The following is a 57671-nucleotide window of genomic DNA, read 5'->3' on the forward strand; positions in this document are numbered from 1 at the left end:
TGCCGGGAATGGTCCAGTTGGCGATATCGCCATTGGCCGAAACTTCCATGGCGCCCAGCACGGTCAGATCGACATGGCCGCCCCGGATCATGGCGAAACTGTCGGCGCTGCTGAAAAAGCTGGATGTCGGCAATTGGGTGATGGTCTGCTTGCCGGCATTGATCAGGTCGGGATCGACCTGATCGGGATAGGGGAATGGCCCCATGCCCAACATGCCATTTTCCGATTGCAGCACGACATCGATGCCGGGCGGGATATGGTTGGCCACCAGGGTCGGGATGCCGATCCCCAGATTGACGTAAAACCCATCCTGCAATTCACGGGCGGCACGGGCCGCCATCTCGTCACGGGTCCAGGGCATCAGGCTTCCTCCGGCCGCGGGCGGGTGGTCAGCTTTTCAATCCGCTTTTCATTGATGGTGGAGAGCACGACCCGGTCGACATAGATGCCGGGCGTGTGCACATGGTCGGGGTCGATGGCGCCCGCCGGCACAATCTCCTCCACCTCCGCCACCGTCACCTTGCCCGCCGTGGCCATGACGGGATTGAAATTGCGCGCCGTCTTGCGGAAGACCAGATTGCCCTCCGGATCGGCCTTCCAGGCCTTGACGATGGCAAGATCGGCGCGCAACCAGGTTTCCCGCACATAACGCCGCCCGTCGAAAACCTCCACCGGCTTGCCCTCGGCCACCACGGTGCCGACGCCGGTGGGCGTGTAGAAGGCGGGGATCCCGGCCCCGCCGGCCCGGATACGTTCGGCCAGCGTGCCCTGCGGGTTCAGTTCCAAATGCAGTTCGCCCGACATATAGAGCTGCTCGAACAGCTTGTTCTCCCCCACATAGGAGGAGATCATCTTGGCGATCTGGCCATTATTCAGCAATTGCCAGAGGCCGAAACCATCCGCCCCGCAATTGTTGGAAATGACTGTCAGGTCGCGCACGCCGGCTTCGCGGATCACCGGGATCAGGCTTTCCGGATTGCCGGACAGGCCGAACCCGCCCGACATGATGGTCATGCCGTCAAACAGCAACCCGTCCAGCGCGGCGGCTGGCGAGGTGTGGATCTTGCGGGACATTCCGCTCTCCTTCCCCGGCAGCCAGGGGGCTGCCGGGGCTGTGGCTATGGATCAGGCGGCCTGGACACGGGCGCGGCTGGAAGCCGCGGCTTCCGCCGTGTCGCGGGCCGGCTGCAACACGAAATCGAAGGCGATTTCGGCAAAGGCACCCTGGATGCCATAGGCGTCGGCCCCGGCATCACGCCGCGTGACGGACGGGATCAGCTCGTCACGGGTGGCATAGGCGAAATCGTCGTGCAGATAGGGATCGCCATCAATATTGATCTGCGTGGTCAGATGGCGCTGCCCCTCTGCCGAGACGAAGAAATGGATATGGGCGGGGCGGCAGCCATGGCGGCCAATCCCCTGCAGGATGGCCTCCGTCGACCCGCCCGGCGGGCAGGCATAGCCCGACGGCACGATGGAGCTGAAGGCATAGCGCCCATCCGGCCCTGTCACAATGGTGCGCCGCAGGTTGAAGTCGCTCTGGCTTTTGTCAAAGAAGGAATAGTTGCCCAGCCGGTTGGCGTGCCAGACTTCCACCTTGGCCCCTTCGACGGGCTTGCCCGCCGCGTCACGGACGGTGCCATGCATCAGCAGGGTTTCGCCTTGTTCGCTGCCATCATCCAGCCGGGCAAAGCCGGTGGAAACCGGCGCGCCGGCGACATAGAGCGGGCCTTCGATGGTGCGCGGCGTGCCACCGGCAATGCCGGCCGCCGCATCCTTGGCATCGGCCCGCATATCCAGGAAACGTTCAATGCCCAGCCCGGCGGCCCAAAGGCCGAATTCCCGCGAGCCGGCAATGGCGAAATTCATCGCCGCCCAGAATTCATCGTCGCTGATGTCGAACTCATCAATGGTGGCGAACAGGTCGCCGACGATGCGACGGATGATCGCCTTCAGCCTTGCATCGCCCTGGGGCTGATCCTGGCCGCTCAACTTGTCCAGCAACGCCTGCACATCGGCCTGGTCCACGAAACGCTGGGTCATCTTTCCTCTCCCTGGCGCGCTTGGGCGCTCTGCTTGATTGTGACGGAAACGGTATCAACGCTCATCGGCATGGATGGAGGATGGGTGCCGGCACAGCGCCGTCACCGTGATTTCCATGAAGGGGAAGAGCGGCAGCGTGCTCAACAGATCGTGCAGTTCCTGGGCGTCGGCCACGTCGAAGATGCTGACATTGGCATAGTGCCCGGCGATCCGCCAAAGGTGGCGCCACTTGCCCTGCCGCTGAAGCTCCTGGGCGCGGGCGCGCTCCACCTGTTTCAATTCATCGGCGCGTTCGGGCGCCAGATCGTGCGGCAGGCGCACATCCATACGGACATGGAAAAGCATAAGGCCACCCCTGATCAGGAAAGGATGTGGTGCCGCGGCCGGTCGGCGTCGCGGCGATGGAAGGACAGCTTGTCCTCATCCAGGCGGATGCCCAGGCCGGGGCCGGTGGGCACCGTCAGGGCGAAATCGGCATAGGTCAGCGGCTCGGCCAGAATATCCTCCACCAGCAGCAGGGGGCCGAACAGTTCCGTCTGATAGGAGAGCTGCGGGAAGCAGGCGAAAAGCTGCGCGGATGCCGCCGTCGCCACCCCGCCTTCCAGCATGGTGCCGCCATAAAGCCCGATGCCCGCCGCATCGGCGATGGCCCCGACGCGTGCTGCACCGTAAAGCCCGCCTGATTGCTGGATTTTCACCGAAAAAACATCCGCCGCCGCCTCGGCCGCATGGGCAAAGGCGCTGGCGGGCCCGGTCAACCCTTCATCGGCCATCACGGCCAGGGTGAAACGCTGCGACAGGCGCGCCATGGCGCCCCGCAAATGCCCCGCCACCGGCTGTTCCACCAGATCACAGCCGGCCTGTTCCAGCAGGGCCATGCCGCGGGCTGCCGTCGGTTCGTCCCAGGCCTGGTTCACATCCACCCGCACGCTGGCCCGGTCACCCAGGGCGGCCTTGATGGCAGCAACATGGGCGACATCGGCCGCCACGGCGCGTTTGCCGATCTTCAGTTTGAAGATGTTGTGGCGGCGGGCGGCCAGCATCCGCTCCGCCTCCTCAATATCCTTGCCCGTATCGCCGCTGGCCAGGGTCCAGGCCACCGGCAGGCTGTCGCGCCGCCGCCCGCCCAGCAGGTCCGACAGCGGCAGCCCGGCCCGGCGGGCGGCGGCATCCAGCAGGGCCGTTTCCACCGCGCATTTGGCGAAATGGTTACCGACCACCAGCTTACCCACCAGATCCATCAGCAGCGCCGGCCGGGAAGCATCATGCCCCAGCAGCAGCGGCGCGATATAATGGTCAAGCGTCAGCTTGATGCCTTCCGGGCTTTCCGGACCATAGGACAGGCCACCGATAGTGGTCGCCTCCCCGATCCCTTCAACCCCATCCTGGGTACGGATGCGCACGATCACCAGGGTCTGCACCTGCATCGTCGCCATGGCCAGCACATGCGGGCGGATGGTGGGCAGGTCAACCAGACAGGTATCGATGGAGACGATCTTGGACATGGCGCTTCCAGGGTTATTCCCGTTTCTTTCTTTCAAGACGGTAACGGTTGCCAGCCGCGCCTTGAAAGACTATCTCGGTCCCTGATGATACCTACAGGGTATGAAAATGATCGATCTCCGGCACCTGCGCTATTTTCTGGCCGTTGCAGCAGAACGCAATTTCACCCGTGCCGCCGACCGGCTGCATATGGCGCAGCCACCGCTAAGCCGACAGATCCAGCAATTAGAGGCGGAACTGGGCATGGCCCTGTTCGACCGCGACAGCCGGCCCCTGGAACTGACCCCGGCCGGGCAGATTTTCCACGAACAGGCCCAACTGGTGACGCAGCGGATGGATGATCTGCGGCTGATGATGCGCCGGTTGCGGTCGAGCGAGAAGGTGCGCTTCACCGTCGGCTTTGTGCCGTCGGTGATCTATGGCCGGCTGCCCTCCGTCCTGCGCGATTTCCGCACCGCCCTGCCCAATATCGACCTGCGGCTGGTCGAGATGATGAGTGTGGAGCAGATCGGCGCGTTGAAGAATGGGGAGGTCGATATCGGCGTCGGCCGCATCCGCTTCGATGAACCAGCCCTGCGGCGTGAAGTGCTGCTGGAGGAACCGCTGGTCGCCGCCTTGCCGCAGGGCCATCCGGCACTGGCACAGGACGGCCCGCTGGATCTGGCCGATCTGGCGCGCGACCCGGTGATCATCTATCCGCGCGAACTACGCCCGTCCTACGCCGATCAGGTGCTGGCCCTGTTCCATGACCATGCGCTTTATCCCGGCTCCCACGAGGTGCGGGAGTTGCAGACGGCCATCGGTCTGGTGGCGGCACAGGCCGGCATCTGCATTGTGCCGCAATCGGTACAGCGGCTGGAACGCGGGGACGTCACCTATCGCCCCCTGCGCCAGAAGGCGACATCCCCCATCATCATCAATTACCGCAAGGATGAGGTCTCCCCCCTGGTGCAGACCTTCCGCAAAGTGATGCAGGCCAATTACCAGACCTGACGGGGCCGATTTTCAACCGGGCCTTGCCGCCCGCCTTCAAAACCGGGCGCTTCTCACATTGCTGTCTCCAACGCATCAGTAATCGGCTTCTTCGACAGACAAGGGGATTGATGTAATCTTCCCGCCTCACACCTGCAATGACAGCCAGACATTCACCCCGTCATGCATGGCGGCCACCGGCACGGGGTCGCCTTCCTCCACCGCAAAGGGGGCGGGCGGCAGGAAGAAGCCCGGCTGCCAGCCGCTGGCCGGGCTGTCGCGGAAGGGGCTGTTGTCAAAGGTGATGCCCTGGCCGAAATCCAGCCAGATCCACTGCACCAGGGCGGCACAACGCCCCGCCTTGCTGGCCGTCAGGTCAAACTGCACCCGCCCCTGCATGGGCAGGCTGTCGGCGGTGAAATCAAACCGGAACGGATCAAGGCTGTCCGACAAAGCCTCCGGCTGCACCAGCCGTGCATCATACCGCGCCGCGCGGGGGAACAGCCGGTTGAAGCCGCCGAGATCAAAGCCGTTGGTCAGGCCGGTATAAAGATGCTTTTCCAGCAACGCCCCGCCGGCCAGCGCCACCCGCACGCCCCCCTGCTGCGGCAGGATACGGGCATCGGGCTGCAACAGCCGCGCCTTGGCATCAATCACCGCCGGGATGACCCGTTCGGACAGGAAGTCGCTGGCAATGATTTCCGACAGCAGCACATCAGCCGGCCGCGGCAGATCGCCCCCCACCTGCAAGGCGGTGGACAGCTTGTTCACCACGGTGATGCGGTCGGACAGACCGTTCTGGGCGATGATGCGGCGGGCGGCATCGGCGATCCAGGGCACCGCCTCGCAGGTGATGACCTGGGCCCCGGCGCGCGCCGCCATCATCGCCAGCAGGCCGGAGCCGGTGCCGATTTCCAGCACCAGATCGCCCGGCCGCACCTGGGCCTTGATCGCCGCCTCATAGGCATCGTTGCGCGGCGCATCATTCACCATCGGCACATGCCAGAGCGACAACATGCGGGTGCGCAGCTTGGTGCGCAGCAGTTCGGCATCCAGGAAATCGGGTTTCAGTTCCAGGGCGCGTTCCACCTGGAGTACCGCTTCCTCGAACCGTTCCAGATCACGGCAGGCGGCGGCCAGGTTGAAGCGGCTGATCGGGTCTTCCGGCTCCGCCTCCACCGCGCGGGTGAAGCTGTTCGCCGCCGCTTCCATCTTGCCCAGCTTCTGCTGGCACAGGCCGATATTGAAATGCAGGCCGCGATATTTCGGATCGGCCTTGCCGGTGCGCTGAAAGGCATCCAGCGCGTCGGCCCAGCGGCCTTGCGCCTTCAGCACCACGCCCAGATTCCAGCAGACGGGGGCCAGCCCCGGCTGCTTCTTGTCGATCTTGCGATAAAGCGCCTCCGCCCCCGGCCAGTCACCCTGGTTCTGCCGCGCCACGGCATCGGCAAAAATCGCGTTCAGATCCATCATCAAACCCCGGTGACCATCCGCTGGAACTTTTCCTTTCTAGCCCCGGCGGGCGATCCGGTACAAGTGACAGCAAAAACAACGACGAATAAATGATCCACCTAGCCTGGATTATGCACTGGTGTCGTGCTGAAATTTGGGGAGTGTAGCACAAGTCATTGATTGAGTTTATGATTCAGTCGACAAACACAAATCGGCCCGATCCAAGGACGCTGCACCCGCCATGCGAGCAACTGTCTTTTCATGCGGCTTTTGCTTTCCATGGTTTTGCGTCCCTGACGATGGCATTGAGGACAGTGACGAGTTTGCGGACACAGGCGATGATGGCGAGTTTTTTGGGTTTTCCCCTGGAGACGAGGGAATCTCTGAATTCTTTGAACGCCTTATTATGTGTCATGGCGACGAGGGCGGCCATATAGAGGACGGTTCTGACCTGTGGCCTTCCGCCCCTGATGGATCGATGCCCCTTGAATTTGCCGCTGTCTCGGTTGAAGGGGGCGACGCCGACCAGGGCAGCGATCTGCTTGCGGGTGAGTTTGCCGAGTTCGGGGAGTTGGGCGATCAAGGTAAAGGCGGAGATTGGGCCGATACCTGGAACGCTGGTGATGAGAGCATAGAGAGCTTGCAGGTGGGGCGTCTGCTGGACGATTTCCTGCATGGCCTTCTCGATCCTGACGATATCGGCGAGAATGGCGTCGAACCGTTCTGCGGCGGATGCCTTGACCATCGGATCGCGGAAATGCGGGATCTGATTGTTCAGACGCACCCGTTCATCGATCAACTGGCGGCGATAGGTGAGAAGTTCTTCCAGGCGGCGCTGCTCCTCACAGGGCAGCGGCGTTGGGTCCGGACACCTGATCCGGCCGAACTCGGCCAGAACAGCGGCATCAATCGCATCCGTTTTGGCCTTGCGCCCCATGCCACGGGCCATCTGGCGAACCTGGGCCGGGTTGACGATGGAAACGGCAATGCCAGCCTGGGTCAGCAACTCATGGGCCAGCCGCTCATACCCGCCGGTCGCTTCCAGGATGACATGAGGGTTTGGCAGGCTGCTGAGACGGCGGGCCAACGTGGCAAGACCAGACGGCGTGTTGCTGACGGTCTCGGTTTTGTTACGGCCGGAAATGAAGACGTCGAGGCTGGCTTTGCCTACGTCCAGACCAATAAACGTGGTATCCATGATCCTCCGCATCCCTTTCTCGTGAGTTCGGTGTCGGGCACCTGACAACTGTTCGGGCTTACGAGATGGGGCGGCACGGGAACCAGGCTGAGGGACGGGCTTTTAGCCCAAAACGCCGACGGTCGCCGTGCCGCCGAGCACAGGGGGATGGCCATCCCCCCGTGCTCATCCTGACGGACACAAAGACCATAACCTAATTTCAAGACACGAGTCGCCGGGCGGGCACGAGCCCGCGGGCAGGCGGTCGCCGGCCTCCAATCCGCACGATCCGGGCTCACTGGCCTCGGGTGGAGATCCTGGTTCGGGCCGACAGCCACTATGCAGCACCGGAGGTGTTCAACCTCTGCCGGGCCCGGGGCGTAGATTTCATCCTCGGATTGGCCACCAACGCCGCCCTGCGCGCCCATGTCATCCCGCTGGCGGCCAGCACCAGGGCAAGGGCAACGGGATCAGACAAGGTCCGCCGCTTCACCGCATTCCATGATGGCGCCCGCAGCTGGTGTCGGGTTGAGCGCATCATCGCCCGTGTCGAGGCGGGGCGGCAGGGCGTCGACACCCGCTTCATCCCTGGAGCAAGCCCGAGGACCACCAGCCTGACCGGCGGGCGGGGCAAGTGGCTCTACGAACAGGTCTATTGCCGCTGGGGCATGGCGGAAAAACACACCAAAAGATGGAAAATTCACTTATCCGCAGACCGCAAAAGTTGCACTCAGCATCACCGCCAACTAGGGCGTAGACTCATAACGACTGACACCATAGCCTGACGGCGACGATCTTTACGGCAGCTAGGAAGTTCTCGGGTTTTTTGTCGTATCGGGTGGCGATGCCCCTGAACTGCTTGATCTTGTTGAAGAACCGTTCGACGAGGTTCCGCTGCCGGTAAACCCAGGACGAGAAGACGAAGCTGCCCTTGCGATTGGCCTTGGGCGGAATGTTGGCCCAAGCCTTCTGCTCGGCGGCTTTGGCCCGGATGGCATTGCTGTCATAGCCCTTGTCGGCCAGCAGAATGGCCCCCTCACCGAGGTCCTTCGTCAGGGCGTCGGCCTCGGTGCAGTCGGCAACCTGGCCGGCGGTCAGGCGCAGGTGGACGGGGCGGCCTTCCGCATCGACGAGCGCGTGGATTTTGCTGGTGAGGCCCCCACGGGAACGTCCCATGCCGCCATCGTCTCCAGCCCCTTTTTTCCCGTGGCCCCGTGCTGGTGCACGCGAACACAGGTGCTGTCGATCATCACGATATCGCCGTCGTAAGCGGCGGATACCGCTTCCAGAAGCCGATCCCACACCCCGGCTTTCCGCCAGCGCACGAACCGGTTGTAGCAGGTCGTCGACGGGCCATAGCGTTCCGGTATCTCCGCCCACGGCGAACCTGTGCGGAACCGCCACAGAATGCCGTTCAGAACCCGACGGTCATCAACACGCGGCACCCCGCGCGGCTTGTTCGGCAATAGCGGGGACAGGATCGACCATTCTTGGTCCGAAAGTTCATAGCGGCGGCGTGTCATAAGGGGCTCCTTGTGGAAACCCTTGAATCACGCCACCAATTCCACGCCAAGCAGTTTTATGAGTTTACCGCCTAGGTGCGCCTGATGCTGCATACCGGTGCCTATTGGCTGATGTGGTGGCTGCGATCCCTCATGCCGCGGCGATCCCCCTGGCGCACCGCCCAGTTCGACACGCTGCGCCTGCGCCTGCTTAAAATTGCCGCCCGCATCGTCGAGATGAAGACCAGGCTGCGGGTGCATCTGCCAACGGCATGCACCGTCCAGCCCCTTTTGCTCGCCACGGTCCTGACAAGAACAACCCGCCTCGTCACCTGATCCGCAGGCGGCGTGCCCAGCCCAAACCAGCATCCGCAAACTCACCACAAGCGGCGGGAAGGACGGGCGGTGACCGCACGACCATGCGCAGATCAACCCCTACGCCATGGCAGCACCATCACGACCTCGGTGCATAATCCGAGGGTAGCAACGCCCACAACCTATAGAAACACCCGGAAAGCACAACCCACATCGGCTTAAGTCGGCATCTCCTTATAAATATAATTAATGGTTACAAATAAACTCAATAGCGAAACATACAAAATACTGAAATAAATGTACTTTTGCCGCAGTAGCGGCAGTTTATGTGCGTATTCTGTCGACATAATCTGACACATCGCAAGGGGATTGGGCGGGGGAGGAGAACTGTTGCGACAATACGTGTTGCAATTTTATACATATGTAAAACCGCAAAACGTATCCGCAATCGCCTTTTTTTAGAGTATTATAAATAATAAACAACTTCTGGAACATTATGCATGACCATCGACGTCTCCGATCTGGTGAAAATCCGCAATATGGCGAAGGAACGGGAAATGAAAACTGACAGTGTCAACTTTTTCGGCGCAAAAATTCGTGAGAAAAGGGAGAAACTAAATATCACACAGCGAGAATTAGCCGCACAGGCAGGCATATCAAAAGAAGGAATCACCAAAATTGAACGAGGTGATCGCGGCGGAAATGCCATTACCATTAAGAAAATCGCCGTCGCACTCGGTGGGGACCTGATTCTTATATTCAATGATCAATGATTGATTTCATTGATCATTATTTTCTCAATATTCAGAATCAAACTCACCGAAAAACACCAACAAATGGACAGAATTCACCAAAAATTTCCAGCATAATAGAAATAAATTAAGTGCGGGATATAGACAAAATCTGGAGAACAACACTTAAACCATTGTAAGTTATGGAGTTTTTTTCGGGTGGCGGGGCGGGTGGAGGCCATTCTCCGTCGGTCATATGCCAAATGGAGTACGCCTTTATGCCCAGATGGTTGTGGAATTGCCTCAACATGATGTTTTTGCTTCTCAAATCGAACGCCAAGGAGGGCGTCATGCGACGGGATCGCGAAAAGCTGGAAGATCAGACACTGCCTGTTTTACTGGGCCTCGCCGCCAAATGGTGGGAGGCGGCGGAGCTTGCCGAACAGGCAAATGATAGTCTCCGCGCCGACCAATGCCGAATCCAGGCCGTGCGAATCGAGGAAACAGCCTGGGCAAAGTCACCCCGCAGCACCCCGCATCCCAGCCCCCCTTTCCGCTTCCTGCAACGGCGTACCGCCCAGGAAAGCCTGCGCAGCCTGAAAGCGCGCCGGAGCTGCGGTGACGCAGGCTGATCCCCGTTCCCCGTGCCGTCAGACGGTGCGGGAACGGGGCAAACAATAATGGCAATCGGCACCCCAGACGCAGCGCCGCACCCCACGGCGCGGCTGTGCGGGTGCGCGCCCGTGCAATCAATTGCACGGGCAATTGCACGGGGGCCAGAGCATCACCCTTGCTGCAATACAGCAATCTCTTGTTCCCTGCGGGGGCTTCGGTTATGGTCAAACTGTCAGACACCAAGGAGGGTGCTATGTTTTTCCCGTTCGGGGGCGATGCGCCCCCCCCTGCGACGCTACGCCAATCCCCCCAGCCTGCCGCCGGGCCGGCCCCAGACCGGGGGGTTGGCGATCTGGCAGACACGATCCACACACCCGCCTTCCTGGGGGGCAAGGGTTATCACCTGGCGGTCATGGCCACATTGGGTATGCCGGTGCCGCCGGGTTTCATCATTCCCACCCCGATCTGCCTGGAATTTCAACAGGATAGGGCCAGGGTGATGCAGGCGCTGGAACAGGGGATCGGCCGGCAGCTGGATTGGCTGGCCGCCCTTTGCGGCCATCAACCGCTGTTGGCGGTGCGGTCTGGCGCCGCCACGTCCATGCCCGGCATGATGGATACCATTTTGAATGTCGGGCTGACCAGCACCAGCCTGCCGGACTGGATCGCCCGGTTGGGCCCGCGTGCCGCGCTGGACAGCTATCGCCGGTTGATCCAGATGCTGGGCAGCACTGCCTATGGCGTGCCGGCGGCGCGCTTTGCCGCCGCCCTGGGCGATGCACGGCAAGAGGCCGGCGTGGCCGAGGACAGCGCGCTGACGGCCCCGGCGCTGGCCGGCCTGATCACCCGCTATCAGGCCATCTTCCAGGACCATACCGGGCATCCCTTCCCCGACAGCCTGAACGAACAGCTGATGGTGGCCATCGCCGCCATCTTCCAATCCTGGAACAATGAACGCGCCACCACCTATCGCACCCTGCACCGCATCAGCCACAGCATGGGAACCGCCGTCACCCTTCAGGCCATGGTGTTCGGCAACCTGAATGAGGAGAGCGGTTCCGGGGTGCTGTTCTCCCGCGATCCCTCCACCGGAGAAAATATTCTCTGCGGGGAATTTATTCCTAACGCCCAAGGGGAAGATGTGGTGGCCGGCAGCCGCACCCCCCTGCCCCTGGCCGAGATGATGGCCCGCTGGCCGGCGGTGGGGGAACGGCTGGTGGCCCTGGTTGACCGGCTGGAGCGGCATTACCGCGACATGCAGGACATTGAATTTACCGTGCAGGATGGCGCCCTGTACATCCTGCAAACCCGTGCCGGCAAGCGCACCCCCCAGGCCGCCTTCCGCATCGCCCATGATCTGGCCCAGGAAGGCCGGATATCGCGGGAAGAAGCCTTGAAACTTGTCACGCCGCATGATTACAAACGTATGTGCAAAGCCACTGTCTCCGCGTTATTCAAGACGTCGCCCCAGGCGACGGGCCTGCCGGCCTGTTCCGGTGTGGCAACCGGGCGCGCTGTCTTCACGCCGGAGGAAGCTGTGGCACAGAGCAAGAAACATCCTGTCATCCTGGTCCGGCATGAAACCGACCCCAATGATATTGCCGGCATGGCGGCGGCGGCGGGGGTTTTGACGGCCAATGGTGGCACCACCAGCCACGCCGCCGTGGTGGCCCGCGCCCTGGACAAGCCCTGCGTGGTGGGCTGCACCGACCTGCGGCTGGGGCCGGACGGCGCGCGGCTGGGCGGCCAGCCGCTGCTGCCGGGCGCCCCGCTGACCCTGTGCGGCGCCACCGGCCGGGTTTGGCAGGGCGTGGATGTTCCCGTTGAAGGCGGCGGCACGAATCACCATGTCGAGTCTCTCAAATCATGGGCGGTCGAATCGACGGGCGCCACCTTGACGGGCACAGACCTGGATGGCACGACCGGTTACGTTTATGCCGCCGGCCTGGCCGGCGAGACCGCGTTGCAAAATTTCATCCAGGCCTATGCCGAAAATCCGCAGCCCGGCCTTTATCTGGACCTGCGCAGCCCGACATCCCTGACCTGTACCAGCGATGCCTGCCTGTGGGACGCCTTCGCCGACCTGTCCAGCCAGCCCGCCGCCGAGGCCGTATGGCTGGACTTCCTGTCGCACTTCCTGCTAAATAATCCGTCTGCGGCTAACTCCTTGAAAGGCGTTACACTTATCAACGCTCCGGCAGATATTGTTAAGCCTTTGAAGAAGATGGGCTACAGGGTCTATGATACGGCAAGGACCGTTGCGGACATATTATCCGGGTCGGCCGTGGTGACGCCTGAGTTCATCAAAGGGGTTATTGGGGGCGAGAAAGCCTGGGAGAAGCTGAAACTTCTCTTTGCGGAGAATGGCTTTCAGCCGGGGGTTCCTGTGGCCCCGGTCCATCCCGAGAGTATCCCCTATGTCTATTTTGGAGCGTAATTACAATGGCTTTAACGCTGACTCTGAAAACGGGTGACGATTTTTATGCCGACGACCATCGACTGGTCGTCCAGGAGATTCTGTCCGATACCCATTTCAGGATCAGCGGCGGGGACAGGATTTGGGACATTGTGGATGACCGCGCCACCGAAGTGATTGAAGATGTTTTCCTGAGTGCCGGGGCCAACCCCCAGATCGGCACCGCCCGGGTGGTGATCGAGGCCCCGCGCGCCGTGCTGATCCTGCGTGGTGAAAACTACAGGCGAGGAAAGCGATAATGAGCGGTTTTCGGCAGTTCAAGGTCACCGAAGAAGCGCTGAAACTGGCACGGATCGCCGGCATGTATGGCAATGTGGCTGAGCGCGTGGCCACCATGGCCCGGCAATCGGCCCCCTTCACCCATCCGCGCGCCAACCGGCGTTTTCAGGGATTTGTGCTGCGGATCGAGGGGGACAGCGTTATCGGCATCTGGCGGTACAATCCCGATATTCCGCTGGACCCGTCCATCACCCCCTATGAACCGCTCCGCCCGCCGCGCGCGCAGGAAGAGCTGGTCCATGCGCACGACAAGTTGTCGAAGAAATAATACCAACGGTCATAATTCTTGACCGTTGGTAATGCTGTGACTGCCGCCGCGCCGCTTGGTAGCGGCGTCGCCAAGCCAGCGGGCGCTGGCGCCGGCGATGGAGGGGCATGAAACACCGGCCGCGCGGCACGCGGTCGCCGCATGATCAGCGGGCGGCCGAAATGCCCAGGGTGTCGTGTCACATTTTCGCAACAGTGACGCATATTTGCCACATGCACGCCGTCCCGCGCCGCGGGGGGCGCCGCCATACCATGCTTATCCGCCCAAGGAGGGGCATCATGAGCCATCGCATTTCACCATCCCCCTATCGCCCGCAACCCCGCGGCAGCCTGCCCTTCACCCTGGGTGGTTATTCCTATGAGGTGACGGGCGGCCCCTATCGCGGCATTCCCGACGGCTTTGTCGGGGTGAAAATGGCCGCCGAGATCGACATGCCCTGCACCGTGGATATCCCCATCTGCGATTATGGCACGCCGACAGCGACCGATCTGCGGCGGGGTCTGGTCAGTGCAATTAATTGCATCATCGATGGAAAGCCGGTTTATGTCGGCTGCATGGCCGGCATTGGCCGCACCGGGCTGTTCCTGGCCGCCCTGGCCAAGGTGGCGGGAGAGGCCGACCCTGTGGCCTATGTCCGCCGTTATTATTATCCGGGCGCGGTGGAAACCCGCGCCCAGCATGACTTTGTTCAGACCTTGCCGGTGGGGGATATTCAACAGGCCCTGGCCCGCGCCCTGTGGCTGCGCCGCTGGTTCGGCTGGTGCCCGCTGATCAGCAAAAGGCTGGTTGTGGCCGGCCTGTAGCGCTGTTTCGGCCAACCGGAACAGCGCCCACAGAAGACCATCACCAAGGAGGGTGAGGAATGTCGTTATTTGCGCCGCCGAATACGCTGGCCTATCAGCTGCGCGCCCGGCCCTTGTCGCTGCACCGCGACATGTCGCATGTGCCGGTGCAGGATGTGGCGGTGGCGATGATGCGTTTCATGGCCGGCGATCCCCACCCTTCCACCCCGCCCGAGGCGGAGGCGCTGGAATTCTATGCCCTGAACCATCTGGTGGCCCTGGTCCGGCGGGATTATGACTGGTTTGAAACCCTGCCCCCACCCCTGCTGGCCCTGGTGGAACGGTATAATGATGCCTGCGCACCCAAGGCGTGCCGCGCCTTTTATTATCTGCTGCTGATCTGTCTGCGGGAATCGCGGCATCTGGGGAACAAAGCCGTGATGCTGCCGGCCCTGGCGGCCGAATTTGGCGAAGGTGTGCCCAAGATCATCACCTGCCTGTCGGACCAATCCACCGGGGCGGCGGCCACCATGAAGGGGCTGGCCGATCAGGCGGGCCTGACGATGGGGCCGTTCTGCCGCGCCCTGTCCCGGCAATTCCATGTCGGGCAGTACAGCACCGGCTATGGCGGGCCGGCCTGGGGGCGGGTCAGCGATTGCCTGCTGGCCTTTGTCAGCGGGGAATACAGCGCCGAAATGCTGCTGGATACGGTCTGGACGCTTTGCCACAATAACGGGCCGATCTTCAACAAGGGGATGCTGTATTCCAGCCACGGCCCGGCCCTGAAACGCATTCTGGATGTGCAGCGTTCCGGCCAAGTGCCAGAGGCCATTCTGCATGAACCCGGCATCCGGGCCTTTGCGCCCAAGGGCCTGCCCGCCATGCTGGAGGCGGCCGCCGGCCTGTTCCCCGGCAGCATCGGCGCTTATGTTGACTGGTTCAAGGTCGAGGCGCTGGGATCGCTGCACGCCTATCCGACGGAAAAAAAGGCCCAGGTGGCGCAGCATGGCTTTCCGGAAGGAAGCGGCCCGGCCGACCTGGCCACCCCCGCCCCCAAGAAGGCCAAGCCCAGCAAGCTACCCGCCGAAACCGGCCCCATGTTCCAGATCATGCCGGGGCTGGCCCTGCCCAAGGTGATGATCGACCGCACCGCCGCCGCCGCCCGTGCGGCGTGAAGCCAAGCAGCCGGCGGATGAGGGAACATATAAACCCCAAGGGGCATGGGACATGACCCTTGGAGGCCGGCGACCGCCGGCCCGGCGCTCGGTAGCGCCGTAAGCCAAGCTGCCGGAGGCAGCGCCCGGCGCATGAGGGAACGCAAAAACCTCCCTGGATCGGTCACGATCCAGGGAGGGTGATATTATCCCAAGGAGGGGACGCGATGAAATTTAGAGAGGGGCAAAGCCCACCGGAAAGATATGCTGGCCCCGCCCCCGGCCGGGCGGGCGGCGCGATCCGGCCGCGATGTTACGAAACCCACCCGCCCCTGCCCATCCGGCTGGACCAAGGGCGGCAGGTGCATATCCATGGCGGATCATGCCTTCACCCGCAGATCGGTGATGCGGCCATCTATATCGGCTTTGACAATGGCATGAAATTGACGCCGCCGGCCTATCCCTGGCACGGCCAGCGGCGGGAAGTGCTGTTCCGCATCCCCGATCAGGGCGTGCCGCCCGACCTGGCGGAATTTGGCCGGCTGTTGGACTGGACAGCAGACCAGCTGCGGCAGGGCGGGCTGATCCATGCCGGCTGCATCGGCGGGCATGGGCGCACCGGGATGTTTCTGGCCGCCCTGGTGCGGCAGATGACCGGCAATGCCGATGCCGCCCAGTATGTGCGGGATCATTATTGCTGCAAGGCGATTGAATCCGAAAGGCAGGTCGCCTTCCTGGCCCAGCATTTCAATATCCGCCCGGTGATCCCCCACCGCCCCCGCCGGAAGCGGGCGGAGGCAGCGCCCGGCGCCTGAGGGAACACAAAACCTCCCTGGATCGGTCACGATCCAGGGAGGTGGATATAAAACGGGAGTTTGTTTGATGGCGGTACAGATCGTGGCCAATATGGCGAAATTCTTTGCGGCCCTGGGTGCGGCTGACAGCAAGGCGGCGCTGGATGCCCAGGGCATTCAGGTGGTCAGCACGCCCGGCGCGCTGAAATTCATGCAGGCGAAAACACTGTTGGCCAGCGTGCCGGTCAAGGCCGGCCTGATGCAGGCCATCACCAACGGGGCCGCCACCGGCCCGGAAAAGGCGGGCCTGAAACAGGCCGTGGCAGCCGCCACCAGCAAAGCGCTGGCCGACAGTGCCCCCCCGCCGGCAGACACCGACAGCAAGACAGCCCCCCCGCCGGCGCCGCCAGCCCCCGCCCCGCCCATGGATGCGGCGGCGCTGGCGATGCTGTTATCGGCGGCGCGGGTGAAGCTGGCCGACGCCACCTGCCTGTATCAGCCGGTTTTCGCCACCAGCGCCGCCTCGCGTTACTATGTGGTGGCGCTGCACCCGCAGGCCAAAGTCGCCGCCCGCTATCATGGCAACAAGCTGTCGCTGCGGGTGGAAGGCGATATTGACGGGCTGAAGGAAACGCTGACGCAAAGCGGCCTGGATGTGCACAGCCATTACGCCTCGCTGCACCTGTCCGCCCCGGACAATCTGAAGGCCAGCAAGGCGGTGGGGGCGGTGCTGATGGCCCTGGGCCTGCCCTTTCAAACGCCCTATCCCGAACTGAAGCATATTTTCAACAAGTGAGGCGGCGATGCTGCATGTCCACGCCCCCGCCACGCCCAGCGGCGGCCCGCCGCCGCACCATCCCGGCACGGCCCCCCCATTGGCGGGGGATTATCGCTATGTCACGGATCTGGCCGATATCTGCGCCGCCATCGAACAGCACCATGCCAGAACCGGCCGGGCCATGGATGTGGCCATTGATACCAGCACCCAGGGGCGCCATCCCTGGTATCCCCATGCCTATATTGTCAGCTTCCAGGTCTCTATCCGGCCCGGACAGGCCGATGTGCTGTATTTCAGCCGGGGCCAGCGCCCGGCCGGGGCGCTGTTGCACCAGATCAACTGGCTGCTGCACACCGACAAGGTGAAGCTGAAGGGCGCCAACCTGAAATATGATCTGGTCTGGCTGGCCACGGCCTGGGGCGTGGAATGCGGCAATTTCACCATGGATACCAGTGTTGTCGGCTCGCTGCTGGATGAAAACCGCTGCAACAGCCTGTCGCTGCATCGCCGGCTGTTCACCGGCATGGGCAGCGCCGCGGATGCGGCCGGCCGGCCGCCGCTGGACAGGCAGCGGCTGGACCTGGCCCCCCGCCAGGCGCTGTTGCCCCATGCCGGCGGCACGGCCGATGCCTGCCTGCGGGTGGCCCTGCCGCTGCGCCGCCAGCTGGTGCAGGAACCCCGTCTGTGCAATTTCTACACAAAATTGCTGCACCCGGCGTTGCGCAGTTTTGAAGCGGTGGAACGCCGGGGGCTGGTGGTGGACCGGCAGCAATATGCCCTGCTGGAACAGGATATCCGGCAGGAAATCGCCACGCTTCAGCGCCAGTTGCTGGACCGGCTGCCCGCCCGCCTGCGCCAGCGCCACGCGGCGGCGATCACCCGGCAGGCGGGCGCCGAACAATCCGCCATCACCCCCGCCCTGCTGCTGGATTTTCTGTTCAGCCCGCTGGGCTGCAACCTGCGCCCGCTGCGCTGGACCGGCCGATCCGGCCAGCCCTCGCTCAGCGCCGCCCATCTGGCGATGTTTGCCGACCATCCGCTGGCGGGGCCGTTCGTGGCCCTGTACCGCCAGCTGGCCAGTGCCCAGAAGATGCTGTCCACCTATGTGGTGGGGTTCTTGAAACATCTGCGCCCCGACGGGCTGTTCCACCCCACCTATATGCTGTTCAATGGCAGCATGGCCGACGAGGGCGACGAGGGCGATGATGCAGCGGCGGCCGGCACGGTAACCGGCCGCCTGTCCGCCAGAGACCCGGCGGTGCAGACCATTCCCAAACGCGGCCATTGGGCCGCCCGCCTGCGCGCCTGTTTCCCCGCCCCGCCCGGCCATGTGTTTTTCCAGCGTGATTATTCCCAGGGCGAATTGCGCGTGGTGGCCTGTGTCGCCCAGGAACAGAATATGATCCGGGCCTATCGCCAGGGCATCGACCTGCATTGCCAGACGGCGGCCCAGCTGAACGGCTATGATCTGCAAAGCTTCCAGGCCCTGGAACAGCGCGACCCCAGCCTTTACGAAACCCTGCGGCGCGGCGGCAAAGCGGGGAATTTCGGCCTGCTGTACGGCATGTCAGCCCGGGGTTTCGTGGATTATGCCTGGGCAACCTATGGGCTGGTGCTGTCGCTGGACCAGGCCGAACAGTTCCGCCACCGCTTTCTGACACAGCTCTATCCCGGCCTCAGCCGCTATCACGCCCAGGTGCGGGCCCAGGCGCGGCGGGATGGCTGTGTCTGGTCGCCGCTGGGTCGGCGGCGCCTGCTGCCCCAGATCAGGGCCGCCGACCCCGCCGCCCGCGCCCAGGCCGAACGCCAGGCCATCAACAGCCCCATCCAGTCCACCCTGTCGGACATGCTGTTATGGACCATGGCCATCCTGCACCGCGACCATCCCGACCTGTGGATCGCCGGCATGACGCATGACAGCCTGTATGGCTATCTGCCCGCCGACAGCGCCCCGGCCTGGATGGAACGCATACAGGCGGTGATGGACCATCTGCCCTTTGCCGAAACCTTCGGCTGGTCCCCCGCCCTGCCCTTCCCCTCTGACGGCGAACTGGGGCCGCATCTGGGGGCGCTGAAGAAGCGGGGCGGGGCGGCACCGCCCCCAGAACAAACAATTTGAGCAAAGCGGCAAAAACAATATAATAATGCAGCACAGCAAGGAGCGCCGCAATGCCCGAAGATTTTATTCCCAGCAGCCAGACCCCCGCCCCGGCCGGTCTGGCGGATGGCGGCCTGCTGGCCGCCCTGGCCCTGGAGGTAGAGGACGAATTCCACCGTCTTTATCAGCCCCAGGCGGGCAGCGGCGGGGGGATATTGATCGAACCGCCCTTCAACCCGCGCCTGCTGGAAGCGCTGGCCCGGCAGAACAATGCCCTGGAACCCTGCATTGCCACCCTGGTCAGCCAGATCGACAGCACCGGCCACAGCATTGAAAAGGCCGACGGAACCGCCCCCACCAGCGGCGAGGCGGCCGAGATCGCCGCCATCCAGGCGTTCTTTGCCCAGCCCTATCCCGGCCAATCCTGGCTGACCATGCGCAAGGCGCTGCGCCGCGATCTGGAAGTGATCGGCTGGGGCGCGCTGGAGGTGCTGCGCGACAGCGCCGGCCGGCTGGCCTGCATCCGCCACCTGCCGGCCCACAGCCTGCGCCTGTGCCGCCTGGATGCCGCCATCACCGTGGAAAAGCCGCTGGCGCGCGGCGGGCAGACGCAATCCTATCCGATCACGCTGCAAGAACGCCGCTTTGCCAGCCTGATCGACGGCACCCTGGTCTATCACCGCGAATTCGCCAGCAGCCGCCAGCTGAACCGCCAGACCGGCGCCTGGGAAACCGCCGAAAACCCCCTGGCCCCGGCCGACCGGGCCAGCGAAATCCTGTATTTCACCGTCACCGACGATACCGCCGGCCCCTATGGCCTGCCCCGCTGGATCGGCCAGCTGCCCTCTGTGCTGGGCAGCCGCCGGGCCGAAGAGTTCAATCTGGGCTTTTTCGATGCCGGCGGCGTGCCGCCGCTGCTGATGGTGGTGCAGGGCGGCGTGCTGGCCAGCGACAGCAAGCGCGAACTGGAACAGGTGCTGGCCGGCAAGGCCAAGGACAAGCACAAGCCCGTGGTGGTGGATGCCTATGCCACCGGCAACCCGCAGGATGCCGCCGGCACCGTGCAGGTAAAGGCGGAACGGCTGGCCAGCGAACGCCAGCCCGACAGCCTGTTTGAAACCTATGATGCCCGCTGCGAAGCCCGCATCCGCGCCGCCTTCCGGCTGCCGCCGCTGTTTGTCGGCAAGCTGTCGAAATATTGCTTCACCTCCGTGCGCTATGCCCACGCCGCCGCCGAAGCCCAGATCTTCAAGCCGGAGCGCGCGGCGTTCGACGATGTGGTGAACCTGAAGATCATGCCGGAACTGGGGCCCGCCTATCGCTTCCGTTCCGCCCCCGGCAGCTTGTGAATTAATTTGTGTTCCCTCAGGCGCCGGGCGCCCGCATCCGCGGGCTTGGCTTACGGCGCACGAGCGCCGGGCCGGCGGTCGCCGGCCTGGATCGTGACTGGTTTTGGGGGTTTTCTGTTCCCTCAGGCGCCGGGCCGGCGACTGCCGGCCTGGATCGTGACTGGTTCTGGGGGGGTGCGTTCCCTCAGGTGCCGGGCCGGCGGTCGCCGGCCTTCAGGGGGCATTGACCATGCCCCTTGCTGTGAGCCCCCTTTTCGAAACGCGCATCCCGGCCACGGCCGGGCTTGTGCGTTTATTCCTATGCGTATAATATAATGAGCACAGACGAAAGGTGCTGCCATGGCTGCCGGACAGTACGACATTACGGTCGAGCAGGGGACGACCTTTGCCCTGCAGATCGCTGTAAAGAGCCGGAATCTTTCCGGCGCCACAACCGCCCGCAATCTGGTGGGCATGACCGGTCGCGGCCAGATGCGCCGTAAATACAGCGATCCGGAGATCGCGGCCGCGTTCTCGGTCACCATCCCCGACCCCGCCGACGGGATTGTCGCGGTGGGGCTGACGGCCGAACAGACCGCCGGGCTGCTGGCCAAACCCCATGTCTATGACATCGAACTGGTCAGCCCGGACGGCGCGGTCATGCGGCTGGTACAGGGCGCCGCCACCGTCACACCGGAGGTGACGAAATGACCGATGTGCTGGTGATCAGCAAAGACGAAACCACGGTGCTGGAACTGGTCATCCCCAGCCCGGTGCCAACCAGCATGGCCGATATTGCCGGCCTGGATATCAGCGGCGCCAGCGATGGCGCCCTGCTGACCTACAACCAGGAACGCGCGGTGTTCGAGGCTGGCACCCGCCAGCGGAACCAGCTTATTGACGGAGGTAATTTCTGATGGTCAACACCGTTCGCATCAAGCGTCGGGCATCCGGCAACCCCGGCGCGCCGGGCGTGCTGGAAAATGCCGAACTGGCCTTCAACGAGGTTGAAGACGTTCTTTATTACGGCAAGGGCAATGGCGGCAGCGGTGGCAGCGCCACCAATGTGATCGCCATCGGCGGCAGCGGTGCCTATGCCACCCTGGCGGGCAACCAGACCATCAGCGGTGCCAAGACCCTGACCGGTGAGCTGCTGGCCGCCGGCGCCGCGGCCGTGACCGTGCCCAGCGTGTCCCAGGGCAGCAATGATACCAGTGCGGCCAACACCGCCTGGGTGCGTTCCTATGCCCAGCCGGTGGCCGCCACCCTGACGGCGCTGTCCGCCCTGGGCAGCAACGGCATTGTCGTGAAGACGGCCGCCGGCGCTGTCGCCGCCCGCCAGATCGAGGCCGCGGCCGGCCGGCTGACCATCGCCAACGCCGATGGCATTGCGGCGAACCCGCTGCTGGATCTGGCCACCGTGGGCACGGCCGGCACCTACAGCAAGCTGACCACCGACGCCTATGGCCGCGTGGTGGCCGGCGGCATTGCCCGGCTGGATGAACTGGCCGCCCCCACCGCCCCGGTGGCGCTGAACGGTTTCCGCCTGACCGGGCTGGCCGATCCGGTGAATGCCCAGGATGCGGCGACCAAGAATTATGTCGATCTGACGGTGCAGGGGCTGGACCCCAAGCAATCCGTCCGCGCGGCCACCACCGGCCCCGTCACCCTGTCCGCCACCCAGACCATTGATGGTGTGGCGCTGGTGGCCGGTGATCGCGTGCTGGTGAAGAACCAGGCCAATGCCGCCCAGAACGGCATCTATATCGTGGCGTCCGGGGCCTGGACCCGTGCCGCCGACATGGATGCCTGGTCGGAATTTGTCAGCGCCTATTTCTTTGTGGAAATGGGCACGGTCAATGCCGAAATGGGCTTTATCTGCACGGCCGATGCCGGCGGGACGCTGGGGTCCAGCGCGGTCAATTTCGTGCAGTTCAACGGGGCCGGCCAGGTGGTGGCCGGTGATGGCCTGGGCAAGAATGGCAACAGCCTGTATGTCACCGGCACCGCCAACCGCATCGTGGCCAGCGGCACCGGGGTGGACATTGCCGCCACCTATGCCGGCCAGACCAGCATCAACACGCTGGGCACCATCGGCACCGGCACCTGGAACGCCACCATCATCGGTCTGGCCTATGGCGGCACGGGGGCCAACCTGTCGGGCGCCAGCGATGGCACCATCTTCAAGAAGAATGGCAGCGCCCTGGTGCCGGCCACCCCCGGCACCGATTTCCTGAACAGCACCTCCACCATCGATGGCGGGGTGTTCTGATCCCCATCTCCCCGGATCGGTCACGATCCGGGGAGATTTCGTTTTTCCCCAGGCGCGGGGCGCGCGGCACCCTGCGCGTCCGGCCCTTGCTGCAACCCAGGCTAGATAGCCGGACCCGAGGGGGCTTTGATATGCCGCAGCCCGTTTTTCTGAAACGTTCCGCCATTGCCGGAAAGACGCCCACCACCGCCGATCTGGCCCTGGGCGAACTGGCCATCAATACCAGCGACGGCAAGCTGTTCTTCAAAAAGAACAGCGCCGGCACGGAATCCATCGTCACCCTGGGCGCGTCCAGCGATACGCCGGGCAGCCAGACCGCCGACCAGCTGAAGCTGCAAGCCCCCAGCCTGCGCGCCCTGACCGGCACGGTGACCCTGCAATGGCGCGATGGCAGCCTGACCTTCAGCGACAATCAGAGCCTGGAACCGGGCGAGGTGGTGCTGGCCACCAACGCGGGCGGCGCCCGCACCAGCTTCAAAATCATTGCCGGGTCCGGCAAGGCCTATCTGTCCAACCGCATCGTCGGGAACAATGATGGCAGCGCCGTCTTCACCGATCTTGCCGCCTGCAAGCCCAACCTGACCGCCCAGGGTGTGGCCCTGGGGGGGACCGGCACGGCCTTGTCTTTCGATGCAGCGGTGGGGCTGTTGATGGTGGGGGGTGGGCTGGCCCGCACCCCCCTGGGGCTACATGCGGGTGTGCTGGCGCAGAACGACAGCACCATAAGTCCGGCGCTGGGGGCAATCGGTAAGGGGACGGGCGTCCCCCGCCTGTATCTGGCCCGCCAGCGCGGCACGGCAGAGGCACCAGAGGCGGTGCAGGATCAGGACAGCATCGGCCTGATGAACTGGTATGGCATGATCCCGGCAGCCTATGGGCCTGCCTACAGCAATTTCCTCACCATCCAGGTGAATGCCGGCCTTCAGGCCGGGAAATATCAGAGCCAGATTTATGTCAAGGCGCTGGACGGGCAGCAAAATGAATTCATGCCGTTGCGGGTGGGCGATGGCTTTGTCACGCTGACAACGGGGAACCGGTCTGGCGGCGATCCCGCCTGGTTCTCCGTTGAAGGCCTGGTGTCGGGCACGGCGCGCAACCTGTTCTGGCTCAGCCACGCCAATTCCTACATCGCCACCCACAAGCTGTCCGTGTTCAATTACACGCCCGACGCCCCCACCCAGCTGATGGTCGGGCATCTGGGCGACAACAGCGCGCCCTATTTCTCACTCTATCGCGGGCGGGGCAGCCAGGATAGCGGCCAGTTCCCCAAGAATGGTGATCGGCTGGGGCAGATTGATATCGGCGGCTATATGGGTGACCGGGGTTTCCCGCTGCCGTCGGTCTATTTCACAGCAGAAGCCAGCGGCGACTGGTCGGCCACCAACCAAAGCGCCGAGCTGCTGATTGCCACCACCGTTGGCACCGCCTGGACGGAACGGCTGCGGTTCCGTACCGACGGGGTGCTGGTGGCCAGCAACATCATGCAATCCTCTGCCTTCATCTCCACCGTCGCCACCGGCACCCCCCCGCTGACGGTCGCCTCTCGCACCACAGTGGCCAACCTGAATGCCGATGCGGTGGATGGTTACCACGTTGATACTGTGAACAATCCCGGCACCATCCCGGTGCGTGATGGCGAATATGGGCTGATCGCGTCGGCGCAGACGCTGGAAAATAACGGGGCGACCGCGTGGCTGAAGGGCCCCGTCAATGCCGAAGGGGAACGCTGGACGGCGCAGGCCACCCTCGAACCCGGCGCCTTTGAGTTCCAGGCCTTCGCGGAAGGGCAGGGCCAGACCTGGCTGAAGGTTTCCGGCAATCCCGGCACACCGAGGACGGCCAGCTTTAACGTGGATGTCCACGCGTTCAGCTTTACGGTGAGAGCACAAACTAAAACCGCGGAGCGCTGGGCGACGTGGTGCTCCCCGCTAGACGGCTCCCTTGAGTTCTGGACCCTCACCGACGATACGGAGAAAGTCTGGCTGAAGGTTTCCGGCACCCCCGGCGCGCCGGATACGGCCAGCTTTGACGTGAATGTTCGCGCGCTCAGCTTTACGGTGGATACAGCAACCCCCATCGAAGGCTCCACGGGATGTACCCTGCGCAATAATGACGGTGTGCTGGTGTTTGAAAATGCCGCCGATATCCCTGTTGGAAGTACAGTTGTCGCCAACTACGGCAGTATCACCACACCGTTCAGAATATTGTCGAAAATTTCGGCAACAGAATATCAAACAGACAGCATCTCCAGATCTTCCACAACCCAACGCTATATAAATTACTATTACACCCCTGCTGTTCTGAAGGCGACGGGGGTAGACCCGTATGGCAACAACCACACGACCTTTGATTATGATGCCACCATCGGCCGCCTGAACATTGGTTCAGGCGCCACGCGGGTCCCGTTTACCGGATATCTGGGTTTGACGGTCAGTTCCGCCGGAATTACGCCCATTGTGGGCATTCTCAGCCACACCGACAGCCCTGGCGGCCAGTTCTATATCGCGCGCCATCGCGGAACACCGGCAGCGCCGGCCGTTCTCAATAATGGCGACCGTATTGGTTCGCTTGATTTCCTGGCTATGGCAAATCAAGCTGGGAAGGCCGCGTACACGTCCCTGTTCCGGCTCTCCGTGGATGCCAGTGTCTATAACGGGCTTGTCGCCACGGCCGCCTATATTATCGGTGTGGATGGTGGCCAGCGCTCCTGGCAGGTCATGGGCTTTGTCAATGGCAATGTCGCCATCAATACGGGCATGGATTTCTTTGGGGGATCGTGCGATTTCGCCGTCACCACCGGCAGCCCTGGCGACAATCCCTATACCGAACGCCTGCGTCTGAAGGGCGCCAGCGGCTTCCTGGGTGTCGGCACATCAACACCCCAAGGCAATCTGCATGTGCAGAATATCGCCGGAACGATCCCCGGTCTGACGACGACGGCAAACCAGGCGCTTAACCCGGACGGCACCGCTGTCATCGTCTCTGCCATCGGCAAGGGTTCGGCCCGCTTTGCCGCCTTTGGTGTGGGGGCCAGTGCCGGGCTTGATCTGCACTATACCCAATCGACGACGCCCGGCTATTTCGGGGTCGGCGTGGATATCGGCACCATCCGCTGGCGCGGCTGGGATGCCAACACCACGGACTGGGTGAATGCTTTCACCCTGACCGCCATCAGCGAAGGTACCTGGACCAGCACATCCCGCCCCACCGCACTTTCCTTCGCGTCCAGCACCGGCACCGCCATGGCCGAACGGATGCGCATCCGGGCGGATGGGGCCATCGCCCTGGCCGGAAACACGGTCAAGGTCTTCAACCCCAGGGGCCATCTGGTGCTGCGGCCCTATGCCAAGGCAGCCCTGCCCACGGCAACCGACCTGTGGGAGATGATCTGCGTCACCGATGATGCCGGCGGCGCGGTGCCCGCCTTCTGGGATGGGGCCGCCTGGCGGCGCGTCACCGACAGGGCCGCCATTTCCTGATGACGCCTTGTACCAATCCCCCTGGATCGTGAGCGATCCAGGGGGGTTTTTGTTCCCTCAGGCGCCGGGTGAAAAGTCTCTCGACTGTGCAAGTGTGCTTATGTATTATACCGTCGAATCGCGCGGCCATCGGTTTCCCGGCCCGGCAGCCGCCGCCGGCACCGCTTTCACAGCAACCCTGAAAGGATGCTTCCATGTCTGTTGTCACGTTGAAGGTCGCTGACCTCCGCGCCTCCCTGCCGGCGCTGGAAAAGCTGCGCAATCAGCCCAAGGCCTCGCCGCGCCTGGGCTTCAAGATGGCGCGCAACCTGCGCGAACTGGGCGCCCATATCGAAACGCTTCAGCAACAGGAACGCGCCATCCTGACCGATACGGCCGAGCTGGATGAAAAGGGCGATTTCGTTTTCAGTGATGAAGCCAAGACCAACATCAGCCTGAAAGACCCGCAGACCTATGCGGCCAAGATGCTGGAACTGGTGAATATTGACCTGGACGCCCATCTGAGCCTGCTGTCAGAAGAAGACCTGGCCAGCGTGACCGTGCTGTCGGTACAGGATTATCTGACCCTGGATTATCTGCTGGAAAAGCCGGCAGAAGCCTGAACCAGATCGCCGGTGACTGCCGCCCGGCGATCTGACGGCCGGCCTTCGGGCCGGCCCGCCGCCGATGCGCACCACGTCAGACCCCGTGACGGCGCATCCGCAGGCCCAAAAAAAGGGGGGAACCGGGTCTCTCGTTTCCTCGCCCCGTTCCCCCCCTTTTTCAAAGCCCGGCCGGGTTCGCCCCGCCGGGCTTTGTTTTGCCCGGCCGCCGGCCTTCAAGGGGCATGTCCCATGCCCCTTATACGTTCCCTCAGACGCCGGGCGGGCGCATCCGCGCCCTTGGCTTACGCGCCCATGGGGGCGCGGGCCGGCAGTCGCCGGCCTTCAAGGGGCATGTCCCATGCCCCTTATACGTTCCCTCAGACGCCGGGCGGGCGCATCCGCGCCCTTGGCTTACGCGCCCATGGGGGCGCGGGCCGGCAGTCGCCGGCCTTCAAGGGGCATGTCCCATGCCCCTTGATGTTAAACCATATCCGGCAACAGGGGTTGAGGATATAGCGGGAGGCTGCGTGTCATGGCCGCGACTTTCCCGACCAGCGGTTCATCCTCACAGCCGGCCGTCCATTCCTCAAACGACAGCAGCGGCACGCACTTTCCTTCCCAACCCTTTCCCCCGCCATTATCGAAGGTGTGGAAAACCACCTCTTCATATCCAAGGTCTTCTGCGGCATGAAGACAGGTCAGCAACTGGATGGCATCGGGCGTGCCGATATGTCTGGGGTCTTTGCGGGCGTGGCGATATCGCCGGTCTTTCAAAATGGCGGCCCGCTTCATGATCTCTGGCGTGGGGCCGATCGGCAGAAAGACCCCGCTGACATCATCGAAAAAATCATCGATATGGTCAAAGCCGCGTTGCCGCAAGGCGCTTGGCCGTATCTCCGCCAGGGTGATCGTTGAAAACAGAATATCGATCTGGCCGGCCTGGGCATCCCGGATATATTGCACGATGTCGGCCACATATTCAGGCGGCGTCTGGGTCAGATATCGATAAAATACGCAAGAATCCCAGAATAGTGCTTTGCGTAAATCAGGCATCAGGCGGCGCCATCCCAATCAGCAGCAATAAGATTATTGAAACGCCCCTGCCAGCGCAGCATATCGGGACGCGGCTTCACTTCCTTATAGTGCAGAATTTCGATACGTTCCGGCAGGCCGCTTGTCCCATTATAATGGGCGCGGCCTTCCACGCTGACGCGGCGGTCCAGAATCTCCCGGATCTGCTCTGACGTGGCCCCAACATAAACGCAGTCAATCTCCCGGCCGCCGGCGCGCAGAATCAGCTTCAAGCGGGGGGTATCGCCGCGCAGATCCACTTCCTTGATCGTGCCATCGAACGTGCCGATGGCGACGCCGCGATACAGGCGCTGCGGCTTCGGGGTGGCGATGGTCTGCGCCCGGACCACCTGCTTCAGAAAGAAATCATCGACCCGGAAGGGCTTAAACCCCCCGATGCTGAGGTCCGTATGGGAAAATTCTTCTGCCACACCGCGCGCGATGGCGGCAATATGGGGCAGGCAGGCGCCATATTGTTCAAGCACGGCGCGATCAAGATCGCCGATCCCGGCGATTGTCGCCCCCAGAACATCCGCGCCTGATTTCTGGCGGGGGCGCTTGGACATCACCACTTCCGTCAGGGTGGCCGATGCGCTTTCATTCTTCAGTTCGGCGATAACATAATCAAACCGCATACCGCCATTGGCGATTCTGTCCGCCGTTTCCAGCGCCTTGACCAGGGCGGCAAGCTGGCGTGCGAAAACAGCGGCGCGGACACGGCTGTTCGTGTCCGGCGCGCCATGCACCCTCAGCTTGATCTGACCGCTTTGCAGTTGGTCGGCCATCGCACCCCACCGAAAACCCATTCACCAAACGCCCGCCCGCCATACCCTATGCACAAGCAACAGGCGGCGTTCGGCCGGATTCTACGCCGATTTCCGCAAAATTCAAACGCTGTCAGCGCGCACGCCCGCCCGCCGGCAGGGGCTGGCGGCCCCGTCAGTGCAGTTAATTGCACTTGATGGTATAATAGATATACGATAGCCTGCTGGCATGGGTGTCATGGATATGCGGCCTGTCCGGGGGCATATCGGCCACCATCATTTCATCTGACAGGGTTGGATATGCGCCTGCTGACGCCACAGACCATTCGCGCCGCCCTGGGCGTGGACGATGCCAAGCCGTTCAACGATGCCATCGGCACCGCCCTGGATACCGCCAGTTCCCGCCTTGCCACCGAGCTGCGCACCCCGTTTGCGTTCAGCCCGCAGCAGCAGGACATTTTCTACATCGATCGCCTGTTCACCCAGGGCCGGCTGGCCCAGGTGGAACTATGCCTGTCACGCGGGCTGCTGCGGCCGGACAAGCCGGTGCTGGTGGAATGGTCGGACGACCTGCTGTTCACCAGCCCGCAGCCGGTGGCCAACGCCTATCAATCCCTGAACTATGACAAGGGCTTGCTGACCCTGCTGGATGGGGCCGTGCAGCACCGGTTTGTGCGGGTCACCTATACGGCCGGCATTGACACGCTGGATGATGTCTATGCCGATCCTGATCTGCTGCCCGGCTGGCTGGCCGATGCGGCCCGGCTGCATGTCACGCTCAGCCTGCAAAACCATCCGCTGTTCCGCGATCATGACCGGGCCGTGGATTACAAGCTGATGGCGCAGCAGCTTCAGGACATCCTGGCCGGCCAGCTGCGCTATCGCCCCTCTGCCCTGCGGCCGATCCGTTAAGGCGGGCGCCCGGCGTCTGAGGGAACGCGAAATCTTCCTGGATCGGTCACGACCCAGGAAGATTGGTATAACATCCGCCTTTCAGGGAAGCCCCCGTGATGGAAACCAAACGCCAGCGTATCATCAAGGCCGTGCAGGCCGTTCTGGAACGGCTTCAGGCCGGGCAGCCCGCCGATGATCCCTATGGCATCAGCTTCACCAAAATCTATCGTGAAGTGCTGGATGATGGGCTGGTGAAGGGCAAGGCGGCCGTTGCCGCCGTGCTGGACAAGACGGAAACCAAGCTGCGCCTGGTCAACCATGATCAGTGCACCCTGCGGGTGAATGTGGAATTCCATGTCATGTATGGCACCGGCGACCAGCGGGCCGACCGGATGAACGCCGTGCTGGGTGACATTCAGCGCGCCTTCCGCAGTGATTTCACCCTGGGCGGCGTTGCAATCAACTGCACTGAGGCCGGAAACGAGATCGACAGCACCGGTCGTTTCACCGGCTATGGTTCCGGCACCCTGTTGCTGGACATTCTGTACCGGCACGCCAAGCACGATCCGCGCCTGGGATAGGGTTTAGTCTCCCTGGATCGTGAGCGATCCAGGGATGTTTTTGTTCCCTCAGGCCCCGGGCGCTGCCTCCGGCAGCTTGGCTTACGCGCCACGTGGCGCGGGCCGGCGGTCGCCGGCCTGGATCGTGAGCAATGCAGGGAGGTTTTTGTTCCCTCAGGCGCCGGGCGGCGGCATCCGCCGCCTTGGCTTACGCGCCCACGCGGGCGCGGGCCGGCGACCGCCGGCCTGGATCGTGAGCGATCCTGGGAGATTTTGCGTTCCCCCATACACGCAGCGCCATCTTGCGAGCGCCTTGCTGTGCTGGTATAAAATTCATGTCACAGCACCCGGAGATTTGCCATGGCAGTCAAGACCAAGACCCCGGCGGTGGCGCCAGCCGCCGAGGCACCGCCGCCCGCAGCCGACGCGCTGCTGGCGGGTGACGAACTTTTCAAGGCCGGTCACGGGGGCAGTTACACGCTGCTGCCGGATGGCCGTCGCGTCCTGTCCAAGGAGTAATCGCAGATGCCCATCCTTTATGATCGCGCCCTTGCCGCGTTCAAGATTGAAACCACGCCGGGTGTTGATGCCAACCCCACCGATGCCGACCTGTTGCTGGTTGATGATCCGCAGTTCAGCGCCGACATCACCTTCATCGAACGGCCGATGTCGTCGCTGGACCTGTCGAACTTCAAGAAGCGTCCGGGCCGCAAGCTGGCCAAGGTGACCTTCAAGCATGAAGCGCGCGGCAATGGCGCCACCGCCTTTGCCAATACGGTGCCGATGCTGGGCCGCCTGCTGCGTGCCTGCGGCATGGCGGAAACCATCGTCAACACCCCGCGCCGCATCGAATATACCCCCGCCACCGTCAACCAGACGACGGCGACCCTGTATGTCTATTATGACGGCCTGCTGCACAAGCTGACGGGTTGTCAGGGTGACTGGTCGTTCGAAGGCACGGCGGGTGGCCTGGGCCATTTCACCTTTACCTTCACCGGTAATTATGCCGATCCGACGCCGGCCGCCTTCCCCACGGTTTCCCCGTCTGAACAGTCGATCGATCCGCCGATCATCGAAAATGCCGGTTTCAGCGTGGCGGGCAATACCGGGCTGGTGATCAGCAAGTTCAGCATGGCCATGGCCAACACGGTTGCCCAGCGCGACAATGTGAATGCGGCGGCTGGTTTCCAGGGCCTGTTCATCTCTGCCCGCGCGCCGACCATGGGCTTTGACCCGGAAATGGTGCTGGAAGCCACGCACCCGTTCTGGGCCAGCATGTCGGGCGGCACCGAAGTGGCCATGACGGCGCTGATCAATGGCGGTGCGGGCAATTCCGTGCAGTTCGACGCCCCGAAGGTGCAGTACACCGCCCTGGGTTACCAGAACCGCAACACCATCCGCGCCTATCAGGTCAGCTGCGTGTTGAACCGCAACACCGGCAATGACGAACTGAAGATCACGCTGAAGTGATACCAGGCCGCCGAGGGTTTGACCCTTGGCGGCCTGATGGCCGGCGACCGCTGGCTTAGCACCCGCGTGGGCGCGTAAGCCAAGGCGGCGGATGCCGCCGCCCGGCGCCTGAGGGAACAGAAAATCTCCCTGGATCGGTCACGATCCAGGGCGATCGGTATCAGCAAAGGGGCCGGCAGGGGGGGGCACAATGGCGGGCATCCAGATTAAGGTTTACCTCGTCGAGGCGCCCGCCCCGACCCCTGCCCCTGAAGCAACGGCCGGTGAACCAGCGGCCGGTGAATGCCGCCAGGTGGTTGGCGTGAAACTGTCGCAAGGCAGCGCCAACCGGCTGGCCGATCAGCATCCGGGCGCCGTGGTCACCCGGATGCTGGCCGACAAGGCCTGAAACCACCCACCCACACAGACCCCACCGTCGACAGCAGAAAAGGCAGAACGATGGCCATTACCGCATTACGCATGGACAGCACCCGGATCCATGAATCCGACAGCGACCCCGACAAGGGCACGCCGGCGGCCACCCGCTTTGTGCTGGGCGTCATCCCGGCGCGCATTCTGGCGCGCATCAATGACAAGGCGACCCGGTTCGAAGGAATGCCCGGCGGCGGCCAGTTGAAGATGGATTTCAGCGCCCATGCCACCTGCCTGGAAATGCTGCGCTGGGGCCTGAAGGGCTGGGAAAACCTGCTGGATGCCGGCACGGGCCAGCCGCTGGTCTTTGAAACCCGCGAGGAACTGGACGGCAATATCCGCACCAAGGTGCCCACCGATGCCTGCCTGACGGCCGTGCCCGGTGACCTGCGGATGGAACTGGCCAATGCCATCCGCGATTTCAACACGGTGACAAGGACCGACCAGGTCTCTCCGTCGGGTGGTGCTGGCGATCAGCCTGCTACCGCAGCGTGACTGCGCCACCTGCACCGATCTGCGGAAGGCGCAATGGGGTTGCGCTGCTGATGCGCTGATCCCGATAAAGTTTGATGGCGAGGAAGCGCGGCGCTGCCCAAAGCGCCCGCTTCTGGACCAGCCGGAGGCCCTGGCGTCGGTATTCACAGCCTATCGCTGGTTCACCAAAGGCCACCTTATCGAGAGCGGAAGCTGGATCGACCAGCCCGCTGTGTATTGCGATCTGATGCAGATAATTGACATGGCCCAGGCCGATGCCGAAGCCGAGATGACGACAAGAAGGGGCGGCTGATGAGCACGAGCAATGCCGGGCAGGCTTTCACCCAGCAGTTCATGGATGATACCGTCGCCGCCCTGAAGGCCATTGGCCAGCAGCTGGAAAAAATGGGCAAACAGGCCGACGGCGCCGACGACAAGGTCAAAGGCCTGGCCGCCGCCATGAAGATTGCCGAGAGGGGGTTGCAGGCCTTTTCCAGCGCCGTGGCCAAGCTGGACCTGCGCGGCATGGTCAAGAACGTGCTGGATACCAGCGTCGCCTTTGAACGGATGCAGAAATCCCTGCGGCCGGTCACCACATCGGCCGAACAGGCACGGGAAGAATTCGCCTATCTGAAGGAATTCGTCGCCGGCACATCCTTTACCATGGATGACGTGACGAAAAGCTTCATCGCGCTGAAAACCAACGGGCTGGATGCCAGCCTGGGCAGCCTGAAGAATTACGGCGAAACAGCCGCTTCCATGGGCACCACCCTGGAAAAATATGTCGGTGCCGTCACCAATGCCGCCAAATCCAACTTTGATGGGCTGAAGGATTTCGGCATCAAGGTCACCGAACAGGGGGGCAAGGTCACCCTGGCCTATGATGGTGTCACCACCACCGTGTCGAAAAACAGCGACGCGGTGGTCAAGGCCCTGCAAAATATCGGCAAGGTCCATTTTGCCGGCGGCATGGACGAACAGACCGAGAGCCTGGGCGGCGCCCTGACGCGGCTGGGCACCAACGTTTCCCTGTTCATGGAAAAGATCGGCGAGGGCGGGCTGGCCCAGGCCGTGTCCAATCTGGCCAACTGGTTCGCTGACACCGCCGGTGGTTCCGACAACCTGGCCGAGAGCCTGAGCATCATGCTGACCAAGGTGACCGAACTGGTCCAGGGCGGTCTGCAATGGATGGCGGATAACCTGCCGCTGGTCATGGGGGGGCTGAGCGCCCTGTTCGGCGCGCAGATGCTGCTGGGCTTCGGCAGCCTGGTCAGCAGCATCAAAGCTGCCAGCGGCGCCATGGCCACCTTCAACGCCATTGCCTCCGCCAACCCGATCGGGCTGGTGATCTCCGCCCTGGGGCTGGCCGCCGGCGCCTTCATCAGCTATCGCGCCTCCGTGGGCACGCCGGACCCCAACACACCGGGGGCCGGGGCGGCTGGGGCGGCCGGGGCCGACGTGCCCGAGGAGAAGATTGACCCCACCGTGCGGCAGGCCATGGACCTTGCCAATAAACGGCACGACCCGCTGAACAAAACGCTGCGGAACACGACGCAGCAGGAACAGGCAAAGGCCCTGGAGACCCTGTATGCCGCCGTGGCCGATCAGGAAAAGGCCCGCGCCGAGAAAGTTCAGGAGGCCCTTGACGCCGACCTGAGGCTGGCAGAGCTTGCCAGACAGGGCACCAAAGACTGGGCGCAGAAATTCCAGTCGCGGTTTGATCAGATGTATAAAGATAAGCCGCAGACGTGGGATAATCTTATCCCGTCCCAAAGACCTAACGCTGGCCCAGAGGAATTGGCAAACGTCGCCTTTGCCAAGGCCTTCATCGAGAACAAGCGCCACCCGCTGAACACGCAGGCGGATGATAAGGCCCTTATCGATTACAAGGATGCCATCCGCATTCTGGAAGGGGCCAAGCCCGGTATCAAACCGGTGGAGAATAAGCCGCCGAAGCTGCCCACGCCCCCCAATGTGGCGAAGCAGGCCGAAGAGGATCAGGCGCTGAAAAATGCGCAGGAGCTGCTGGCGAAGGCGCAGAGTGATCTGGACAACCTTGCCAACGCCAAGAAGACGGAGGCCGAAAAGGCCTCGGCCCCCTTCTTGAAAACCCTGGCCGACCTGCGCGGCAGCCTGAAGGCCCTGCCCGTCGGATCGGCGGATTTTGAGAAGAACCTGACCCTTCAGGGCCAGGTTGCCGAAGCCGGGCGCATCGCCGGGCTGGATGCCCAAACCGCCGTCAACAAGGAAGGCGACACGGTGCTGCGCCAGGGCAGTGACCTGGATGAGCAGACACACGCCATGAAGGAGGGCCGCAAGGCCCTGGAAGAATATACCAAGAAGAAGAGGCAGGATGCCGAGCTGGACAAATTCCGGCTGGAGCTTCAGGCCGCCTGGGACAAGGGTTACCGCCAGGAAGGCAAAACCCTGGAAGACATCATCGAGGACTTCAAGAAAAAGCGCCAAGCCTTTGAAGAGACAACGGCGGCCTATGAAAATTCCCAGAAGGTTCTCTCCACCTTCGAAGGTATTTTCCAAAATGGCATGAACAGCGTCGGTGATACGCTGGTCAATTCCCTGATGAAGGGGGAAAACGCCTTGCAGGGCCTGAAGAATGTGGCGCTCAGCGTGTTCGACTCCATCGTCAAGGCGGCCATGCAGATGGCCATCATCAACCCGCTGCTGAACGCGATGGGGCTGAATGGCGGCACCCTGCTGCCCACCCTGTTCGCGGCCAATGGCGCCGCGTTTGACGGGGGCACGCCGGTCACCGCCTTTGCCAGCGGCGGCGTGGTGGGCGGCCCGACCTATTTCCCGATGAAGGGCGGGGTCGGCCTGATGGGCGAGGCGGGGCCGGAAGCCATCATGCCGCTGCGCCGCCTGGCCAATGGCCGCCTGGGCGTGGAAACCACCCGCCATGGCGGCGCCGGCGGTGGTGGCGGCATGGTGGTGAACATGCCGATCACCGTGCAGGGCAGCAGCGGCAACCGCACCGATGATGAAGCCTATGCCCGCATGGTGGGCAAATCCGTCCGTGATGCGGTGGATGCCCGTTTCTATGACCTGGTCACCAAGGAGTCCCGCTACGGGGGCACCTTCAACCGCGCATTCTGAGGCAGACCCATGACCGTCTTCGCGCCGCCCCAGCCGCCCAATGTCGGCTTTTCTGTCGAAAACACCATCCGCCTGTCGGTGGCGCAGTTCGGTGACGGCTATAGCCAGCGCATCGCCGACGGCATCAACAACCTTCAGCAAAGCACCAGCCTTTCCTGGAGCGCGCTGACGGCCGTGGAGGCCGACGCCATCGAGGGCTTCTTCAAGGCCCGCAGCGATGGCAGCGCCTTCACCTATACCCTGCCCGGCACCACAGGGGCCGTGCGCTGGATGATCGCGCAATGGACGCGCACGCTGGAAACGCCCGGCCTGTGGAACATCAATGCCAGCCTGACCAAGGTGTTCGACCTATGACCGACCAGACCCACGCCACCGACCCGTACCATGACAAGCAGCCGCGCCATCAGGTGCCGCCCGCCCTGCGCGCCGACAGCCAGCGGCTGACCCCCGGTCGCCGCGTCCACCTGTATGAATTGGATATGGGCGTCTTCGGGCTGGGCGTGGAACGGTTCTGCGCCGACAGCGAGGAAACCGCCCCCGTCAAATTCCGGGGCCATGAATTCCCGCCGGTGGCGATCCAGGCATCGGGCTTTGAATATTCCGGCCAGGGATCGGTGCCAACCCCGCGCCTGACGGTTTCCCTGATCAACACCGTCTTCAATGCGCTGGTGAATGATTATGATGATCTGATCGGCGCCCGGCTGACCCGCCTGCGCACCTTTGCCCATTTTCTGGATGGCGGGGCGCAGGCCGACCCCCATGCTGTGCTGATGCCCGACATTTATTATGTCGAACGCAAGGTGGTATCCGATGGCGTGACCATCGAATGGGAATTGTCGCCCAGCGTCAGCTATCAAAGCCGGATGCTGCCGGCGCGCCAGGTGTTCCGCGATACCTGCACCCACACATACCGCCGCTGGGACGCCCAGGCCGGCGCCTTTGATAACAGCAAGGCGAGCTGCCCCTATGCCGGCAGCAAATATTTCACCTATGACGGCACGCCCACCAGCAACCCGGCCGAAGACCGGCCCAGCAAACAATTGACCACCTGCTGCAAGCGGCGGTTCGGTGATGACGCCGTGCTGCCCACCCGCGCCTTCCCCGGCGTGGCCCGCATTAAGGCGTGACCGCCCCGGCGTGTTCGTATAACATACGGCGCACAGGAGGCCCGTATGTTTGACCCGTGCACGCTCGCCCGCGCCGAGATCGACCGTTTCAACGCCCATGTGCTGGCCTGTTATCCCCAGGAAGCCTGCGGCATCATCACCGGCGGCAGCTTTGTGCCGGTGCCCAATATCCACCCGGAACCGGAAGATCAATTCGCCATGGCCCCCGCAGACCAGCTGCGGCATGGGCCGGTGGAAGCGGTTGTCCACAGCCATATTGCTGGCCGGCACCACCCGGTGCCCAGCGCCCAGGACATGCGCCAGCAAATGGCCAGCGCCGTGCCCTGGGGCCTGGTCAGCACCGATGGCGAACAGGTTTCATCGCTGCTCTGGTGGGGGGATTTCCGGCTGGATGAACCGCTGATCGGGGCTGAATTCATCCACGGGGTGCAGGATTGTTACAGCGCCATCCGCAAATGGTACTGGCAGGAACGGCGCATCCGGCTGCCGGATTTCCCGCGCGACCATGAATGGTGGGCAGATGGCGGCAACCTGTACGAGACCGGCTTCCCGCAAGCCGGCTTTGTGGAGGTGCCGTTGCAGGATCTGGCGCATGGCGATGTGGTGCTGGGCCAGGTGCGGGCGCCCTGTTTGAACCATGGCGGGATCTATCTGGAGGGCGGGTTGATCTTTCACCACCTTCAGGAACGGCTGTCCCGCCGGGAATCGATCTATCCCTGGATGCGCTATGTGAAAAAGGCCTTGAGGTACGCAGGATGAAAACGGTCATTCTTCACGGGGCGCTGGCAGACAGCTATGGCGGCCCCTTCACCCTGGATATCCACACGCCGCTGGAAGCCTTCCGCGCGCTGGGGGCCAACCTGCCCGGCTTCTGGCCGACGGTGCGCGATGGCGCCTATCAGATTGTTGCCGGCGATATGGATACCGGCATGGAAGTGGACAGCGAATTGCTGGGGCTGGGCCTGGGCCGGTGCAATGAACTGCACATCGTGCCGGCGCTGGCCGGCGGCGGCCGGGGCGCCGGCAAGGTCATTCTGGGCGTGGCGCTGATCGCCGCCGCCTGGTGGGCGGCCCCCCTGGTGACGGCTGGCGGGGCAGCGGCGGCCGGCGGGGCAGCGGCTGGCGGGGCAGCGGCGGCCGGCGGGGCCGCCGTTGGCTCCATCGCCTGGAGCGCCCCTGCGCTTCTGGGCCTCAATTTTGGCCAGATTGCCGTGATGGGCGGCATGATGGCCCTGGGCGGTGTCGCCCAGATGCTGGCGCCGACCCCCAAGGTTGCCCAGGCGCGCGACCGCAACGAAAGCTTTCTGTTCAACGGGCCGGGCAATGTCTCGACCCAGGGTGGTGCCGTTCCCCTGGTCTATGGCGAATTCATCACCGACAGCACCGTCGTTTCCCAGGGGATCGACAGTGAAAGCATCCGCACCTTTGACAGTGACATCGTTCTGCCGGGTGACGGCTGGAACGGTTACGACGCCCGTTGATGAGGCCAGCCATGCGCGCAACGATCCAGGGTTCCGGCAGCAAGAAGGGCAAGACGCCCATTGAAGCCCCCAACACCCTGCGGGCCAAGGCCGTGGCCCGCGTCATCGACGTCATCTCCGAAGGGGAGATTGCCGGGCTGGTGAATGGGAAGAAATCCATCTTCTTTGATGATACGCCGCTGGAAAACAAGGATGGTTCCAGCAATTTCCAGGGCGTGGAAACGGTGCTGCGCTATGGCCTGCCGGATCAGGATTTCATCCCCGGCTTCCCGGCGGCGGAAAACCCCGTCGGCGTGGGCAGCCGGGTGGTGACCAAGGGGCCACAGCCCGGCCCCTATACGGCCACCATCAATTCACCGTCGGTCAATGCGGTGCGGGTGACGCTGGCCTTTGCCACCATGACGGACCTGAACGAGAAGACGGGCGATCTGAACGGCTCATCGGTGCAGATTGCCATCGATGTGGCCCCGATTGGCGGGATCTATAAAGAGGCGCTGACCGCCACCATTTCCGGCAAGAATACCAGCCCCTATCAGGAAAGCTTCCGGGTGGAACGGCCGGCGGGCGTGACCGCCGGCTGGCAGTTCCGGGTGCGCCGCCTGACCGATGACAGCACCCGCGCCACCCTGAACAACCAGATGACCGTGGCGCAATATACAGAGCTGACGGATGGCAAATTCAGCTATCCCGACACGGCCCTGGTTGCCCATACGATCAATGCCGAACAGTTCGGCAGCGGCATCCCCACGCGCGCCTATCATATTTATGGCATCAAGGTGCAGGTGCCGGTCAATTATGACCCGCAGACCCGCACCTATACCGGCATCTGGGACGGCACGTTCAAGCGGGCCTGGACCTGCAATCCGGCCTGGATCATGTATGATCTGCTGGTCAATGACCGCTATGGCATGGGCGACACCATCAACCCTGAACAGGTTGATAAATGGGCGCTGTACCAGATCGGCCAATATTGCGACCAGCTGGTGCCCGATGGTTTTGGCGGCCAGGAACCGCGTTTCCGTTTCAATGGCGTGATCAAGAACCGGGAAGAGGCGCTGCGCGTGGTGCAGTTTGTCGCTTCCTGCTTCCAGGGCATTTCCTATTGGGCGTCGGGTGCCGTCACGGCCGTCTGCGACCAGCCCAAAGACCCGGTGAAGCTGGTCACCGCCGCCAATGTCATCAATGGCCGTTTCACCTATGCCGGCACGCCGCGCAGCCAGCGCTATACCGTGGCCTATGTCACCTGGAACGACCCCACCGACATGTGCCGCCCGGCGGTGGAACCGGTGGAGGCCGATCCCGAACATATTGCCCGGTATGGCATTCAGGAAACCTCCATCACCGCGCCCGGCTGCACCAGCCGGGGCCAGGCGCACCGGTTCGGCAAATGGCATCTGGATACCGGCATCACCGCCACCCAGACAGTGAATTACACCGCCGGCATGGACCATGCCGATGTGATGCCCGGCGATATCATCGCCGTGGCCGACCCGAAATTTGCCGGCGTGCGCATGGGCGGCCGGCTGGTGGCGGTGGATGCCAGCAGCGCCACCCTGGATGCCCCCATCACCCTGGCGGCGAACCACACCTATCGCATCTCCATGGTGTTGCCGGATAATCAGGTGGCGGAACGCGTCATCACCAATGGGCCCGGCACCCATACGCTGATCAACTGGGCCGAGGCGCTGCCGGTTGCGCCCATCACCGGCGCCATGTTCGTGATCACCGGCACCGACATTGCCCCGCGCCAGTTCCGCGTGCTGACGGTGAAGGAGGAAGAGGATAATCCGGGCCTGTTCCAGGTCACCGCCCTTTTCCACGATCCGACCAAATTCGCCCGCGTCGAACAGAACCTGAAGCTGGAACCCAGCCCCTATCAGCGCATTGACAAGGGCATTGGCGGCGTCGGCAACCTGACCATCAGCGAGGAAAGCTCCCGCACGCCGGGGGGCACCAACAAGCGGCTGAGCCTGTCCTGGGACAAGCCGGCGCGCGGCATGGTCAGCCATTATTTCGTGCAATATGACCGTTCCAGCGCCGGCCTGTCAGAGCCGATCCAGGTCTATGGCCAGAATTACATCATCGAAGATGCGGTGGACGGATCATGGGTCTTCCATGTCTGGGCCGTTTCCATTTTCGATCTGGCCGGCCCGGTCACCCGCAGCAACCCCTATGTGCTGGACAGCAGCGCCAAATCGGACCTGAAGCCGCCCCTGAACCTGACGGTGGCGGGCGGCGGCAATGCCTTTACCGGCCGCGATCTGGTGTTCACCTTCGATCCCCACCCCGACAATGCCGGCATGGCGCCCGGCCTGGTGCAGGCCGGTTATGTGGTGGAGGTGCGCAACCCGCTGGATAATGCCCTGTTGCGCACCTGGGTGGTGGAAGAGATGGAAAGCGCCCGCAAGGGCGTGACCTATTATTATGATGATAACCGCAATGATGCCGGCGGCGCGCCGCTGCGCCGGCTGAAGGTGCAGGTCTTCGCCCGCGACACGTTCGGCCGGATCAGCGAAACCAGCACGGCAGAGATTTTCGACAATCCGGTGCCGGCCCCGGTGAACCCCACCGTCACGCCCGGCCTGGGGCTGGTATCGCTGCTCTATACCAGCACCGACCCGGATGTGGCGGGGGCAGAGCTGCACCTGTCCACCAGCAAGGGCTTCAGTCCGGGCCCCGGCACGCTGGCGGCCGACGGGCCGCAGCTGCCGCTGACGGCCAGCGTCAATGGCGGCGTCACCTATTATGGGCGGCTGGGCCTGTATGACAGTTTCGGCCGCACGGGCATGGGCTATTCCCCGGAATTCAGCTTCACCGCCCGCGATGTCGGCCTGCTGGATCTGACCGCCTCGTCACAGGTGTTCAAGCTGGCCGCCAACGGCACGGCCAGCCCGGCCAGCATCGATTTCACCGCCAACCCGCGCGGCCTGACCGGCGGCACCCTGACCTGGCAGGTGACCGCCGGCAACGCCACGCTGACCAGCCTGGGCAATAACCGCCGCCTGGATGCCGCCAACCTGACCAGCGACACGGCCACCATCCAGGCCAGTTACAGCCTGAATGGCCAGACCTATCAGGACAGCATCACCGTCGCCAAGTTGAAGGACGGGGTGAACACCATCAATGTGCTGCTGAGCAACGAGGCGCAGGCCGTGCCGGCCGATGCCAATGGCACGGTGACCAGCCTGAACGGGGCCGAAACCCTGGTCACCGTGTTCCAGGGCACCAGCGACGTGACCGACGCCTGGAGCTTCACCGGCAGCGCCAGCAATTGCAGCTTCACCCAGCCCGCCAAACAGCGGTTCGTTGTCACCGCCCTGACGGCCGATGCCGGCCATATCGACATCACCGCCACCGACGGCAAGGGCGCCAGCATCACCCGCCGCTTCAACCTGACCAAGGTGCGCACAGGCGCCACCGGGCCGGCCGGCAGCGATGCCAAGCTGGCGGTGCTGACATCGAACAGCCAGACATTCCGCATCGACAAGAATGGCAATGTCACGCCCAGCGCCATCACCCTGACCGCCACCGGGCAGCGGCTGAATGGCAGCCCCAGCTTCACCGTCATTTCCGGCAAAGTCACGCTGACCGGCAGCGACACCACCCGCACCCTGTCCTATGACAAGATGGAAACCGATGCGGTCTCCATCAAGCTTGACTGGGACGGGCAGACCGACACCCTGTCCATCGTGAAGCTGCGCGAAGGGGCAGACGGGGCCAATGGTGCCGATGCCATCACCGCCATTCTGACCAACGAGGCGCACACCCTGGCGGCCAGCCCCAGCGGGGTGGTGGGTTCCTATGCCGGGGCCAGCACCCGGATGCTGGTGTTCCAGGGCACAACCGATGTGACCAGCGCCTGGAATATCAGCATCGGCGGGACAAGCACGGGCATCGTCGCCAGCATGGCCAATGGCACCGTCAGCGTCACCAGCATGAGCGGTGACGATGGCTATGTTGACGTCACCGCCACCCGCAGCGGCTATACCGCCATCAGCAAACGTTTCTCCCTGACCAAATCCAAGACGGGGGCCACCGGGCCAACCGGGCCGACAGGCGCCACCGGGCCGGCCGGCAGCGATGCCAAGCTGGCGGTGCTGACATCAGACAGCCAGACATTCCGCATCGCCAAGAATGGCAATGTCACGCCCAGCGCCATCACCCTGACCGCCACCGGGCAGCGGCTGAATGGCAGCCCCAGCTTCACCGTCATTTCCGGCAAAGTCACGCTGACCGGCAGCGACACCACCCGCACCCTGTCCTATGACAAGATGGAAACCGATGCGGTCTCCATCAAGCTTGACTGGGACGGGCAGACCGACACCCTGTCCATCGTGAAGCTGCGCGAAGGGGCAGACGGGGCCAATGGTGCCGATGCCATCACCGCCATTCTGACCAACGAGGCGCACACCCTGGCGGCCAGCCCCAGCGGGGTGGTGGGTTCCTATGCCGGGGCCAGCACCCGGATGCTGGTGTTCCAGGGCACAACCGATGTCACGGCCAGCTGGACGATCAGCATCAGCGGCAGCACCGGCGCCACCGCCACCATGGCGAATGGTGAAATCACCGTCACCGACATGACGGCGGACAGCGGCTATGTGGATATCACCGCGACCCGCAGCGGCTTTACCACCATCAACAAGCGCTTCTCCCTGACCAAATCCAAGACGGGGGCCACCGGGCAGACCGGGCCGACCGGGCCAAAAGGCGGCGATGCCAAGCTGGCGGTGCTGACATCGGACAGCCAGACATTCCGCATCGCCAAGAACGGCACTGTCACGCCCAGCATCATCACCCTGACCGCCGCCGGGCAGAATCTGGGCGGCGCGCCAAGCTTCACCGTCATTTCCGGCAAAGCCACGCTGGCCGGCAGCGGCACCACCCGCACCCTGTCCTATGAAAAGATGGAAAGCGAGGCGGTCTCCGTCAAAATCGACTGGGACGGGCAGACCGACACCCTGTCCATCGTGAAGCTGCGCGAAGGGGCGGATGGGGCCAATGGGGCCAATGGCGCCGACGCCATCACCGCCATTCTGACCAACGAGGCGCACACCGTCCCGGCCGATGCCAATGGCAATGTCGCGTCCTTTGGCGATGCCTGGACCCAGATGGTGGTCTATCAGGGCATCCGGGACGTGACCAATGACTGGATGCACAGCGCCAGCGCCGGCCCCGGTGTTGCTGTGACCTCCCAGGGCAACACGCACTATGTCACCGCCCTGTCCCAGGATACGGGCTATGTGAATGTGTATGCCGCGCGGGGCGGGGTCACCCTGACCAAACGGTTCACCATTACCAAATCCCGCACAGGGGCCACCGGGCAGACGGGGCCGACCGGGCCAAAAGGCAGCGATGCCAAACTGGTGGTGCTGACCTCTGACAGCCAGACCTTCCGCATCGCCAAGAACGGCACTGTCAGCCAGGGCACCATCACGCTGACGGCCAAAGGCCAGAACCTGAGCGGCAAACCCAGCTTCAGCGTCACCAGCGGCGGCACCCTGCGCGATGCCGGCAGCAACCCGGCCGCCAGCAGCTACAGCCAGAGCCTGGCCTTTGCCGAGATGACCAGCGACGCGGTCTCCGTCACCGTGACCTGGGACGGGCAAAGCGACACCCTGTCCATCGTGAAGCTGCGCGAAGGGGCAGACGGGGCCACGGGTGCCCCTGCGCTGACCGCCTTCCTGACCAACGAGGCCCACACCCTGGCCGCCGATGTTAACGGGGCCGTTGGCAGCTTTGCAGGCTGCACCACCCAGATGCTGGTGTACCAGGGCATCACGGACACCACAAACCTGTGGACCTTCTCCATCGCCATGCCGGGCGGCATCAACGCCACCCTGTCCGGCAACACGGTGGACGTCACTGCGCTGTCCGGCGACAGCGGCTTCGTGGATATCTCGGCTGACCGGGGCGGGTTTGCCCGCGTGACCAAGCGCTTCTCCGTGGTCAAATCCAAGACCGGGACGGCTGGCGCCAACGGGAATAACGGCACCTCTGTCCGGCTGGAATACAGCGCTGATCAGGTCAACTGGTACGCCGCCATCAACGATACCCGCGTCTTCGCGCGTGAGGTTTTCACGGCGGTCGATGGCAAAATCACCTATGGCACGCCGTTCCGCATCATTGGCCAGAATGGGGCCAACGGGCAGACCGGCACGCGGGGCAATGTGCAGACCTTCCGCTGGATCAACTGGTGGGGATGGAGCGATGACGAAGCGCGGGAAGCGGTAAAACTGATGTCCGGCGGTCTGCCGCTCTATATGGATACGGTGACCCTGTATAACGGCGAATACAAATATGCCGAAACCCGCTATTTCGACGGCAGCAATTGGACCGGCGTGGGCACCGTTCTGAACGGCAACCTGCTGGTGAACGGGTCGGTGGCAGCGGAAAAATTGCAGGTCAACAGCCTGCGCGCCGTCACCGGCACCATCGGCAACTTCACCGGCAGCGGCGGGGACCGGATGGAACTGTCCGATGACGGTATCCGGATCTACAGCGGCAACATTCTGCGCGTCAGCCTGGGGAAACTGTCATGAGCTGGGGCCTGTCCGTCTATCTGGCCGATGGCACCACCCGGCTGATCTCACCAGAGGATCTGGGGGCCCTGTATGTGGGCAGCTTCAGCGTTGCCGCCGGCGAGAGCCGCACCTTCACCTTTAATGGCAGCGACGGCCTGCCCAACCTGTCCGGCCGGTCCATCCGGGTGCTGCAACAGGTGGCCGGCTCGCATAGCTGGCAGATCAGCAGCCAGAACCCGCCCACGCTGACCGTGACCGCCGGCGTATTCAATCCGGGGAAGGGCGTTTTCTCCAAACTGATGGTGTTCGCGGTATGAGCTATGGCCTGCAAATCACCAATGCCAATAGCGAGTTGGTCATTGATGAACGGTTCCGCGTGCCCAGCCTGCTGGGCCGCCTGGCCGTCAACCCCCAGCCCTACAGGGTCGAGCCGTTCGGCACCCGGTATTTCCAGTTCCACGCCCTGACCAGCAGTGCCGCCAATGGGCAGGTTGACCCGCTGACCTTCTGGACCATCCCGGAAACCGGGGATGATACCTGGTATTGTCTGGAAACCGCCCCCGACACCCAAAGCGCCATCATCGTGGCCCGGTCCAGTCCTGGCGGCACCTATCCCCTGCCCGACGCCTATGTGTTTGCGACCCAGGGGCAGGCGCGGAGCGGCGAGAGATACGGCCTGCGTGTCTTCACCCCCGGCGGGGGCATCTGTTTTGACAGCGGGCTGCCGCACCTGTCCATCAAACAAATTTCCCCCTATTTCGGCTATCCGGCCGAAACGACGGATGAGCAAAGCGTGGTTTTCGGCAGCCTGCCGGGCACGCCGGCCTTTTTCATCCCCCCTTATCACAGGCTGAGTGCCCGAGCGCGCCCCAACGACCCCAAACAGGCCACCAGCGGGGAATATTTCGGCTTTGTCCGGCGTAGCGGCAGCACCCTGTTCTGCCGCCTGCTGCAAACCCTTGAAACCATGGAAGATGGTCCCGTCGGCTACACTATCACCTATGGCGCCCGCACCGGCCTGTTCAGCCCCGTCATCGATGCCGCCCTGTATGCCGCCCCCAGCGGCGGCACCGGCATTGGCGGCGACGCCCCGCGCTATACGTTGAGCAGCAATACCAGCAGCGTCAATGAAGGCGGCATCGTGACCTGGACCTTCCAGGCGCAGAATACCAGCCAGACCCGTTTCGATTACAGCATCACCGGCATCAGCGCCGATGACCTGGAAAGCGGCACGCTGACCGGCACGCTGACCCTGGATGCCCAGGGCATTGCCACCCACGCCGAAACCCTGAAGCAAGACGTCAGCTTTGGCGAAGGACAGGAGACGCTGTATTTCAACATTGCCGGGCTGAGCAGCGCGGTGGTGGTGAATGACACCTCCGTGGCGTCGGAATCCTATTATTTCAGCAATGCGCCCGGCCTGCTGTCGGAAGGGGACGAAGGGACCATCACCCTGCATTCCCGCAATATCCCCACACCGCGCACCATCACCTTTGAATTGGCCCCCCCGACAGGCGGCGGCACCCCGGCCGGATCGGCGGATGTGACGCTGGGCGAAACCCTGTCCTATCAGCCGGTCGGCAATTTCGATCACACGCTCACCTATAAGGTGGCGGCCGACGCCCTGACCGAAGGCACCGAATGGTTCCGGGTGGTGGCGAAACATAATGGGGCGGTGATCGCCACCACCGGCAATATCCAGATCAGCGATACATCGCAGAGCAGCACCGGCGGCTATACCAGCGCCACCATCAGCGGCCATAAGATGCTGCCGGCAACAGACCCCTATATCTTCGATAGTCCCAACAACTCGGTCTGGGTCGTAGAAGATGATAATGTCTTCGTCTATCTGACAATCACCATCAATCAGGGGGGGGCCGACACCCCCGTTGTCTGGAAACTTTCCTCAGACACCAACAACAATGCCAGCACCAATGATTTTGAGATTATGCCCCTGGTGCGCCCGCCCAGGGATGGCATGACGGATCAGCAGGCGCAGCTTTACCTGGCCATCTATGGTGACCTGAAAGCCGCCTTTGGCGCCAGCAACGTGGCTGCCGCCAAGCAGCATTGGTACAATAACGGCTTTAATGAAAAACGCATGGTGCCCTCCGATATTCTGCCGGGGGCCAACACCGGCACCGTCTATACCGGCGTGGTGGACCCCGATCTGCCACAGGAAGCCCGGCTGATGCTGCGTCCCAAGCGGGACGACACTGTCGAGAACAACGAAAATCTGACCATCACCATTCCGGGCACCAGCGCCAGCTTCACCATCATCATCGAAAACGACGATAGAGGGACCGCGTAACAATGCTGGCCGCCCTGTTTGTTGACAGCCTGCCCGCCCTGGCACGGTTCCTGTACGGGCCGGAGGGGGCGGCGGCGCTGGCCGAGGCAACCGGGCGGGCGCAGAGCCTGTTCGGCAGCGCCGACCCCGCCCTGCTGAAAAGCCGGGCGGCGGACGGGGCCGGGCGCGCGGCCCTGCGCCAGGCGCTGCTGCCGCTGCTGGCCCGGCTGGAGAATGAGGAGCGCCAGCGCCAGCAGGCCGAACTGCTGGCCCTGATCAGCGAGCTGGTGGCCGCCCAGGCCCGCGACGGGGCCGGGGCGCGGCCCGGCGGGCGCGGCCAGTTCCGCGCCGATCTGCTGGCCTATGCCGCCATCGCCGGCTTTCTGGGCTGTCTGGTCGGGCTGTTCGTGGTGGACCTGCCCGGCACCGGCGCCAACAAGGACATGCTGATGATCATGTTCGGCAACCTCGCCACCCTGGTGGGCATGGTCTATACGTTCGAATTCGGCTCCAGCCGCGGATCGACCGACAAGAATGGCCAAATGTCCACCCTGTTGGGCATGGTGAAGAAAACCAGCTGATCGGCATTTCCCCGTTACAGTCCCGAAAATAGGATATATTTCCCAATATCCGACCCGCCGGACAGCGGATTGTCCGCCCCAGCGGAAGCCGCTTGTCGTGCGGGAGATTCCGGGATACAAATCGCGCGTCAACCAGACGCCCAAGGAGGGGCATGATGCTGTTGAAACCGGCCGTCTTCCGCCAGGGGGATGCCTATTGCGCCGCGCCGCCCGGCAATGGCCGCCATCCTGATCCTGATCACCACCCCCACGCCCCATCGCCTGGGGCCATGGTCATATTCAAGCCGCATGAGCCGCCCGGCGCCTGAGGGAACGCATACCCCCCTGGATCGGTCACGATCCAGGCCGGCGACCGCCGGCCCGCGGGCACGTGCCCGCTGTCAAGCCAAGGGCGCCTTATACCAACGGTCATAATTCATGACCGTTGGTACGGCGGCGACCGCCGCCGCGCCGATTGGTAGCGGCGTAGCCAAGCCAGCGGATGCTGGCGCCGGCGACTGAGGGGCGCGAAAGCGTGACCATCGGTCATGATTTCGTGCCGCTGGTATTATGCGCCGGCCCGGCGCCTGAGGGAACGCATACCCCCCCTGGATCGGTCACGATCCAGGGGAATTAATATAACCATCGAGTCACACCCAAGGAGGGGTTGATGGGAAAATCGGTACTGGCGCGGATATTGCCCCTGGTGGAACATGATGTCAGCGTGGCCCGGCTGCTGGCCCAGATCGCCTATTGGCATCCGAAAATGAAAATCACCAAGGCGGGCCAGAAATGGATCGCCAAAACGCGCGAAGAATGGATGCGGGAAACCGGCCTGACCCGCCACCAATATGACCGGGCGCTGCGCCGGCTGAAGGAACGCCGGCTGATTTATACGGCGCGGTTCAAGTTTCTGGGCCAGCCGATCACGCATCTGTGCCTGACCGAAGATGGGGTGGGTTGCCTGGGTCCGGCGGCCCCGCACATGTCCGGTGCGCCGGACAAGCCCCCGTCCGCAACAGCGGATTCGCCAATAACAGTCAATACCGGCAAAGAATACAGACAGAAAACCGGCGGGGCGGTGGCCCCGCAGCCATCAGACCCTGTGCTGTCCCTGATCAACGGGGGCAAGGCCGCCCTGGCCCCCATCGCCACCGCCCCACACCCCAGCGGGCTGGATGACTGGCAGGGGGCGTGGCTGGCGGCCCATGCGCTGGCCTTCCCCGGTGAATATGCGCGGCCCTTCACCCAGAAACAGCGCGGCCAGCTGAAGCTGCTGTGCCATTGTTTCCCGGCGGGGATGGACCGGGCGGCGGCCCTGGCCCGGCTGGTGACCGACTGGCAGGGCTTCACCCAGTTCGCCAAGGATCATATGGGGGCCTTCAACCTGCCCATGCGGCCGGATATGGGCTTTGCCACCAAATATGCGCAGGCGGCGGTGAATTTCGTCGCCCAGCAGCAGCAGCCGGCCATCCCCCGGCCCCGTTCCACCCTGCCCCGGCCGGCCAGCGCGGTGGCGGCGGCCATCCCCACCCCGCCCGTGCCCGCGCCCGTGCCGACCCCCGGCGGCCATGGGCCGGAGCCCAAGGCCAGCCTGGACGATGTTCTGGCCATCTTCGGAGAGATTGAATGACCGGGCTGGTCGAAGACCCCTATGCCAGCGGCATTCTGGACCGGGTGCACCATGCAAGGCTGGTGGCGGATATCGACCGGATCGCCCGGCAGGCCGGCATTCCCCGCCGCTATATCTGGACCCCGCTGGCCAACAATGTCTCGGCGGCGGAACAGGGCTGGGTGCGACAGTTCCACCAGCATGGGGCGGCCGGCCTGTGCGGGCTGTTGCTGGTGGGCAAGCCCGATGGCATCAGCCACCGCATGGCCAGCATCACCGGGGCGCTGCTGCGCAATTTCGTTGATGCAAGGCTGGTCACCCTGCAAGACCTGCTGGCCCAGGCGCGCGACGGCAGTGCCGTTAACTGCACCTGTCTGGCCGTGCCCAATTTCGGCATGACCGACGGGTCAAAGCTGCCGGTCTGGCAAACCGCCGGCCTGCTGGGGGTGCTGACCGAACGGTTCCAGGCCAACCGGCAGACGGTGCTGCATGTGCCCTCGCTGGAAAAGGCGGGGCATGAATGGGGGGCGGCGGTGCGTGACCATCTGGAAAGCTGCTTCACCCCGGTGCAGCTATGAATGGCGCCGTGACGCTGGGGCGCAAGCTGCTGGCCAGCATCGCCAGCCAGGGCCGCATCGCCGATGTGGTGGGGTGGGGCGACCTGTCCTATCTGTTCAGCGGGGGGGAAGCGGCGATCTATCGCTTCATCCGCGACCATGCGCGCAAGTTCGGCACCCTGCCCACGCGCGACACCATCCAGGCCCATACCGGCGAATCGCTGCCCGATCATGTGCCGGAAACCCCGGCCTATTGGCTGGAACGCAAGACGCAGCATTTTGTCGAAACCAGCCTGAAGCGCATTGTCGAAGAAACTGGGCAGAAATTCCTGACCGGGCCCGGCAAAGACCCGCTGAAGGCGCTGGACCATCTGCTGGCCGAAGCCATGGCCCTGTCGGTGCGGCGCCATGCCGGCAACCTGTTTGATTTCCGCGATGCGCTGAACCTGATCCTGCCCAATTATGTCAAGGCGGCGCGGGGGGAGGAAAAGCACGGCATCCTGATGGGCTGGCCCACCCTGGATGGCATGACCAACGGGCTGTTGCCCGGCGATCTGGTTTCCTATGTCGGCCGGCCGGCGGCCGGCAAAACCTTTCAGCTGCTGTTTTCCGCCCATTATGCCTGGTGGGTGCAGCATAAACGCGTGCTGTTCGTTTCCATGGAAATGGCCACGCCGGTCATTGTGGAACGGCTGTCGGCCATGCACAGCCAGGTGGGGCTGACCCCGCTGTCGCAGGGGGCCCTGACCAGCGCCGGGGTGGGCCGGTTGAAACAGGGGCTGGTGGCGGTGAAGGGGGCGGACCAGCCGTTCTGGATTCTGGATGGCAACCTGACCAGCACGGTGCAGGACATCATCCTGTATGCCCGGCAACTGGCGGCGGAATGCATCTATATCGACGGGGCCTATCTGCTGAAACACCCCACAGAGCGCGACCGTTACCGCCGGGTGGCGGAAAATGCCGATCTGATCAAATCGGAACTGACACCCATCGGCCCGGTCACCGCCTCCTGGCAGTTCAAACGCTCGGAAAACCGCCGGCAGAAACAGAAGGAAGGCTATGATCTGGATGATATCGCCTATGCCGACGCCATCGGCCAGCTCTCCTCCCTGGTGCTGGGGCTGTTTCAGGAAGAAAGCGTGGAAACGCTGAACCAGCGGCGCGTCTCCATTCTGAAGGGCCGCAAGGGGGAAGTGGGGGAATTCAACATTCTCTGGGACTTTCAGCGCATGAATTTCCAGGAGGTCGAACCACAGATCCCCGTGGATCTGCGGTTCGTTTAGGCACACCATGCTGTATCGCTTCCTCACAGCACTGGGAATTCAGCCGCTGCCCAGCCGGCGGGCGGGGTGGGTGGTGACGCGCTGCCCGCTGGCGCCGCTGCGCCACCAGCGGGGGACCGATAACAACCCTTCCTTCGGGTTCCGCGTCGGGGCGGGCGGCGGGCGCTGTCACTGCCTGGCCTGCGGCTATTCCGGCACGCTGGCCCGGCTGGTGGCCGATCTGCGCCAGGCGGTGCAGCATCAGGGTCTGGCGCTGGCGGCGGATTTCGCCGCGGCAGAGGCCCTGATCGAGGCGGCCGGCGGCCAGGCGGGCGGGTTATCGCTGGGTGACACCGGGCCGGATATCGAGGCCCTGGCCAATGGTGCCAGGGCGGCAGAGCATCTGTTTCCCGAATGGTGGCTGAACCAGTTCCCGCCGGCCCACCACCAGGGGCAGCTGCACCCCTATCTTCAGGCGCGCGGGGTGGATATCGCCACCGCCATCGCCCTGGATATCCGTTTCGATGCAGGGCGGCAGCGCATCTGCTTCCCGATCCGCGATTTCAACGGCTTTCTGCGCGGGCTGCATGGGCGCAGCATTCTGCCCGACGGGCAGCCGCGCTATCTGATGTATCGCCATGGCGGGCAGAATTGCCCCTCCATCTGGCATGGGGAAAGCTGGCTGGACCCGGATCGGCCGGTTTTGATCGTGGAAAGCGTTTTCGATGCGGCCCGCGTCTTCCCGCATTACCCCAATGTGGTGGACCCGCTGACCGCCGATCTGATGCCGGAGAAAATCAGGCGCCTGTCCGGCTGTGCCGAATATCTGCTGCTGTTCGATAATGATCCGGCGGGCCAGGCCGCACGGCGCAAGCTGCGCCAGGCCTGGGCCGGGGCGCGGCTGCGCGATCTGTATCTGCCCGCCGGGTACAAAGACCCCGGCGAGGCCCCGCCCGCGCTGTTGGCCAGCCTGTTGGGCACCCTGGCGTCACCTTCCGCCGAATTCCGCCTGTGATAAAGTATCGTCATCTCCCTGGATCGTGACCGATCCAGGGAGATGACGCGTTCCCGCAGGCGCCGGGCGGGCGCATCCGCGCCCTTGGCTCACGCGCCCATGCGCGGCCAGGGCGGGGACGGAAGAACGGTGCAATCAATTGCACCGACCGGTGGGGAGGGAGGGGGCATCGACCGGGGGGATTCATACCAAGGGGCATGGGACATGACCCTTGGAGGCCGGCGACCGCCGGCCCGGCGCTTGGTAGCGCCGTAAGCCAAGCTGCCGGAGGCAGCGCCCGGCGCCTGAGGGAACATATAAACACCAAGGGGCATGTCCCATGCCCCTTGGTATCACGATTCCTCCACCGTGAGGTTGAGATAGGGGAAGCGCTGTTCAAACTCCTCCAGCACGCGTTCCCAGCCCAGCTCTGTCATCAGGGGGCCGATCGCATCCGCCGGGGCGGCGGCAGCCCCGCCCTTCAGATAGAGGAGGGCGATATGTTCCAGGGCGGCGGTATCGTTGCTGTTCCCGGTTTCCGCCTTGGCCCGTTCCAGCGCTGAGCGCACCGACTCTTTCTGCTGGGTCAGCAGCTTGAAGGTCATTGTGGTCACCTTGCCGGGGCTGCCATCGGCGCTGCCCGTGGTCTGGTCGGCCTTGGCCGGGGCCGTGTCCTGCATGGCGGCGATCTGGGCCTGGATCTGCAAGGTGGTGGATTCCCGCGCCAGCTGGGCCCATTCATCCACATTATCCGGCGTCAGGATCGGCACCAGATCCTTCAGCTTGGTCCAGCCCACGCCCTGCACCTTTTCCCAGGGGATGCCGCTGTTGACCAGGCCGTTATAGATGGCGATCAGATAGACGGCCTTGCGATATTTGATGCCATATTCGGCCTGCACATAATCGCGCAATGTCGCATAGCCGCCAAACCAGCCCTTGGCCTGCACCAGCGCCAGCACGCCGCCCAGGCGGAATTCATCAAAGCTCTGCTGTTCCAGAATGGCGCGGATCAGGTGCGGCACCTGTTCCGCCGTCAGGGTTTCCAGCGCCTGCGCCGTGTTGGAAATGGGGTCCGCCTCGATCACCTCCCCCGTCAGCGCGGCAGAGGTGACCAGGGCGCCGGTGCTGGCCGGGGCGACGGCGGGGGCGACGGCGGGGGCTGACACGGGCAGGGGGGCCGGGGCCGCCGGCGAAGGGGGGGCATGTTCCCCGGTCAGGAAGGCCAGAATATGCTGACGCTTCTCTTCCACCTTGAATTTCTTCCAGTTTTCCGGCGCGGTAAAGCCGTTCAGGCCGGTAATGAAACTGTCCATCGCCCGGGCTGTCATGGTGCTGACGCGGCTGATATTGGCGGCCAGGGTATCGGTGGCGGGGTCATCCCCGGCCATGGCCAGTGGGGCGCCTGCGCTGCCCGCCGCCTCTGCCCCCTGAATGCCGGCCGGCGGGCTGGCAATCTCCTGCGCCAGCGTGGCGGCCTTGGTGCCTTTTTTCAGGAGTTCGATGGTGGCAGACATGGGAACGGGTCCTTCCGATGGGATGGCACGGGTGGCTGACGGCCCGGCATGGCCAGCCCCATGCCGGCCAGCCCCGAACCGGTGCCCGTGGGCTGGTTTTGGGCAGCATAACCGCTGTGCCGACGAATCGCCAGCATGGTTGGTGGCTTCTGCAACCGGTTCCGGGCCAGCCGCGGACGCGCCCGCCCGGCGTCTGAGGGAACATATAAACACCAAGGGTCATCTCCCATGACCCTTGGAGGCCGGCGACCGCCGGCCCGGCGCTCGTGCGCCGCAAGCCAAGCCCGCGGATGCGGGCGCCCGGCGCCTGAGGGAACGCAAAAACCTCCCCGGATCGGTCACGATCCAGGCCGGCGACCGCCGGCCCGCGCCCCCATGGGCGCGTAAGCCAAGGGCGCGGACGCGCCCGCCCGGCGTCTGAGGGAACGTGAAATACCCTGCATCGGTCACGATCCAGGGGGACTGATGCCTGAGCCAGAATTATAGGAATTAAATCTTACAATCACCTGACGGGCCGGGGGTTTCCCGTTGTGGCCTGGGGGGAGAATGATCGGTTGAACAGGTCAGTGATCCTGCTTCTTGGGCTTGCCCAAATGGGTTGCGAATGGTACGTTTGGACACATTCCAAGGAGGGAAACCATGAGCTACAGCTCTGATATTGCAATGAACGACCGTAATCTGTCGACGGTACAAGTATCCCATTGGCTGCAGGTACCTGTCCGGACGGTGACATCTCTGGCTGTGGCTGGGGCCTTGCCGGGTGCTTTCCGGGTTGGCCGGCACTGGCGTTTCAGTGAAAAGCAGCTTTTGGAGTGGAGGAACGGTCAGTGGGCAGCGTCTACAAGCGCGCAGGCAGCAGGTTCTGGTGGGTCCGATACACTGACGAGCATGGAAAAGCTGTACGTCGATCTGCTGAAACCGAAGTCGAAAAAGAAGCTTGGAAGTTTCTAAATCGGGCTGAGGAAGAGATTACGCGCCTGCGCGCGAATAATGGCAAGGTTCGATATCGTTCTGCTGCGGCGTCATATTTGATGACGCTGGAGAAGCCGAACACGCGGAAGAGCTATATATCTTTTGCCCGTCGGTGGGAACCGATTGTGGGTGATTTATATCTGCATGAAATCACGCGGGAACATATTGTCCGTTATATTGCGCAGCGGCGGGAAGAGGCGGCCGCGCGTGGCAAGATTTTATCAGACGCCACGTTGCGGCCTGCCCTTGCTTATCTTTCGGGTGTTTTTGCGTTCAGCCATTATGAACCGAACCCGGTTGTGCAGTTTAACAAGAAATTTTTGAAGCCAGTGCGCAAGGTTGTCCGGTTTATGACGCCGGAGGAGGAGGTGCGGATACTGGATGCCTGCACGGAGGATATGCACGCGCTGATGATCGTATTTGCGGTGGAAACGGGGCTTCGGGCGATGGAGCAGGCGGGATTGACCTGGGACATGATTGACCTGAAGGCACGGGAGATTGGGCTTGTTGATCCTTCGAAACTGAAGACGGGCCGGGCGCGGATTGTGCCTTTATCGACGCGGGCGATGCAGGTTTTGTCATTGATCCCGCGCCGCCCCGATGTGCCTTATTTATTCTACACACCGGCGGGTCGCCCTTATCAGAGCACATTTTCATTATGGCACCGGATACGGGAGAAGGCGGGATTGTTTGATCTTCGCTGGCATGATCTGCGGCACACTTTTGCGACGCGCTTTTTACGGGGCGGTGGTTCTCTGCCTGTTTTGTCGCGTATCCTTGGGCACAGCAACATTATGATGACAATGCGGTACGCGCATCTGGTGACGGAGGATTTGCACGCGGAGATGCAGAAGGTAGACACGGCCCTTACGGCACCCTCCCCCACACGCTCTTCAACACACCCCCGATAAACCCGTTGCCCATATGTCCAAAACCTTGTTATGATACAGCCCGTTAGGATGTGAAGCCGATACGAGGAGGTGGTAATTAATGGTTATACCTATCGTTAAATGATTATTTACCTCGTCCGTGGCGTAAATTCCTAGATTTGGCTGCCGCTCAAGACGCGAAGTGTGCGAAGAAGATTATACGCCTCAAAAGGAGTGCGCATCATGAGCGCCCCTGTTTCCCGGTTCTATTTTGTGAACCGCCTACGGTTGCACTATGTTGAATGGGGCCGGTCGGATCGGCCGACTCTGCTGCTGGTACATGGCGGGCGTGACCATTGCCGCAGCTGGGATTGGGCGGCACAGGAACTGGCCGCCGATTACCATATCCTGGCGCCCGACCTGCGCGGCCATGGCGACAGTGCCTGGGCGCCCGGCTGCGGTTATACGCTCAGCGATGTGGTGGCCGATCTGGTGCAGCTGCTGCGCCAGCGCACCCGGCCCAAGGTGCATGTCGTCGGCCATTCCTTCGGCGGGGCGGCCAGCCTGCTGCTGGCCGGCCTCTATCCGGAACTGGTGGAAAAGCTGGTGGTGGTGGAAGGCACCTGGCAGTGGCAGACCCTGCAAAAACCCTCCAGCTATGCCAGCCGGATGCGGGATTATGTGGATACGGTCCATAAGCTGGCAGCCCGCCCGCCGCGCAAATATGCCAGCCTGGCCGAGGCAACGGCCCGGATGCAGGCGGAAAACAACCGCCTGACCCCGGCCCAAGCCGAACATCTGACCATCCATGGCGCACATCAGAACGAGGATGGCAGCTTCAGCTGGAAGTTCGATAATTATGTCCGGGCTGCCTATCCGGCCCGGATCGGGCTGGACGATCTGCGCGATGTCTGGTCAGCCGTCACCTGCCCCACCCTGCTGATGCGGGGTGGTGACAGTTGGCTGGAAGATCCGGCGCAGAATGGTGTGCTGGACCTGTTCCAGACGGCGCAGAATGTCACCATCCCCGATGCCGGCCACTGGCCCCATCATGACCAGCTACCCTTGTTCCTGGATCATGTCCGCCATTTCCTGACCCCCTGATCCGGGGGCCAGGACAGAAAGCACGCATCAGAACTTCACATTCACACCGGCCGTGACGGTCCGGCCGATGCGGGTTTCGAACAGCGTATCCTTGCGCTTGCTGTCGATATAAAGCCGGTTCTGCTCATCCGTCAGGTTGGTGGCTTCCAGGATCAGCTTCACCTGATCGGTGAGATTGTAGGAGGCCGAGGCATCGACATACAGGGTCGGCGCATTGCCCTGCAGATCGCTGCCAGGCGAGGCCGGGATGCCGCGAATGAAACTGTCGCGGTAATTGGCCGTGGCCCGGATGGAGAATTTCTCATCCTCGTAGTAAAGCGTCCCGGAGAAAGTGTTCTTCGACAGGCCGATCAGATCGGCCTTGGTGGTCACCGTCGGCACCCCGCCGGCACTGGCGAGGATATAATCGATGGTGGAGGAAACCCGGGTATAATTGGCCAGCACACCAAAATTGGCGAAGAAACTATCCTCCAGGAAGGTGAAGGGTATCTGGGCATTCACCTCAAACCCTTTCAACGGCCCGCCCGGCGTGTTGAAAGGCTGGGAGATGGTGAAAATCTCGTTCGGCGAGGTGTTGGTCCCCTCCAGAAGGGCCGCCGGCAGCCCCAGCGTGTTGAAGGGGGCCTGGCTGTTGACATTCTGGATGAAGCTTTTGATGTCCTTGTAGAAATAGGCAAAGGACAGCAGCGAGCCGGGACGGAAATACCATTCCACACCGGCATCGAACGTATTAGCGCGGATCGGGTCCAGATAGGGATTGTTGATATTGCCGACGCGGGTGGTGGCGGTCACCCCGCTGGTCGGGGTCAGGACCCCCAGTTCCGGCCGTGCCATCACCTTGGCGGCAGAGAAGCGCAGCAGCACATCGTCTGCCGCTTCCACCACCACATTGGCCGAGGGCAGCCAGTCATCATAGCTGTTGCTGGCCTCGGCCAGCCGACCGATAAGGTTGGTGGGTGAACTGGTGCCGGCCGGCGGGGCCACGGTGATATAGCCCGACGTGTCCATGGTGGTTTTCACATAGCGCACCCCAACATCACCCCGCACCGGCAGGGGCAGATGGCCCGCCAGATCAAAGGTGCCCATCACATAGGCACTCTTCACCCGCTCCTTCACCCGGGTGCGGGCGCCGCCGCAGCTCTCGTCACAGGTACGGATGCTGTCGGTATCGAACAGCTTGGCGAATTTCTCCGGATCAATGGCAGCCCAGCTGGCCGGGGCATTATGTCCCCAGAGATCATCCAGCCCGGTGATCTGACGGGTGATGGACGCAAGGCTGGTCCCGGCCGGCAGGTTGCGCACCTGTACATCCGACAGATATTCCCGCACCGCCGTGGCGACATAATCGCTTTCCCGGAACTGGCCGCCCAGCTTCAGCGTATAGCCATCGGCCAGCCGGTAGGCGAGGTTCAGGTTGGCGGTGAGATTGTCGGTCTTCTGGGTCAGCG

Annotated in this window: 52 protein-coding genes and 2 pseudogenes (2 of these 54 cut by a window edge); 42 read left to right on the forward strand and 12 right to left on the reverse strand. The window is 63.3% G+C overall.

Going from position 1 to position 57671, the window contains the following annotated elements; all coding sequences use genetic code 11:
- The 5 genes in view from PCJ49_RS18720 to PCJ49_RS18740 are tightly spaced (at most 54 nt apart) and all read right to left on the reverse strand, a layout consistent with a single transcriptional unit that may run on beyond the window.
- Nucleotides 1-361 carry the 5' portion of a 3-oxoacid CoA-transferase subunit B gene (locus PCJ49_RS18720; protein WP_153203298.1) on the reverse strand. 287 nt of this gene lie to the left of the window's left edge, so only the first 361 of its 648 coding nucleotides appear in the window; it begins with the start codon at nt 359-361; the stop codon falls past the left edge of the window.
- Nucleotides 361-1074 carry a CoA transferase subunit A gene (locus PCJ49_RS18725; RefSeq protein WP_269912286.1) on the reverse strand — a complete coding sequence of 238 codons (714 nt, stop codon included), beginning with the start codon at nt 1072-1074 and terminating at the stop codon, nt 361-363. The genes PCJ49_RS18720 and PCJ49_RS18725 overlap by 1 nt, the downstream gene beginning before the upstream one ends.
- Before the next feature lie 51 nt (nt 1075-1125).
- Nucleotides 1126-2043, reverse strand: a complete 918-nt coding sequence (gene catA, locus PCJ49_RS18730; protein ID WP_269912287.1) for a catechol 1,2-dioxygenase — start codon at nt 2041-2043, stop codon at nt 1126-1128.
- Nucleotides 2044-2097: 54 nt separating this feature from the next.
- Nucleotides 2098-2388, reverse strand: a complete 291-nt coding sequence (gene catC / locus PCJ49_RS18735) for a muconolactone Delta-isomerase (protein ID WP_153203295.1) — start codon at nt 2386-2388, stop codon at nt 2098-2100.
- Between the two features lie 14 nt (nt 2389-2402).
- Nucleotides 2403-3548 (reverse strand): muconate cycloisomerase family protein, encoded by a 1146-nt coding sequence (locus tag PCJ49_RS18740; RefSeq protein ID WP_269912288.1) that lies wholly within the window; start codon nt 3546-3548, stop codon nt 2403-2405.
- Between the two features lie 106 nt (nt 3549-3654).
- Here PCJ49_RS18740 and PCJ49_RS18745 point away from each other — a divergent pair, with 106 nt between their 5' ends.
- The gene (locus PCJ49_RS18745) at nt 3655-4539 is read left to right on the forward strand and encodes a LysR family transcriptional regulator (RefSeq protein ID WP_269912289.1); all 885 of its coding nucleotides are present in this window, start codon (nt 3655-3657) and stop codon (nt 4537-4539) included.
- 126 nt (nt 4540-4665) lie between these two features.
- On the opposite strand, the gene PCJ49_RS18750 is transcribed toward PCJ49_RS18745, so the two are convergent.
- Both PCJ49_RS18750 and PCJ49_RS18755 read right to left on the reverse strand, forming a co-directional pair.
- Nucleotides 4666-5991: a tetratricopeptide repeat protein gene (locus PCJ49_RS18750; protein ID WP_269912290.1), complete on the reverse strand. Its 1326-nt coding sequence runs from the start codon at nt 5989-5991 to the stop codon at nt 4666-4668.
- A gap of 238 nt (nt 5992-6229) precedes the next feature.
- Nucleotides 6230-7168: an IS110 family transposase gene (locus PCJ49_RS18755; RefSeq protein WP_269912291.1), complete on the reverse strand. Its 939-nt coding sequence runs from the start codon at nt 7166-7168 to the stop codon at nt 6230-6232.
- Nucleotides 7169-7389: 221 nt separating this feature from the next.
- Here PCJ49_RS18755 and PCJ49_RS18760 point away from each other — a divergent pair.
- Nucleotides 7390-7881, forward strand: a pseudogene (locus PCJ49_RS18760) (transposase); the annotation flags it as partial.
- A gap of 25 nt (nt 7882-7906) precedes the next feature.
- Here the strand turns inward: PCJ49_RS18760 and PCJ49_RS18765 are convergent.
- A protein-coding gene (locus tag PCJ49_RS18765) for an IS5 family transposase (protein ID WP_269912292.1) occupies nt 7907-8670 on the reverse strand; the annotation gives its coding sequence in 2 pieces (ribosomal slippage) (nt 7907-8340 and nt 8340-8670; 765 coding nt in all).
- Between the two features lie 78 nt (nt 8671-8748).
- Here PCJ49_RS18765 and PCJ49_RS18770 point away from each other — a divergent pair.
- From PCJ49_RS18770 to PCJ49_RS18850, 17 genes and pseudogenes are all read left to right on the forward strand, one after another.
- Nucleotides 8749-8985: pseudogene (locus PCJ49_RS18770) on the forward strand (transposase); the annotation flags it as partial.
- Between the two features lie 479 nt (nt 8986-9464).
- Entirely contained in the window at nt 9465-9737 is a 273-nt protein-coding gene (locus PCJ49_RS18775) for a helix-turn-helix transcriptional regulator (RefSeq protein ID WP_269912293.1), read from the forward strand.
- A gap of 308 nt (nt 9738-10045) precedes the next feature.
- The gene (locus PCJ49_RS18780) at nt 10046-10327 is read left to right on the forward strand and encodes a hypothetical protein (protein ID WP_269912294.1); all 282 of its coding nucleotides are present in this window, start codon (nt 10046-10048) and stop codon (nt 10325-10327) included.
- Nucleotides 10328-10563: 236 nt separating this feature from the next.
- Nucleotides 10564-12747 carry a PEP/pyruvate-binding domain-containing protein gene (locus tag PCJ49_RS18785; RefSeq protein WP_269912295.1) on the forward strand — a complete coding sequence of 728 codons (2184 nt, stop codon included), beginning with the start codon at nt 10564-10566 and terminating at the stop codon, nt 12745-12747.
- Nucleotides 12748-12752: 5 nt separating this feature from the next.
- The gene (locus PCJ49_RS18790) at nt 12753-13025 is read left to right on the forward strand and encodes a hypothetical protein (RefSeq protein WP_269912296.1); all 273 of its coding nucleotides are present in this window, start codon (nt 12753-12755) and stop codon (nt 13023-13025) included.
- Complete coding sequence (locus tag PCJ49_RS18795; protein WP_089289472.1) at nt 13025-13333, forward strand: hypothetical protein; 309 nt, start codon at nt 13025-13027, stop codon at nt 13331-13333. The genes PCJ49_RS18790 and PCJ49_RS18795 overlap by 1 nt, the downstream gene beginning before the upstream one ends.
- Before the next feature lie 278 nt (nt 13334-13611).
- Nucleotides 13612-14136, forward strand: coding sequence for a hypothetical protein (locus PCJ49_RS18800; protein WP_269912297.1), 525 nt, complete (start codon nt 13612-13614; stop codon nt 14134-14136).
- Between the two features lie 59 nt (nt 14137-14195).
- Complete coding sequence (locus tag PCJ49_RS18805) at nt 14196-15290, forward strand: hypothetical protein (protein WP_269912298.1); 1095 nt, start codon at nt 14196-14198, stop codon at nt 15288-15290.
- Nucleotides 15291-15631: 341 nt separating this feature from the next.
- Nucleotides 15632-16084 (forward strand): hypothetical protein, encoded by a 453-nt coding sequence (locus PCJ49_RS18810; RefSeq protein ID WP_269912299.1) that lies wholly within the window; start codon nt 15632-15634, stop codon nt 16082-16084.
- A gap of 67 nt (nt 16085-16151) precedes the next feature.
- Nucleotides 16152-16859, forward strand: coding sequence for a hypothetical protein (locus PCJ49_RS18815; RefSeq protein ID WP_269912300.1), 708 nt, complete (start codon nt 16152-16154; stop codon nt 16857-16859).
- A gap of 7 nt (nt 16860-16866) precedes the next feature.
- Nucleotides 16867-18960, forward strand: coding sequence for a DNA polymerase (locus PCJ49_RS18820; RefSeq protein WP_269912301.1), 2094 nt, complete (start codon nt 16867-16869; stop codon nt 18958-18960).
- A gap of 50 nt (nt 18961-19010) precedes the next feature.
- Nucleotides 19011-20288: a hypothetical protein gene (locus tag PCJ49_RS18825; protein WP_269912302.1), complete on the forward strand. Its 1278-nt coding sequence runs from the start codon at nt 19011-19013 to the stop codon at nt 20286-20288.
- A 339-nt stretch (nt 20289-20627) separates the two neighbouring features.
- Nucleotides 20628-20978 (forward strand): hypothetical protein, encoded by a 351-nt coding sequence (locus tag PCJ49_RS18830; RefSeq protein ID WP_269912303.1) that lies wholly within the window; start codon nt 20628-20630, stop codon nt 20976-20978.
- The gene (locus PCJ49_RS18835) at nt 20975-21184 is read left to right on the forward strand and encodes a hypothetical protein (RefSeq protein ID WP_089289481.1); all 210 of its coding nucleotides are present in this window, start codon (nt 20975-20977) and stop codon (nt 21182-21184) included. The genes PCJ49_RS18830 and PCJ49_RS18835 overlap by 4 nt, the downstream gene beginning before the upstream one ends.
- Nucleotides 21184-22539, forward strand: coding sequence for a hypothetical protein (locus PCJ49_RS18840; RefSeq protein WP_269912304.1), 1356 nt, complete (start codon nt 21184-21186; stop codon nt 22537-22539). Before PCJ49_RS18835 ends, PCJ49_RS18840 begins: the two co-directional genes overlap by 1 nt.
- Nucleotides 22540-22670: 131 nt before the next feature.
- Nucleotides 22671-26018, forward strand: a complete 3348-nt coding sequence (locus PCJ49_RS18845) for a hypothetical protein (protein ID WP_269912305.1) — start codon at nt 22671-22673, stop codon at nt 26016-26018.
- 194 nt (nt 26019-26212) lie between these two features.
- Nucleotides 26213-26620: a hypothetical protein gene (locus tag PCJ49_RS18850; RefSeq protein WP_089289484.1), complete on the forward strand. Its 408-nt coding sequence runs from the start codon at nt 26213-26215 to the stop codon at nt 26618-26620.
- A 462-nt stretch (nt 26621-27082) separates the two neighbouring features.
- On the opposite strand, the gene PCJ49_RS18855 is transcribed toward PCJ49_RS18850, so the two are convergent.
- Nucleotides 27083-27673: a hypothetical protein gene (locus tag PCJ49_RS18855; RefSeq protein WP_269912306.1), complete on the reverse strand. Its 591-nt coding sequence runs from the start codon at nt 27671-27673 to the stop codon at nt 27083-27085.
- Nucleotides 27655-28458, reverse strand: a complete 804-nt coding sequence (locus PCJ49_RS18860; RefSeq protein WP_089289486.1) for a hypothetical protein — start codon at nt 28456-28458, stop codon at nt 27655-27657. Before PCJ49_RS18860 ends, PCJ49_RS18855 begins: the two co-directional genes overlap by 19 nt.
- 279 nt (nt 28459-28737) lie before the next feature.
- On the opposite strand from PCJ49_RS18860, the gene PCJ49_RS18865 reads away from it, so the two are divergent.
- From PCJ49_RS18865 to PCJ49_RS18960, 20 genes are all read left to right on the forward strand, one after another.
- Nucleotides 28738-29349 carry a hypothetical protein gene (locus PCJ49_RS18865; protein ID WP_269912307.1) on the forward strand — a complete coding sequence of 204 codons (612 nt, stop codon included), beginning with the start codon at nt 28738-28740 and terminating at the stop codon, nt 29347-29349.
- 98 nt (nt 29350-29447) lie between these two features.
- Entirely contained in the window at nt 29448-29912 is a 465-nt protein-coding gene (locus PCJ49_RS18870) for a hypothetical protein (RefSeq protein ID WP_089289488.1), read from the forward strand.
- A 339-nt stretch (nt 29913-30251) separates the two neighbouring features.
- The gene (locus PCJ49_RS18875) at nt 30252-30410 is read left to right on the forward strand and encodes a hypothetical protein (RefSeq protein ID WP_160106002.1); all 159 of its coding nucleotides are present in this window, start codon (nt 30252-30254) and stop codon (nt 30408-30410) included.
- 6 nt (nt 30411-30416) lie between these two features.
- The gene (locus PCJ49_RS18880; RefSeq protein ID WP_269912308.1) at nt 30417-31361 is read left to right on the forward strand and encodes a hypothetical protein; all 945 of its coding nucleotides are present in this window, start codon (nt 30417-30419) and stop codon (nt 31359-31361) included.
- Between the two features lie 190 nt (nt 31362-31551).
- Nucleotides 31552-31749 (forward strand): hypothetical protein, encoded by a 198-nt coding sequence (locus tag PCJ49_RS18885; protein WP_089289490.1) that lies wholly within the window; start codon nt 31552-31554, stop codon nt 31747-31749.
- A 71-nt stretch (nt 31750-31820) separates the two neighbouring features.
- Entirely contained in the window at nt 31821-32267 is a 447-nt protein-coding gene (locus PCJ49_RS18890; protein ID WP_269912309.1) for a hypothetical protein, read from the forward strand.
- Nucleotides 32233-32559 (forward strand): hypothetical protein, encoded by a 327-nt coding sequence (locus PCJ49_RS18895; protein ID WP_269912310.1) that lies wholly within the window; start codon nt 32233-32235, stop codon nt 32557-32559. The genes PCJ49_RS18890 and PCJ49_RS18895 overlap by 35 nt, the downstream gene beginning before the upstream one ends.
- A complete protein-coding gene (locus tag PCJ49_RS18900) occupies nt 32559-35360 on the forward strand; it encodes a hypothetical protein (protein ID WP_269912311.1) in 2802 nt (933 codons plus the stop codon). Before PCJ49_RS18895 ends, PCJ49_RS18900 begins: the two co-directional genes overlap by 1 nt.
- Nucleotides 35361-35369: 9 nt before the next feature.
- Entirely contained in the window at nt 35370-35714 is a 345-nt protein-coding gene (locus tag PCJ49_RS18905; RefSeq protein ID WP_089289494.1) for a phage tail protein, read from the forward strand.
- A complete protein-coding gene (locus tag PCJ49_RS18910) occupies nt 35711-36487 on the forward strand; it encodes a phage minor tail protein L (RefSeq protein ID WP_269912312.1) in 777 nt (258 codons plus the stop codon). Before PCJ49_RS18905 ends, PCJ49_RS18910 begins: the two co-directional genes overlap by 4 nt.
- A gap of 45 nt (nt 36488-36532) precedes the next feature.
- The gene (locus PCJ49_RS18915; RefSeq protein ID WP_089289496.1) at nt 36533-37246 is read left to right on the forward strand and encodes a Mov34/MPN/PAD-1 family protein; all 714 of its coding nucleotides are present in this window, start codon (nt 36533-36535) and stop codon (nt 37244-37246) included.
- Nucleotides 37243-37968, forward strand: a complete 726-nt coding sequence (locus tag PCJ49_RS18920; protein WP_269912313.1) for a hypothetical protein — start codon at nt 37243-37245, stop codon at nt 37966-37968. Before PCJ49_RS18915 ends, PCJ49_RS18920 begins: the two co-directional genes overlap by 4 nt.
- A gap of 11 nt (nt 37969-37979) precedes the next feature.
- Nucleotides 37980-44507: a phage tail protein gene (locus PCJ49_RS18925; RefSeq protein ID WP_269912314.1), complete on the forward strand. Its 6528-nt coding sequence runs from the start codon at nt 37980-37982 to the stop codon at nt 44505-44507.
- Entirely contained in the window at nt 44504-44806 is a 303-nt protein-coding gene (locus PCJ49_RS18930; protein ID WP_089289499.1) for a hypothetical protein, read from the forward strand. The genes PCJ49_RS18925 and PCJ49_RS18930 overlap by 4 nt, the downstream gene beginning before the upstream one ends.
- On the forward strand, nt 44803-46800 hold the full coding sequence (locus tag PCJ49_RS18935; protein ID WP_269912315.1) for a hypothetical protein: 1998 nt from the start codon (nt 44803-44805) through the stop codon (nt 46798-46800). Before PCJ49_RS18930 ends, PCJ49_RS18935 begins: the two co-directional genes overlap by 4 nt.
- A 2-nt stretch (nt 46801-46802) precedes the next feature.
- The gene (locus tag PCJ49_RS18940; protein ID WP_089289501.1) at nt 46803-47360 is read left to right on the forward strand and encodes a hypothetical protein; all 558 of its coding nucleotides are present in this window, start codon (nt 46803-46805) and stop codon (nt 47358-47360) included.
- A gap of 649 nt (nt 47361-48009) precedes the next feature.
- Complete coding sequence (locus PCJ49_RS18945; protein ID WP_269912316.1) at nt 48010-48972, forward strand: hypothetical protein; 963 nt, start codon at nt 48010-48012, stop codon at nt 48970-48972.
- Nucleotides 48969-49529 (forward strand): hypothetical protein, encoded by a 561-nt coding sequence (locus PCJ49_RS18950; RefSeq protein WP_269912317.1) that lies wholly within the window; start codon nt 48969-48971, stop codon nt 49527-49529. Before PCJ49_RS18945 ends, PCJ49_RS18950 begins: the two co-directional genes overlap by 4 nt.
- Nucleotides 49526-50791 carry a DnaB-like helicase C-terminal domain-containing protein gene (locus PCJ49_RS18955; RefSeq protein ID WP_269912318.1) on the forward strand — a complete coding sequence of 422 codons (1266 nt, stop codon included), beginning with the start codon at nt 49526-49528 and terminating at the stop codon, nt 50789-50791. The genes PCJ49_RS18950 and PCJ49_RS18955 overlap by 4 nt, the downstream gene beginning before the upstream one ends.
- Nucleotides 50792-50798: 7 nt before the next feature.
- Entirely contained in the window at nt 50799-51785 is a 987-nt protein-coding gene (locus tag PCJ49_RS18960) for a hypothetical protein (protein ID WP_269912319.1), read from the forward strand.
- 332 nt (nt 51786-52117) lie between these two features.
- Here the strand turns inward: PCJ49_RS18960 and PCJ49_RS18965 are convergent, their stop codons facing one another.
- Nucleotides 52118-53278: a hypothetical protein gene (locus tag PCJ49_RS18965; RefSeq protein ID WP_269912320.1), complete on the reverse strand. Its 1161-nt coding sequence runs from the start codon at nt 53276-53278 to the stop codon at nt 52118-52120.
- 639 nt (nt 53279-53917) lie between these two features.
- On the opposite strand from PCJ49_RS18965, the gene PCJ49_RS18970 reads away from it, so the two are divergent.
- From PCJ49_RS18970 to PCJ49_RS18980, 3 genes are all read left to right on the forward strand, one after another.
- Entirely contained in the window at nt 53918-54229 is a 312-nt protein-coding gene (locus PCJ49_RS18970; protein WP_089289507.1) for a helix-turn-helix domain-containing protein, read from the forward strand.
- A gap of 80 nt (nt 54230-54309) precedes the next feature.
- A complete protein-coding gene (locus PCJ49_RS18975) occupies nt 54310-55161 on the forward strand; it encodes a site-specific integrase (protein ID WP_269912321.1) in 852 nt (283 codons plus the stop codon).
- Between the two features lie 201 nt (nt 55162-55362).
- Nucleotides 55363-56223, forward strand: a complete 861-nt coding sequence (locus tag PCJ49_RS18980) for an alpha/beta hydrolase (protein WP_269912322.1) — start codon at nt 55363-55365, stop codon at nt 56221-56223.
- Between the two features lie 27 nt (nt 56224-56250).
- Here PCJ49_RS18980 and PCJ49_RS18985 read toward each other — a convergent pair whose 3' ends face one another.
- Nucleotides 56251-57671 carry the final stretch of a TonB-dependent receptor gene (locus PCJ49_RS18985; protein WP_269912323.1) on the reverse strand. 1537 nt of this gene lie beyond the right edge of the window, so the window shows 1421 of its 2958 coding nt (coding positions 1538-2958); its start codon lies beyond the right edge, outside the window; it ends in the stop codon at nt 56251-56253.

Origin of the sequence: Niveispirillum sp. BGYR6 (genome assembly GCF_027568365.1) — a bacterium.
In the GTDB taxonomy this organism is placed as follows: domain Bacteria; phylum Pseudomonadota; class Alphaproteobacteria; order Azospirillales; family Azospirillaceae; genus Niveispirillum.

Excerpts from the sequence above, each read along its gene's own strand:
- PCJ49_RS18980 (WP_269912322.1), top strand. The coding sequence starts at position 55,363 with ATGAGCGCCCCTGTTTCCCGGTTCTATTTTGTGAACCGCCTACGGTTG.
- PCJ49_RS18750 (WP_269912290.1), bottom strand. The coding sequence starts at position 5,991 with ATGATGGATCTGAACGCGATTTTTGCCGATGCCGTGGCGCGGCAGAAC.
- catA (WP_269912287.1), bottom strand. The coding sequence starts at position 2,043 with ATGACCCAGCGTTTCGTGGACCAGGCCGATGTGCAGGCGTTGCTGGAC.
- PCJ49_RS18840 (WP_269912304.1), top strand. The coding sequence starts at position 21,184 with ATGGTCAACACCGTTCGCATCAAGCGTCGGGCATCCGGCAACCCCGGC.
- PCJ49_RS18960 (WP_269912319.1), top strand. The coding sequence starts at position 50,799 with ATGCTGTATCGCTTCCTCACAGCACTGGGAATTCAGCCGCTGCCCAGC.
- PCJ49_RS18795 (WP_089289472.1), top strand. The coding sequence starts at position 13,025 with ATGAGCGGTTTTCGGCAGTTCAAGGTCACCGAAGAAGCGCTGAAACTG.
- PCJ49_RS18780 (WP_269912294.1), top strand. The coding sequence starts at position 10,046 with ATGCGACGGGATCGCGAAAAGCTGGAAGATCAGACACTGCCTGTTTTA.
- PCJ49_RS18805 (WP_269912298.1), top strand. The coding sequence starts at position 14,196 with ATGTCGTTATTTGCGCCGCCGAATACGCTGGCCTATCAGCTGCGCGCC.
- PCJ49_RS18975 (WP_269912321.1), top strand. The coding sequence starts at position 54,310 with ATGACGCTGGAGAAGCCGAACACGCGGAAGAGCTATATATCTTTTGCC.
- PCJ49_RS18925 (WP_269912314.1), top strand. The coding sequence starts at position 37,980 with ATGCGCGCAACGATCCAGGGTTCCGGCAGCAAGAAGGGCAAGACGCCC.
- PCJ49_RS18850 (WP_089289484.1), top strand. The coding sequence starts at position 26,213 with ATGTCTGTTGTCACGTTGAAGGTCGCTGACCTCCGCGCCTCCCTGCCG.
- PCJ49_RS18915 (WP_089289496.1), top strand. The coding sequence starts at position 36,533 with ATGTTTGACCCGTGCACGCTCGCCCGCGCCGAGATCGACCGTTTCAAC.
- PCJ49_RS18825 (WP_269912302.1), top strand. The coding sequence starts at position 19,011 with ATGCCCGAAGATTTTATTCCCAGCAGCCAGACCCCCGCCCCGGCCGGT.
- PCJ49_RS18875 (WP_160106002.1), top strand. The coding sequence starts at position 30,252 with ATGGCAGTCAAGACCAAGACCCCGGCGGTGGCGCCAGCCGCCGAGGCA.
- PCJ49_RS18885 (WP_089289490.1), top strand. The coding sequence starts at position 31,552 with ATGGCGGGCATCCAGATTAAGGTTTACCTCGTCGAGGCGCCCGCCCCG.
- PCJ49_RS18935 (WP_269912315.1), top strand. The coding sequence starts at position 44,803 with ATGAGCTATGGCCTGCAAATCACCAATGCCAATAGCGAGTTGGTCATT.
- PCJ49_RS18790 (WP_269912296.1), top strand. The coding sequence starts at position 12,753 with ATGGCTTTAACGCTGACTCTGAAAACGGGTGACGATTTTTATGCCGAC.
- PCJ49_RS18880 (WP_269912308.1), top strand. The coding sequence starts at position 30,417 with ATGCCCATCCTTTATGATCGCGCCCTTGCCGCGTTCAAGATTGAAACC.
- PCJ49_RS18900 (WP_269912311.1), top strand. The coding sequence starts at position 32,559 with ATGAGCACGAGCAATGCCGGGCAGGCTTTCACCCAGCAGTTCATGGAT.
- PCJ49_RS18755 (WP_269912291.1), bottom strand. The coding sequence starts at position 7,168 with ATGGATACCACGTTTATTGGTCTGGACGTAGGCAAAGCCAGCCTCGAC.
- PCJ49_RS18910 (WP_269912312.1), top strand. The coding sequence starts at position 35,711 with ATGACCGACCAGACCCACGCCACCGACCCGTACCATGACAAGCAGCCG.
- PCJ49_RS18820 (WP_269912301.1), top strand. The coding sequence starts at position 16,867 with ATGCTGCATGTCCACGCCCCCGCCACGCCCAGCGGCGGCCCGCCGCCG.
- PCJ49_RS18940 (WP_089289501.1), top strand. The coding sequence starts at position 46,803 with ATGCTGGCCGCCCTGTTTGTTGACAGCCTGCCCGCCCTGGCACGGTTC.
- PCJ49_RS18835 (WP_089289481.1), top strand. The coding sequence starts at position 20,975 with ATGACCGATGTGCTGGTGATCAGCAAAGACGAAACCACGGTGCTGGAA.
- PCJ49_RS18775 (WP_269912293.1), top strand. The coding sequence starts at position 9,465 with ATGACCATCGACGTCTCCGATCTGGTGAAAATCCGCAATATGGCGAAG.
- PCJ49_RS18930 (WP_089289499.1), top strand. The coding sequence starts at position 44,504 with ATGAGCTGGGGCCTGTCCGTCTATCTGGCCGATGGCACCACCCGGCTG.
- PCJ49_RS18845 (WP_269912305.1), top strand. The coding sequence starts at position 22,671 with ATGCCGCAGCCCGTTTTTCTGAAACGTTCCGCCATTGCCGGAAAGACG.
- PCJ49_RS18945 (WP_269912316.1), top strand. The coding sequence starts at position 48,010 with ATGGGAAAATCGGTACTGGCGCGGATATTGCCCCTGGTGGAACATGAT.
- PCJ49_RS18815 (WP_269912300.1), top strand. The coding sequence starts at position 16,152 with ATGGCGGTACAGATCGTGGCCAATATGGCGAAATTCTTTGCGGCCCTG.
- PCJ49_RS18785 (WP_269912295.1), top strand. The coding sequence starts at position 10,564 with ATGTTTTTCCCGTTCGGGGGCGATGCGCCCCCCCCTGCGACGCTACGC.
- PCJ49_RS18905 (WP_089289494.1), top strand. The coding sequence starts at position 35,370 with ATGACCGTCTTCGCGCCGCCCCAGCCGCCCAATGTCGGCTTTTCTGTC.
- PCJ49_RS18920 (WP_269912313.1), top strand. The coding sequence starts at position 37,243 with ATGAAAACGGTCATTCTTCACGGGGCGCTGGCAGACAGCTATGGCGGC.
- PCJ49_RS18950 (WP_269912317.1), top strand. The coding sequence starts at position 48,969 with ATGACCGGGCTGGTCGAAGACCCCTATGCCAGCGGCATTCTGGACCGG.
- PCJ49_RS18955 (WP_269912318.1), top strand. The coding sequence starts at position 49,526 with ATGAATGGCGCCGTGACGCTGGGGCGCAAGCTGCTGGCCAGCATCGCC.
- PCJ49_RS18830 (WP_269912303.1), top strand. The coding sequence starts at position 20,628 with ATGGCTGCCGGACAGTACGACATTACGGTCGAGCAGGGGACGACCTTT.
- PCJ49_RS18860 (WP_089289486.1), bottom strand. The coding sequence starts at position 28,458 with ATGGCCGACCAACTGCAAAGCGGTCAGATCAAGCTGAGGGTGCATGGC.
- PCJ49_RS18890 (WP_269912309.1), top strand. The coding sequence starts at position 31,821 with ATGGACAGCACCCGGATCCATGAATCCGACAGCGACCCCGACAAGGGC.
- PCJ49_RS18745 (WP_269912289.1), top strand. The coding sequence starts at position 3,655 with ATGATCGATCTCCGGCACCTGCGCTATTTTCTGGCCGTTGCAGCAGAA.
- PCJ49_RS18865 (WP_269912307.1), top strand. The coding sequence starts at position 28,738 with ATGCGCCTGCTGACGCCACAGACCATTCGCGCCGCCCTGGGCGTGGAC.
- PCJ49_RS18740 (WP_269912288.1), bottom strand. The coding sequence starts at position 3,548 with ATGTCCAAGATCGTCTCCATCGATACCTGTCTGGTTGACCTGCCCACC.
- catC (WP_153203295.1), bottom strand. The coding sequence starts at position 2,388 with ATGCTTTTCCATGTCCGTATGGATGTGCGCCTGCCGCACGATCTGGCG.
- PCJ49_RS18800 (WP_269912297.1), top strand. The coding sequence starts at position 13,612 with ATGAGCCATCGCATTTCACCATCCCCCTATCGCCCGCAACCCCGCGGC.
- PCJ49_RS18970 (WP_089289507.1), top strand. The coding sequence starts at position 53,918 with ATGAGCTACAGCTCTGATATTGCAATGAACGACCGTAATCTGTCGACG.
- PCJ49_RS18870 (WP_089289488.1), top strand. The coding sequence starts at position 29,448 with ATGGAAACCAAACGCCAGCGTATCATCAAGGCCGTGCAGGCCGTTCTG.
- PCJ49_RS18965 (WP_269912320.1), bottom strand. The coding sequence starts at position 53,278 with ATGTCTGCCACCATCGAACTCCTGAAAAAAGGCACCAAGGCCGCCACG.
- PCJ49_RS18725 (WP_269912286.1), bottom strand. The coding sequence starts at position 1,074 with ATGTCCCGCAAGATCCACACCTCGCCAGCCGCCGCGCTGGACGGGTTG.